The following is a 54,065-nucleotide window of genomic DNA, read 5'->3' on the forward strand; positions in this document are numbered from 1 at the left end:
GCCTGGGCTTCCCGCTGGTGCTGAAGATTCCCGATGGCTGCTTCTCCCGTGGCGTGGTCAAGGTCAACGACGACAGCGAACTGCTGGCGGCGGCGAGCGAGTTGTTCGAGCGCTCGGTCCTGTTGCTGGCCCAGGAGTTCTTCTACACCGAGTACGACTGGCGCATCGGCGTGCTCGACCGCCAACCGCTGTACGCCTGCCAGTACTTCATGTCGCGCGGCCACTGGCAGATCTACAACCACAAGGCCGACGGCCAGGACGTCAACGGCGAGTGCCGCGCCGTGCCGCTGGAGCAGGTGCCGCCGGCGGTGCTGGAGCTGGCCCTGGAGGCCGCCGGGCGGATCGGCGACGGCCTCTACGGGGTGGACCTGAAGCAGGCCGGCGACAAGGTGCTGGTCATCGAGGTCAACGACAACCCGAATATCGACGCCGGCATCGAGGACGGCCAGCTCGGCGACGAACTCTACCGGCGCATCCTCCAGGCCTTCGTCCAGCGCCTGGAACTCAAGCACCGTGGCCAGTTGAGCAAGGCGCTGCGCTGAACGGCGCGCTTCAGTCCGGCCGGCGCGTGGCCAGGCGCAGGCCGGAGCCGCGGGCGAGGGCGGCCGGCCTGACGCAACGGATCCGGTAGCGACCGCGCTCGTCGATCTCGATGCCCTGCAACTCGGGAGCGAAACCGGGAAAGTGCTCACCGAAGGCCTGCAAGGCCAGCAGGTAGTCGATCAGCGCCGGCGATTCCTCGGCCACCCGTTCGCCGGGCAACAGTAGCGGAGTGGCCGCCGGATGGACGCCGACCAGGCTGGCGACCACACGGCCGCCGAGCCTGTCGATCGCCACCGCTTCGGTTTCGTCCCTGACCAGGTGGCCATAGACCGTGGCCGGCGCCAGCGCGGCGTGGCCGGCAGCCCTGGCGGCGGCGTCGGCGAGGGCGGTCAGGTGCAGCCGCAGGCTGGCCTCGTGGATCATCGCGCAGAGTTCGCGCAGGCCGATGTAGCGGTACAGCGGCGAGCTATCGAGGAGCTCCGGCAACACCTGCTTCAGCGGCGCATCGTCGTCGTGCCGGCGCTTGAATTCGCAGAGCCTGTCCACCAGCGGCTGCGCGTGTTCCGCCCTGGCGCCCCGGGGAAACAGCAGCAGGAAGCGATAGTCGCCGGTGCGCAGCGGCGCGATGCCGTGCCGGCGCAGGTAGCGGCAGACCACCGCGGCGGGTACTCCGAAGCTGGCCGGGCGACCGCGCGAATCGAGGCCGGGAGCGCTCAGGGCGACGCGCAGGGGGGCCAGCCGAGGACTGCTGTCGAGCGTGTCGGCGAGCCCGTGCCAGCGCTTCGCCGGCGTCTCCCGGCCGGCCTCGATGCCAGGCCCCGGGTTGCCCCGGAGTATCTCGAAGAACCACGTATCGCCATCCTCCCTGGCGAGCCGCGCGGCGGCTTCCCAGAGCGCCCGGCGAAAGGCCTCGGCGATGTCGCCGGCGTGCGCCGCCGAGGCTCCCGCGGACGTCTCGCGGTAGGCCGTGGAGAGGTCGTTCAGCGGCGTCGCCAGGCGCTCCGTGGTGCTCCCCGAGCCGATCCGCCACTGCTTGGCCGGCGCCAGGTCGAGGCGTGCGCGGCCGTTATAGCGGGCACTCACCGGCGTGCGCGGGACGGGCGGGGCATAGTCGCGCAGCCGCCTGGGGCCCGCCGGGTCGCGCCATTCGCGCAGGTCGCTGTCGATGCGCTCGGCGATGAAGCGTGCGGGGCCGGCGGCCAGGTTGAAGCATCCCTGGACCTCGTCCAGTAGCCGGCTGGACAACTGTTCGATGCGCAGTTGACGAAACAACAGGAACAGCGGAATGGACGGTGCGACCTGGCGGAGTTCATCGAGGGCCGCCAATTGTGCGGCCTCGTTCTCGCCTGTCGGCTCCGCGACGAGCAGGAGGATGCCGGCGGGGTGCGCGGCGTTGCCGAGAAAATCCAGGGCGACCTTGCGGCTTGGCGCCTGGAAGAGTCGATAGCCGCGTATTTCCAGTTGTCGACAAAGCTCGGAAAGACGATTCGCATCATTGGCCGCGTTTATGTTGGAAGTGACGAGTATTGAATGACGCGAAGGATTGTTTCGAGGCATGCTGTTGTCCTTGTCCATTCGAACCGCTCGGTTTCGCCGGCAAAAGCGTCGCCCGGCACGCCGAAGGCTCTCGCGAGGCGCGACTAGTGATTGATGATGTACTTGGCGCTGGCGAAGGTCGGTGGGATATAGAAGTTCCACTTCTTTTGCCGGGCGAGTGCCTTGAAGGCGCCGATGCAACTGCAACCGACCTTCTGGAAGATGTTGCTCTTGTGAAACTTGACGGTACTCAGGGAGCGGCTGATCTGTTCGGCTATTTCTTTTTCCGAGAGACCGGAAAGCAGCAGGTAGATCACGTCCCATTCGCGCGAGGTGAACAACTCCGAGGGAGGCGTGAAGGTGAAGGTACCGATGCCGTCGGTGGCGATGAAGCCGCGCGGGGCGACCGAGGTCAGGGTCTTGGCATGGGCGATCACCCCGGTGCGGTTGCCGCGCCGGTCATACAGCGGCATGCGCTCGAAGTACAGGCAGCAGGGCGCCGGATGGTCGTCCGGCCTGAGCAGCGCCAGGGCCTCGATGCGCTTGCCGGTCTGGATGACCAGCTTGTCGTGCTCTTCGATGCTGGCACTGAAGGGGGACAGCAGGGAGTTTTTCTGGCCGAACCGCGGGGTGATCAGTTCGGTATAGCGACGATTGACATAGACGAAGTTGAGACAGTTGTCTTTCACACTCCAGGCCTCTTCGCTCTGCTCCCAGGAAATGATCAGTTCGATGGGAATGTGCACCGACATGTGGTGAGTCATGTCCAGCAGCTTTTCGATATCCAATAGCGTCATTGGCTACTCCACTCATTTACATGTGGGCGGGTCTTTGAATGGAAGAAAGATGGCGAGGCGAGTGCGTGCCGGGATGTTCGTTGGGTCCTGCGGAAGTTTCTCTGGCAAGTGCTATCTTCTTTTCGGTGGCGTTCGACTCCTGCGTCTGCGAAGTGTTACCGGAGCAACTACGCCGGGGCGCAATTCGATTTCAGGTTATATCCGCGACCTCATGTCCAGGCTGTACTTTTGATCGAGTTTTTTTGCGCTGTTCTAATAGGGGACGGGCGCGTTGTTCGAAAAGTCGATTGACAGTTGACGGAGGTGGCCAGGGTCCTATCGAACAATTCCAGGAATTCCCTTTTTCCAATGCGCGATGCCGCCGGTCCGTAGTTCGCTCGCCGGGGCCGTTGCGCGGCTATGGTGGAAGTCCCGAGGCCTATCGAGGCTTTGTCATGTCGCGTGTGCTTTTCCTGCTCCTGGCCATGGTGCTCGCCGGCCTGGGCCAACCGACCCTCGCCGCGCCCCTGCCGGAGGAGCTGCCGGCAGCGTTGCCCGCCGCGCCGCCGGTCGCGCCGTTGCCCATGGGCAGCGCGCCACAGCCGCAACCGGATGCCGCCGGGCCGGACCTGCCGGGCAGCGACGCGGCCAGTGCCGATGGCGAGGCGACGACCAAGGACGGCTTGAAGATCGGCAACGGCAGTCTCCGCCTGCGCCAGGACGATCCCGGGCCGACCCGGGAAAGCCCGCTGCGCGATCCCCGCCTGAATCCCTACGCACCGCGCCAGCCCTGACCGACGGCCCGCACCCGGTGGCCGGGCGGGTCTAGGCTTGTGCTGCGGTCGGCGGCGTTCCACGGCGAGCGCCGACCGTTCGTCCGCGCCGCGGGCTTTTTTCCCCGCCGCTGTCGAAAGGCGCCCCCGCCGGGCGACTACCGAACGAACGGATCGTCGATCCGCACCAGGAGCCCACCGCCATGAAATACCTCTGCCTGATCTATTTCGACGAAGCGAAGCTGGCCGCCGTGCCGGCCGAGGAGCTTGCCGCCATCGTCGACGAGTGCATGACCTACACCGACCAGTTGGGCAAGGCCGGCCACTACATCGCCTCGCACGCCCTGCAGTCGGTGCAGACCGCCACCACCCTGCGCCACCAGGGCGGGCGGCTGGCGATGACCGACGGGCCGTTCGCCGAGACCAAGGAGCAACTCGGCGGCTTCTACCTGATCGAGGCGCGCGACCTCAACCAGGCCCTGCAGATCGCCGCGAAGATTCCGCCGGGACGGCTCGGCTGCGTCGAGGTGCGACCAGTCAGGGAATGGGAGTGAGGGCGCCCGGCGCCGGAGGTGAAGCATGTGCCCCCTTTGCCTCGCATCCCTGTCCCTGCTGTGCGCCGGCGGCGCTTCGCTGGCCGGCCTCGCTCTGGCGACCGGGCGCCGTCGCCGGAACGACCCCGGGCAGGCTGGAAAACCGAGAATTTCCGTGGAGAATCGGCAATGAATCCTTCCTTGCAGGAACACCCGGTGAGCAGCCGGGAACAATGGCTGGACGCCCGTCGTCGCCTCCTGGCGCGGGAAAAACAACTCACCCGCCTGCGCGACCAGGTCGCCGCCGAGCGACGCGAACTGCCCTGGGTCAGGGTGGACAAGGACTACCGCTTCCAGGGCGAGCGCGGCGAGCGTTCTCTGGCCGAGTTGTTCGGCGGTAATAGCCAGCTAATCGTCTACCACTTCATGTTCGCGCCGGGCTGGAGCGAAGGCTGCGTCGGCTGTTCGTTCCTCGCCGACCACATCGACGGCGCCAACCGGCACCTGGCGCACCACGACGTCAGCCTGGTGGCGGTATCGCGCGCGCCCCTGGAAGAGTTCCAGGCGTTCCGCCGGCGCATGGGCTGGCGTTTCGACTGGTACTCCTCGTACGGCAGCGATTTCAACCGTGACTTCGGGGTGTCCTTCGACAAGGCGCAACTGGCCGCCGGCAGCGTCGACTACAACTACCGGCCGACCCCCGACGCCGGCGAGGAAATGCCGGGTGCCAGCGTATTCCTGCGCAATCCGGCGGGCGAGGTGTTCCACACCTATTCGGCCTATGCGCGCGGCCTCGACATCCTGCTCACCACCTACAACTTCCTCGACCTGACGCCCAGGGGGCGCAACGAGGACGTGATCATGGACTGGCTGCGTCACCACGACCGCTACGACGAGGCGCCGAAAAGCGCCTGCTGCCATGCGCAGGCCAGCCATTGAGGGAGCACGGCGAGCCGTTGCGCAGCCGCATCGAGGCGCTGTACCGCGAGGAGTCGCGGCGCGTGCTGGCGACCCTGATCCGCCTGCTCGGTGATTTCGAGCTGGCCGAGGAGGCCTTGCACGACGCCTTCATCGCCGCCGTCGAGCAGTGGCCGCGCGACGGTATCCCGCGTAACCCGCGCGCCTGGCTGGTTTCCGCTGGGCGCTTCAAGGCCATCGACAACCTGCGCCGGCGCGCGCGCTTCGACGCCTCGCAGCGGCTGCTCGCCGAGCAACTGGAAGAGCAGGCCGAGGCGCCGGCGGAGGAGGGCGACGCGGTGGAAGACGACCGGCTGCGCCTGATCTTCACCTGCTGCCACCCGGCGCTGACCCCCGAGGCACAGGTGGCGCTGACCCTGCGCGAGGTCTGCGACCTGCGCACCGAGGAGATCGCCCGCGCCTTCCTCGCCGCGCCGAGCGCCATCGCCCAACGTATCGTGCGGGCCAAGAACAAGATCCGCGAGGCCCGGATTCCCTACCAGGTACCGACCCTGGAGGAACTCCCCGAGCGGCTGGGCAACGTCCTGCAAGTGATCTACCTGGTGTTCAACGAGGGCTACTCGGCCTCCACCGGCGCCAGCCTGACCCGCGCCGACCTCAGCGGCGAGGCGATCCGCGTCGGCCGCCTGCTGGTCGAGCTGCTGCCCGACCCCGAGGCTCTCGGCCTGCTCGCCCTGATGTTGCTGCACGATTCGCGGCGCCAGGCGCGGACCTCGGCCAGCGGCGAACTGGTGCGGCTCGACGAGCAGGACCGTGCGTTGTGGGATCGTGGACTGATCGTCGAGGGACTCGGCCTGGTCGAGCGGGCCCTGGCCAGCCGCCGCGTCGGGCCCTACACCCTGCAGGCGGCCATCGTCGCGGTGCACGCCCAGGCGCCGCGCGCCGAGGACACCGACTGGGCACGGATCGTCGCCCTCTACGACGCACTGCTGCGCCTGGCGCCGTCGCCGGTGATCGAACTCAACCGCGCCGTGGCCCTGGCCATGCGCGATGGCGTCGAGGTCGGGCTGGCCGCGGTCGATGCGTTGCTGGCGCGGGGTGAACTGGCCGATTACCACCTGGCGCACTCGGCGCGCGCCGACTTCTGCCGCCGTCTCGGTCGCCGCCGCGAGGCCCGCGAGGCCTACCGCGCGGCGCTGGCCCTGGCGCGCCAGGAGCCGGAGCGGCGCTTCATCGAGCAGCGCCTGCGCGAACTCGATTGAAGCCGACTCAGGCGCCGTTGGCGCAGGCCGTACGCGCTTCGCCGCCAACGCCGCGGGTGAACCACCAGAACGCCAGGGCCGCCAGGCTGATCGCCGCGCCGAGCAGGCTCACCGCGTCCCAGCCGGCCCAGGCGTACAGGGCGGTGCCGGCGCTGGCGCCGAGGCCGCTGCCGGCGGCGTAGAACAGCATGTAGCAGCCCACCAGGCGGCTGTGGGCGCGCGGGTCGATGGCGAAGACCAGGCTCTGGTTGAGCACATGGATCGCCTGGCCGGCGAGATCGAGCAGCAGCACGCCGAGAATCAGCGCCGCCAGCGAATGCGCGCCGAGGGCGAGCGGCAGCCAGGACAGCAGCAACAGCAGCAGGGCGCCGCCGCTGAGCGCCTGGGCGTGGCCGCGATCGGCCAGGCTGCCGGCCCGTGCCGCGCCCAGCGCGCCGAGCGCGCCGACCAGGCCGAAGGCGCCGATGGCGCTGTGCGACAGCGAATACGGCGGCGCGCCGAGCAGCAATACCAGGCTGCTCCAGAACACCCCGAAGGCGGCAAACATCAACAGCCCGAGCAGGCCGCGCACCTGCAGCACGCGCTGGCTCGCCAGCAGGCCGAACATGGAGCCGAGCAGTTGCCGGTAGGACAGCCCCAGCTCGTTGCTCGGCGCCGTCGGCAGTACCCGCCAGAGCAGCAGGCCGAGCCCGCCCATGCTCGCTGCCGAGACCAGGTAGACGCTGCGCCAGCCGCCGAGGTCAGCGAGCAGCCCGGCCAGGCTGCGCGCCAGCAGCAGGCCGATCACCACGCCGCCCTGCGCCGCGCCGACCACCCGCCCGCGCTCGCCAGGCGCCGCCAGCGCCGCGGCGTAGGCCAGCAGTCCCTGGGTCATGGCGGTGCCGAGCAGGCCCAGTCCGAGCAGCCCCAGCGCCAGGCCGAAGGTATCGCCGGCGAAGCCCACCAGCAGCAGCGACAGCACCAGCAGCAGGAGCTGGACGAACATCAGCCGGCGCCGCTCCAGCAGGTCGCCCAGCGGCACCACCAGCAGCAGCGCCAGGGCGCAACCGGCCTGGGTCGCGCCGAACAGCAGGCCGACCCCGGCCTGGCCAATGGCGAACTCGTCGCCGAGGGCGTCCAGCAGCGGCTGGGCGTAATAGACGTTGGCCACGCTGAGACCACAGGCGACGGCGAACAGCAGGACCAGCGCGGAGGGGAGGGAGGATGGCGAGGATGGCATGCGAAGCGCTCCGTAAGGTTTCAATATGAAACTAAATCGGAGGCTAGGAATTTTGGTTTCAAAATGCAACCTAAATTATCGCAACAGTGCGTCCATCGATAGTGACTCGCGCACAGCGGAACGCGGGCCCGCCGCCGATCTACCTGGCGGCGGGCCGCGCAGCGGACGCTACCGGTCCTGCTCGCAGTTGACCATCCAGGCCACGCCGAAGCGGTCGGTGAACATGCCGAAGCTCGCCGCCCAGAAGGTCGGGCCCAGCGGCATCTGGACCGAGCCGCCCTCGGCGAGGGCGTTGAACAGGCGCTCGGCCTCGGCCTTGCTGTCGACGTTGAGGCTGATGGAACAGCCCTTGATGCCTTCGTAGGGATAGGCCGGGTGATTGTCCGAGGCCATCAGGGCGAAGCTGCCGACCACCAGCCGTGCGTGCATGATCTTGTCTTTCCAGCCGGCCGGGATGTCGCCGCACTCGGGGCTATCGCCGAACGGCAGCATGGCCTCCAGGGTACCGCCCAGGTGCTGGTGGTAGCAGGTGAAGGCCTCCCGGCAATTACCGTTGAAGATCAGGTAGGGGGCGATTTGCATGGCGCTTTCCTCGTTCTTGGCGGAGTGCGGGGCGGTTCAGTTGCGTTTTTCCAGTTCGGCGCGCAGGCGCTCCTCGCGCTCGCGCAGTTCCGGGGTGAACTCCTCGCCGAAGTCCTCGGCCTCGAAAACCTGGCGGATTTCGATCTCGGATTCGCCGTCGAATGGGTTCGGGCATCGCTTGACCCATTCGACGGCCTCTTCCAGGGAGGCCACCTGGAACATCCAGAAACCGGCGATCAGCTCGCGGGTCTCGGCGAAGGGGCCGTCGATCACCGTTCGCGCGTTGCCGGAGAAACGCACCCGGGCGCCCTTGGCGCTGGGCTGTAGCCCTTCGCCGGCGAGCATCACCCCGGCCTTGACCAGTTCCTCGTTGTAGCGGCCCATCGCCGCGAGCAGTTCCTCGCTGGGCATCTCGCCGGCTTCGGAAGCCTGGGTGGCCTTGACGATCACCATGAATCTCATCTGCGTTCTCCTTGTTGTTCTGCGCAATGACGGCCCGTTCTGGCCCGCCTCCCGAACTGGTCGAACGGCGGGCCGGCGGATCGACAGGCGACGGCGGTTTTTTCGCTGGCCGGGGCAGTATAGGAGGCCCGCGCCGAGTGGCCGGGATGGCCGACGAGCGTCGCTGCGGAGCTTTCCGACCGCTGGGCGGGCCGCGCCAGCCGTGGCCTGCAGGGCTTCTACACTGTTCCAGCAGAGCCATTTTTCGCGAGCCTCCGCATGCCCCGTATCGTCTTCGCCCCGGCCATCCAGCGGCACGTCGCCATGCCCGCGCTGGACGTCGGCGCCGCCACCGTCTCCGCCGCCTTGCAGGCGGCCTTCGCCCGCGAGCCGCGCCTGCGCGGCTACCTGCTCGACGACCAGGGCAGCTTGCGCCGGCATGTGGCGCTGTTCGTCGATGGCGTGCAGGTCCGTGATCGCCGGGGATTGGGCGATCCGCTCCAGGACGATAGCGAGATCTACGTGGTGCAGGCGCTGAGCGGCGGTTGACCATGACAGAGGAGGACATCCGGTGAGCGAGCGACTCTATGTCGGCACCCGCAAGGGCCTGTTCGAGTTGCGGCGCAACGCGGCGGGCCGGTGGCTGCCGATGGCCAGCCACTTCCTCGGCGAGCCGCTGAGCATGCTCCTCGCCGACCCGCGCGACGGCGCGCTCTACGCGGCGCTGAACCTCGGCCACTTCGGCGTCAAGCTGTGGCGTCGCGACGCCGGCGCGACGGACTGGATGGAATGCGCGGTGCCGGTCTATCCGCCGCAGCCGCCGGCAGCCGCAGGGCAGGCGGCGGAGCCGTCCTGGTCGTTGCAGCAATTGTGGATCCTCGAGCCAGGCGGCGCCGACCGGCCCGGCACGCTGTGGGCCGGGACCATCCCCGGCGGCCTGTTCCGTTCCGACGACCGTGGCGCCAGCTGGCGCCTCAACCGCGAACTCTGGGAGCGACCCGAACGCGCCCAGTGGTTCGGCGGCGGCTACGACCATCCCGGCATCCATTCCATCTGCGTCGACCCACGCGACAGCCGCCACCTCACCGTCGCGGTGTCCTGCGGCGGCGTCTGGCAGAGCCACGACGACGGCCGCAGCTGGACCTGCACCACCAGAGGCATGCGCGCCGACTACATGCCGCCGGAGCAGAGCGAGGAGGCGGCGATCCAGGACCCGCACCGCCTGGTGCAGTGCCAGGCGCGCCCGGAGTTCCTCTGGGTACAGCACCACAACGGCATCTTCCGTTCCCGCGACGGCGGCCTGCATTGGCAGGGCGTGGTCGCCGAGCCGTCCAGCTTCGGCTTCGCCGTCGCCGTGCATCCGCGGCAGCCGGACACGGCCTGGTTCGTCCCGGCGACCAAGGATGAATGCCGAATTCCCAGGGACGCCCGTTTCGTGGTCACCCGCACCCGCGACGGCGGACGCAGTTTCGAGACCCTCGAGCGCGGCCTGCCCGACGGCCCGGCCTACGACCTGGTCTACCGCCACGGCCTGGACATCGACCCCAGCGGCGAGCGCCTGGCCATGGGCTCGACCACCGGCGGCCTGTGGCTCAGCGAGAACGGCGGGGAGGACTGGCGGCAGCTCTCCGCCAACCTGCCGCCGATCTACTGCGTGCGCTTCGCCTGAGCGCGCGGCGCTGGACAGCCTCGGCGCGCTTGCATAAGTTCGTGGGTTTTCGCCAAGGAGCCCACCCCATGAGCCTCGAATCCGTCCGGCGGTTCTTCGCCGAGAAAGCCCCGGACCTGCGCATCATCGAGCTGGAAACCAGCACCGCCACCGTCGCCCTGGCCGCCGAGGCCCATGGCGTGGAGCCGGGGCGCATCGCCAAGACCCTGTCGCTGCGGGTCGGCGAGCGCACCGTACTGGTAGTGGCGCGCGGCGACGCGCGGCTGGACAACCGCAAGATCAAGGCCGCCTTCGGCGGCAAGGCGAAGATGCTCGGCGCCGAGGAAGTGGTCGAGCTGACCGGGCACCCGGTCGGCGGAGTCTGCCCGTTCGGCCTGGCGACGCCGCTGGCGGTGTACTGCGACGTCTCGCTGCAAGCCTTCGACGAAGTGCTGCCGGCCGCCGGGGCGGTGCACAGCGCGGTCCGCATCGCCCCGCAACGGATGGCCGAGCTGGTGGATGCGCAGTGGGTCGATGTGTGCCAGGAAGTCCTCCAGGAAGCCTGACGGCAACTGCCGGGCTCAGGCCAGGTTGAGCTGCCAGGACACCCCGAAGCGGTCGGCCAGCCAGGCGAAACGCTGGCTGAAGCCGTAGTCGCCGAGCGGCATCAGGGCCTTGCCGCCGTCGCCCAGGGCCTCGGCCAGGCGCTCGATCTGCGCGTTGCTCTCGCAGTCGACGAAGAAGGAGAACGCCGGGGTGAAATCGAAGGCGTGCCGCACATGGCTGTCGATGCAATGCACGCTCTGGTCGCCGAGGCGGAACAGCGCCTTCAGCACCGAGCCCTCCGGGCCCGGCCCCTCGGCGCCGTAGCGCTGGATCTGGAGGATCTCGGCGTCGTCGAACAGCGACAGGTAGAAGTTCATGGCCGCCTCGGCCTGGACCCCCTGGAACATCAGGAAGGGGCGTACGCGTGCGCTCATCGCGGTCTCCTCTGGAAGGCTGGCTCGAGGCTAGAGCCTAGCTCACCACGTTGCGGGTGAAACGCACCACCTCGTCGCCGTCGTTGACGTAGGCGTACGGCTGGTCGCTGGCGAAGGCATGGAAGTCGCCGGCCTCGATGCGCCGTTCGCCGTCGGCCAGTTCCAGGCGCAGGCGACCTTCGATGACCAGAACCATCTCCCGCCAGCCGGCGGCGTCGGGTTCCGATACGTAGCGCTCGCCCGGTCCCAGCGACCAGGCCCAGAGTTCCACCTCGCGCCGCGCCGGCGCGCTGGCGAGGAGGGTGGCGCGGCTCTCGGGGTGGTGGCCGACCCAGGCCACCGCATTGATCCGCGAGCGGTCGGTGGCCGGTGCCTGGACCAGGTCGGGGAAGAGCACGCCGAGGGCGGCGGCGATACGGTCGAGGGTCGACAGGCTGACATTGACGTCGCCGCTCTCGATGCCCACCAGCATCCGCCGGCTGACACTGGCCGCGCGAGCCAGCGCTTCCTGGCTGAGACCGGCTTGCAGGCGCAGGCGGCGGACGTTGCCGGAGACATGTTCGAGGACGCTGGGGCGTTCGGTAGGGTTGGGCAATATATTGCTCACTGTCGCGGTTTTGCGCATTATAGTGCACATCCCGTTTCCCGCAGTCCATCGGGCTGCTTCCCACTGCCGGACCTCTTCCATGACCTCCACCTCCCGCGGCCTCGCCGGAACGCTGTTGCCGGTCGGCCTGCTATTGATCGCCATGGCCTCGATCCAGAGCGGCGCCTCCCTGGCGAAAAGCATGTTCCCCCTGGTCGGCGCCCAGGGCACCACGGCCCTGCGGCTGTTCTTCGCCGCGCTGATCCTGCTGCTGTTCCTGCGCCCCTGGCGCAAGCGCCTGAGCCTGCAATCGCTGCGCTCGGTGGTGGTCTACGGCATCGCCCTGGGCGGCATGAACCTGCTGTTCTATCTCTCGGTGCGCACCGTGCCGCTGGGCATCGCGGTGGCCCTGGAGTTCACCGGGCCGCTGCTGGTGGCGATCCTCTCCTCGCGGCGCCTGCTGGACTTCCTCTGGATCGGCCTGGCGGTGTTCGGCATCTGGCTGTTGCTGCCGCTGGGCAACAGCGCCGAGCCGCTCGACCTGGTCGGCGCCGCCTATGCCCTCGGTGCCGGCGTGTGCTGGGCGTTGTACATCCTCTTCGGCCAGCGCGCCGGCGCCGACCATGGCGCCCAGGGCGCCGCGCTGGGGGTGCTGGTGGCGGCGATCCTGGTGGTGCCGATCGGCGTCGCCCACGCCGGCGCCGACCTCCTCGACCCGGCGCTGATCCCGTTGGCGCTGGGCGTCGCGGTGCTCTCCACGGCCTTGCCCTACACCCTGGAAATGGTCGCGCTGACCCGCCTGCCGGCGCGCACCTTCGGCACCCTGATGAGCATCGAGCCGGCCTTCGGCGCGCTCTCCGGGCTGCTGTTCCTCGGCGAGCGGCTGAGCCCGACCCAGTGGCTGGCCATCGGCGCGATCATCCTCGCCTCGGTCGGCACTACCCTCAGCGTCAAGTCGCGTGGCGCCGCCCCGGCGCTACCGGCCAAGGACTGAGGCGGCCGCCGCGTCCTCCCGTTGCAGGCGCTCGTGCTGGCGGATGAAGCGCCGCGCGCTGCGCGCCAGGCGGATGCAGAGCATGATCGCCGCGCCGGTCAGGCCCACCACCAGGCCCTGCCACAGGCCGCGCGGTCCGGTGGGCTCCTGGAACCAGTCGGTGAGGCCGAGGCTGTAGCCCACCGGCAGGCCGATGCCCCAGTAGGCGAACAGGGTCATGATCATCGTCACCCGGGTGTCCTGGTAGCCGCGCAGGGCCCCGGCGGCGGTGACCTGCAAGGCGTCGGAGAACTGGAACAACGCGGAGAACACGATCAGCGAGGCGGCGATGGCGATCACCGCCGGGTCCGGCGAATACATCGCGGCGATCTGCTCGCGCAGCAACAACATCAGGCTCGCCGAGACGCAGGCGTAGCCCAGCGCCGCGGCCATCCCCACGCCGGCGGCGAAGCGCGCGTCGCGCGGCAGGCCGGCGCCGAGGTTGTGGCCGACCCGCACGGTCACCGCCATCCCCAGCGAATAGGGAATCATGAACACCAGCGCGCTGAAGTTCAGGGCGATCTGGTGGCCGGCCACCACGTTCTCGTCGAGCCCGCCGATCAGCAGGGCGATCACCGAGAAGATGCTCGACTCGGCGAACACCGCAATGCCGATCGGCAGGCCGACCGCCACCAGCGGGCCGATGGTCGCGCGATCCGGCCACTCCCAGCGCGAAAACAACTGGCTGGCGCGGTAGATGGAAGCCTTGTTCACCCAGAACAGCATGCCGAGGAACATGAACCACATCACCGAGCCGGTGGCCCAGCCGCAGCCGGGGCCGCCCATCTTCGGCATGCCGAAGTGGCCGTAGATCAGCGCGTAGTTGATCGGGATGTTCAGCAGCAGCCCGCCGATCCCCAGCACCATGCTCGGCCGGGTCCGTCCCAGGCCGTTGGTGTAGCAACGCAGTACGTGATACAGCGCCGCCGCCGGGAAGCCCAGGGCGATGCCCTTGAGGTACAGCAGGCTCGGCCCGATCAGTTCCGGGCGCACTTTCATCAAGCCGAGGATCGGCTCCGACAACCACCACAGCACCGCCCCCGACAGCGGTCCGATCAGCAGCGCCAACCACAGCGCCTGGCGCACCAGCGGCCCGGTGCCGGGCTGGTCGCCGGCGCCGTAGCGCTGGGCGACCTTGGCGGTGGTGGCGAGCAGGGTGCCGGTCATCAGCAGGAACATCGGGATCCAGATCGAGTTGCCCAGCGCCACCGCTGCCAGGTCGTGCGGACTGGCGCGCCCGGCCATCACCGCATCGACGAAGCCCATGGCGGTGGTCGCCAGTTGCGCGATCATGATCGGCGCGGCGAGGGTCAGCAGTTCCTTGAGTTCGGCGCGGATGCGCAAGCCACGGGAAAGGGGCAGGGCGGGGCTGTTCACGGCAGTCCTTGTTTGGGCAGGGGAACCGGGTAGTTTACGGGTTGACGGGGTAGTCAGGAAGGGTGTGCAGGGGCGTGCCGGTTGCCCAACCCCGTAGGGCGAATAACCGCCTTGCGGTTATCCGCCGGATACCCGTGACAGCGGCAGATGACATGCCCTGGAAACGCCGGACATCTCCCCCAGACTTTTCCGCAGCCTCTCTCAGACGCCCAGGAATTGGATAAAAAACCAGTAGGAGGAAGATGGAGGGGTCGCCAAGTCCATCTGTTTTCTTGGGGGCAGAAAAGACGCGGGCCGCAGGTGCAGGAACACCTACGACCCGCTAACCAGAGACCAGCTAATCAAGGAGCTGACCCATGGCTAAGGCCGATGATACGTCGAATCCCGCAATAACCGCACAGTCCCCTTCCACCTTCATCCCCCTGCGACGCACCTCGCAATGCAACCAGCACCCCGGCTGCGCCACCCTCTACCTGGACAGCAGCGCAGCCAGCGAAGACCTGTTCGACACCGCCCGTCGCCGGCTGGAGTCGGCGATCGGAACGCTGAGCGTCCTCGATCTGCTCGACGAAACCGAAGAGCCCGGCGAAAGCATCTGCCGCATCACCGGCTCCCTGCTGTCGTTGCTCAGCGACGCCCTGTCGCTGTTCGAGGCGGAATACGCACGCAGACACCGATAACCGACGGAGGCGGTGCCCCCCGGCAAGGCCGGGGGGTTGAGTAGCGGGGCGAAAAGGGGATCCCTCTCCGCCCTGGCTCGGCAGTTGCGCGGTCGGGCGAAAGCCACCTGTCCGCTACGCACGCCAACCCAGGCAATCCCTGGCGATGACCGGTCTTTCATCTGCGACTGTTTCTCATTTACACTCGGCCCCCATTCTTCGGAGCCAGGCTCCTTTCCTGGGTGCATCGTGCCGTTCGATCCCGCCAAGCCGACGCTGTTGTCCACACTGGTTCGTCACTACGAGGAACTGGTCGACCATGTTCGCCGGCGCTTCGGCGACCGGGGCATGGCGCGCGAAGTGGTGCACGACGTGTGCGTGCAGTTGCTCGAACGCGACGAGAAGGAGGACGTGCACACGCCCCTGGCCCTGCTGCGGAAAATCTCCCACGACGCCGCCGTGAGCCGCTATCGTAGCGACCGTCGTCGAACCGCCTGGGTGGAAGCCGTCGCCGAGCTTCCGGAAGTCGCCTGCATGGCGGCGACGCCCATGGGTCGCCATGAGGCCGAGCGCGAGTTCCAGGCACTGGTCGACGCCATCGCCACGCTTCCTCCTCGCTGCCAGGCCGTTTTCGTCATGCACAAGATCCACGAAGTTCCCCAGGCGCAAGTCGCCGACCGGCTCGGCATCTCCGTCAAGACCGTGGAAAAGCACCTGCGCCTCGGACTGGCGGCCTGCCGGGAACGGCTCGGCCGCGGCGAGGCACGGCCATGACCCAGCCCTCGAAACGGAATGGGCAGGTTCCGCTGGACGACGCCCTGGAGCGTCATCGCGACGCGCTGAAGGACCTGTTCCCGCTGCCGCCCTCCCGGCCGAAATCGCGCAAGGCAAGCAAGGCGGCCGGCGTCGCGCTATTGCTGGCGCTGGCCATCGGCGCCCTGGCCTGGCTGGACCCGGCCTACAAGCGCGAGCGCTTCGCCACCGCCATCGGTGAGCGGCGCGACGTGACCCTGGCCGACGGCAGCCAGCTCCTGCTCGACAGTGGCAGCCAGGTCGAGGTCAGTTGGCACCCGCTCAGCCGCCGGGTCGCGTTGCGCGCGGGGCAGGTGCTTTTCGAGGTATCCCCGGCGCGCTATCGGCCCTTCGTGGTGTCCGCGGGTTCGACCGACATCCGCGTGCTCGGCACCCGGTTCAATGTGCGTCGCCTGGACGACGACGTCCGCGTGACCCTGGAGCGCGGCCGGGTGGAGGTCGGCACCTCGGCTACGGCGCAAGCGCCAGTCGTGCTCCTGCCGGGCCAGCAGGTCGATGCCATTGGCGGGCAACTGACGCCGCTGGCCAAGGTCGATGCCGCCACGGCGATGGCCTGGAAAGACGACCGCCTGGTCTTCGAGCGCACGCCCCTGGGCGAAGCCGTCGCGCTGCTGCGCCATTACCGCAAGGCGCCCATTCTCCTGGACGACCCCAGCCTGGCCTCCCTCCGGCTGACCGGCGTCTTCGCCGCGCACAACGCCGACCGGCTGCTCGACCTGCTGCCGAGCATCCTTCCCGTCGCCGTGTCGCGGCAGGAGGACGGCAGCGTCGAGATCCAACGCAAATCGACGCGAAAATAATTCTCGGACGCAGGTAGGGTTTCCCGCGCACCGTGGCGGCTATCCAGGAAAAGCCAACCCGCATAGGAAATCGAGACGTGCATTTTTCCCTCCGCAGTCGCCACCTGCGTCCTTCATTGCTCGCCAGCAGCCTGCTCCTGGCGGTGTCGGCCCAGGGCCAGGAAAAGCTCGACATGGATCTGCCCGCCGCGCCGCTCGGCCAGGCGATCAACGCCCTTGCGCAACAATCCTCGGTACAGATCCTTTTCGCCGGCGATCTCGGCACCGGCCGCCAGGCGCCCGCGCTGAAGGGGCGTTTCACCCCCGAAGAGGCATTGCGCCAGTTGCTCAGGGACAGCGGCCTGAAGGCGCAGGCCAGGGACGAACATACCTTCATCGTCGTTCCGGCCAGCGAAGCCGCCGTGCCCGCTACGCAAGCCCGCAGCGAACCGCTGGACATGGAGCAGATGGAAATCACCGCCTCGCGCACCAGCAGCGACCTGGTCTCCGCCACCCGCCAGTCCACCGTCATCGAGCATGCCCAACTGGAGGAGCTGCGCCAGGGCTCCGACAGCCTGGCCACCGTGCTGGCCAAGGCGGTGCCGGGGATGTCCGATTCCAGCCGCACCATCACCGAATACGGCCAGACCCTGCGCGGGCGCAGCATGCTGGTGATGGTCGATGGCGTGCCGCTGAACACCAACCGCGACTCCTCGCGCAACCTGGCCAACATCGACCCGGCGCTGATCGAGCGGATCGAGGTGATCCGTGGCAGCAGTGCCATCTACGGCAGCGGCGCCACCGGCGGGATCATCTCCATCACCACCCGTCCGGCCGGCGGCGAGAACCGCGCGGAAACCCGCCTCAGCGCCACCTCGCCGCTGACCCGGCTGGGCAGCGATGGCCTCGGCGGCCAGTTCCAGCAATACTTCGCCGGCTCCCTGGGGGCGCTCGACTATTCGTTCGACTTCGGCACCCGCCACGTCGGCGCTTCCTACGACGCCCATGGCGACCGCATCGCCCCGGAACCCAGCCAGGGCGACCTGTTCGACTCGAACGTCTACAACATCGGCGGCAAGCTCGGCCTGCGCATCGACGAGAACCAGCGCGTGCAGCTCGCCCTCAGCCACTACGACGCCCGCCAGGACACCGACTACGCCACCGACCCGAGGGTCGCCAGGCTGCCGCCGGGCTCGGTCCCGGCCAACGCGATCAAGGGCCTGGAGCTGGACGAGCAGAACCGCATTCGCAACACCCTGGCGAACCTCGAGTACGAGAACCTCGACATCCTCGGCAGCCGGCTCTCCGCGCAGCTCTACTACCGCGACTATTTCACCCGCTTCACTCCGTTCGACGCCCGCGCCGTCTCCACCCGCGGCGGCAACGTCGACCAGATCATGCAGAACAGCGAAGTGTTCGGCAGCCGCCTGACCCTGCGCACGCCGCTGGGCGAAAGCGGCAATACCGAACTGGTCTGGGGCGGCGACTACAACCAGGAACGCAGCGACATGCCGCTCGACGTGTTCGACCCGGCGGCCTACGACGCCAGCGGCGGGCTGGTCTTCGACAAGATCGGCAAGCTCACCTACATGCCGCCGCTACGCACCCGCAGCGCCGGCGCGTTCGCCCAGTTGCAGCATCGCTTCGACGAACACTGGTCGATCGACGGCGGCCTGCGCTACGAATACTCCACCGCCGAATTCGACGACTTCATCCCGCTCTCCGAGTCCAAGGCCGCCTCGCCGGTGACCGTCAAGGGCGGCGACCTCGACTACGACGCGGTGCTGTCGAACCTCGGCATCGTCTATTCGCCGGTGGCCGGCCAGGAAATCTATGCCTCCTTCAGCCAGGGCTTCCAGTTGCCCGACGTCGGCATCCAGCTGCGCAACGCCCGCCGTGGCTTCGATATCGGCTCGTCGAACCTCGAACCGGTGAAGACCAACAACTACGAACTCGGCTGGCGCGGCGCCATCGGCGACAACACCCTGGGCAGCCTGGCGCTGTTCTACACCACCTCCAAGCTGGGTGACGTGCAGAGCTTCAACAACGGCCTGATCCTCACCCGCACCAAGGAGCGCATCTACGGCGTCGAGGCCAGCGCCGACTGGCTCAGCGACGACGAAGTCTGGGGTGCGGGCGGCAGCGCCACCTGGATGCGCGGACGCGAGAAGCCGGACGGCAAGGACTGGCAGGACATGACCGGCTACCGCGTGCCGCCGCTTAAGCTGACCGCCTACCTGCAATACAAGCCGGATGCCGACTGGAACAACCGCCTGCAGGCCACCTTCTTCGACTCCAAGGACTACCGCCTCGACGGCGTGGAAAGCTTCGGCCGGCGCCAGGTCAGCACCTACACCACGGTCGACCTGGTCAGCCAGTACCGCATCACCCCCGACGACCAGTTGAGCCTGGGCATCCAGAACCTGTTCAACCGCGACTACTACCCGCTCTACAGCCAGCTGCTGCGCAACAACAACAACACCAGCCACCTGCCGGCGCCGGGCACGGTGCTGACGGCGAGCTATACGCACAACTGGTGAGGGGAGGGCGGAGCCACCGGGCCTGGGCGGCCCGGTGGGGGGCTGGGCCGCAGCGTCGAGGGCTGCACGCCTTCGGAGAGAGGACGGTTGGGGGCGGGTTCTTGCGGGGCGGCAGCTACCGGCCAATTGCGCTCAGTGTGCCGGGCACTCCGGGCCTGGATTACGCGAAATCCCATACCTCCTCCGGCCTGGAACTCAGGGCTCGGAGTCGGGTGTGGCATCTTTGGCTGGGTAGGGATGCTCGGCTTGATACACCGCATAGACTTTCTGAACCTCGGGATCATCAAGGTTCTCGTAGGTAATGTTCTCACCATCCATACCATCGAGTCCGTTGATTTGCCCGATGATCTCAGGCCACTGATCACGGCTGTGGATAGGCACAACGAATGGGACAAGGTAGCGGTCCAGGTGACCCTTGCCAGGATTGTGAATCTCATCGTCCAGGGCCTGGAGATAGTCGTCCTTGCGTGTGCTGGCCCAGTCGATGGCAAAGCCGGCTCGATAACTGAGCTCCATGTAGAACAGCAGAATCGAGCGTCCCTTGCCGTCTAGAAAGGGATGCGCAAAGCAAAGAAGTCCCATGACCTCACCGGGCTTCTGCATGAATCCCTGCTTCTTGCTCGCCAGGCTCAGGGCATAGTCCACCGCGCGTTCGATTATCGCGGGACTTTCGAAGAAGGTACGTCTGGGAGCGCCCTTGGGACCTTTCCAGACAGAAAGATGAGGGACCAGCTCGAGACGGTCACGCCCGGCCCAGGGGTAGAATTTCTCGAACAACAACCTGTGTACCTGCAAAAGGGCCTGGTAGTTCAGGTCCTTTGCGCGTTCGAGATAGGAAAGGGCTTCATCGAGCCCCATTTCGAAGGAGAAGTGTTCGTTTTCCTTCACTTCCGCCGGATCTTTCAGACCCAAGCTGTTGCGCAGGTAGCCAGTCGTTTCGAAGTCACCAAAGGGATCGAAACTCATCCACCAGGTATCTCTTTCGCCTTGCGCTTCTCGATGACGTAGCGGCGCTGGAGATCGAACGCCTGGGACTTGCTTAGTGCGCCTTTGCGCTTGAGGTTGATCAGCATCTGCTCAACGCTATCGAGAGATACCGAGTCGCCGGCCAGGCACGTGATGGTGAGCGCCATCCGGCTCAGACCATCGCGCTCCGCGCTAACGCCATTGGCCTGGGCAAGTCTCTGAATTTCGGTTGCGACTAAGCCTTTGCTCTTTTTCATCGCTAAACCTCTTTCCATTCCGCAACTTTAGCATCAAAGCCATACATACGCGGGACCGCTCGACAGTACGAACTCGGGCTGCCCCAGCACGTCAGTGTCGCGGCACGCATCCTCCAGCCCTGCATCGAGTGTCCGCTCACGACCGGTTTTGCCTGCGACGAATGGGCTCAGAACACGACCCGCCCCGACATGCCCGGCTGTACCTCACCGCCGATCCAGATATCGCCGCCGACCTGCTCGACGCTTATCCGCCCCCGGCGACCCAAGGCCGTGCCCTGGCTCGCCGTGTAGCGCCCGGGCATGACTCCCGTGCCGATCAGCCATTGCGCCAGGCTCGCGTTGAGGCTGCCGGTGACGGGGTCTTCATTGAGCTCCTCGCCCATGAAGGCGCGCACTTCCACATCCGCCTCCGCCTGGGGACCTTGCCAGGGCGCGACCACGCCCACGTTGAGCCCGTCGAGCTTCGCGTAGTCCGGGCGAATGGCCAGGACCTCGTCACGCGTGGCCAGCCGAACGGCGACCCAGCCGGGTCCGTTGTCCACCCATTGGCTGCCGCGTACCTGCCCCGGGGACAGGCCAAGCCCGCTCTCGATCCGTCGCAACACCTCGTCTTCGACCGCTCCGCCACGAAGCAGGGGAGGCGCCGCGAACGACAGCAAGGCGCCCTTGCGGCGGATGCGGATCAGGCCCGCCAGACACTCCTGGACGATCTCGTCAGCAGCATTGCCGCCCCCCTGGTTCAGCCAGACCTGGCAGCTCCCCAGCGTCGGATGCCCGGCAAAGGGCAACTCCCGCAACGGGGTGAAGATCCTCACGCGATAGTCGGCTTCGGCAACGGTCGGCCGCAGCAGGAAGGTCGTCTCGCTCAACTGGGTCCAGGCGGCGAACTCCAGCATCTGCCGGCTGCTCAGGCGGTCGGCGCCAATCACCACGGCAACGGCGTTGCCTTTGAAGGGCTGTTCGGAGAAGACATCGACTTGCTCGAAGGGTAACGAAACCGGCATGGGGCCTCCTGAAGTTATTGCGGGGGAGGATAGGGCAGGGGGCGGATGTCTGAAACCGGGGTGCGGATTTTCGGGGGGGCTTGGGGTCTCTCGTAAGAGGCCGCAATCGGCCAGAAGCGGTCGTTGGTAGCAGGCATTCCTCTCAAATCAGCTTGCAAATGACATTCAGATCGCCATAAACGAATTGCGCGCTGGCCCTGCAGTAGATGTCGTAGTGATCAGCCAATTGCGCACCATTCTGCGGATTACTTAAGTAGGCGTTGATTAGTTCTCCCGGCTGGTGCAAGCACGGCTTGCTCAGGACATGCCCCTCAGTGAGTTCCTGATCCCTGCGGAGCTGTATGCGTCCGTCGCGCAAGATGTTCCGGAGTAGGTTCCATTCGTAGAAGAAGATACCGTCTAGCTCATAGAAGTTGAGAAATGGGATGTTGTGTAGCAGGATAAAGTAGCTGTTATGCGCATGCGCATTGGCCAAGCCGTGGCTACTGAGTTTTTGCCTAATGCTGTCATCGGTGAGGTTATCTCTCAGTACTGCGAGCTGCTTGGCGAAGCCCTTACGGAACTCGGGCTCGAGAAAGAGTCGGCATTTCTCAGAAAGATAGGTAGGAAGATTCGATAGCCGATACTTCACCTGAATAAAGTAATAAATATCATCTTCTATATCATGAAGAATAAGGTCTATGTCGTAACCCTTAATTTTCGATTTGTTGCCCGGCTTGAACTCGCCATGGATCTCGAACCGTGGGTCGTTGAGATTTCTGATGTAGTTGACAATGTAGTCCGTCTCGAAACCGATACCGAGTGCCCCTCTGAAATCCTGGCCCCTACCACTCGGCGCCACGTCCCCCAGTAACTGCCCTACGAACTTTCTCAATCCATATTTAAAACTTAACGTACCCCGTACATAGGTATTGCCCTTGTACTCGATGAAGCTGCTGGCCGAATTTAGGGTCAGTGCCCGCTCCGACAGAGCGGCGTTTATCATGCTGATAGTCGCCGGACTCACACAGCTTTGCAGCTCAGCTTCAGGGGTGATGCGCTCACCTAGCAGTGCGCGCAGTTCAAGATGCGCAGCGAAGTAGACAATCTCGCACAGATACTGATACTGGGGGTGCCGGGTTATGTCCGCAGAGAGATAGTTGGCGTGTATGGACAGGCACTTGTCGAGGGTATAGGCGATCAGCGGTTCGCGAGCCGGAGGGGGTAAATGCCCCAGCTTATTTAGTAGCAGTGCCATGTCGAGAAAAGTGCGTATATCGCTAATTTTCGAGTTGGCTTCGCAGATCTCCGCTAGCCAGTACCCTTTTAGGCGACGCTGGAGCTTAGCGGTAGGCACGATAGACAGTGTTTTCCCCTCTAGCCTGGCGGTCATGAGTCCGTGGGCCATGAGGAAATACACCTCGCTCAGGTAGTAACACAGCCATAGGTTAGCGTTACTCAGAATGGCCAAGTTATGCTCAGCGCGAAGCTGCAGGTTCTCGGCAATCCTGTTGCAGGTATACTCGAGATTGGCCCAAGTGTTGGCCTGGATGAAGGCATTGAGTATTGCAAGCCGCTCGCTCGAGTCAGCCTCGTTCTCAACCAGCGTAATATCTATTCTGAAGTATTTGTTCAACTGATCGGTGAACCGATGCATGGTGTGTTCGTTGAGGGAAACACTGTCTTCAAAGAGGTTCTGGGGCAATGTTCTCTTCGCCTCCGCCAGGCCGGCTTTCAGCTTATCCAAGACAAGCCACTGAACCTGCTCGGAACAAATGAAGCGACGAAAGGCTGGCACCTTATAGAGCATTCGGGTAAGCCGATTTGGACGCTTTCCTTCCGCATGCAAGGCATCGAGAGTTGCTAGGGGATTATGCAAAAAGGCGAGAAGCTGCGGGTCTACATCCTCATAAATCATGGTTGGTGCCTTAGCTGATACTTTTTGTGGATTTGGTGGGGCAGCGCTCGCGGTTCAGAAGCAATGAGGCCATCGCGCCGGGCATCTGACATACCACGGACCAGTGGATGCCACGAGCCCTGACCAGATCAAGCGACTGGGCAATGCAGTGCTTAACTACCGGTTTCCAACCGCATTGTATGTAGCGAAGACTCTCGTGCTTGGTCCCGCCGTGCCTTAATTGGAGGTTCGTGTCCGACAACAATTCTAGAGTGACCGGCAGCTTCCGGCCAATAGCGGACCATCGCTGGAAGCATCAGCCATCTTCATCGATGTTGATTGCAGTTCGTAGGAGGCGAGCAAGGGCATCGACTTTCGCTAGATTCAGGGCCTCCTCAACTGTGAAACCCAAACGAACCACGACGCAGAGCGTAAACAAGACCTGCAGTCTAAAGGTGAGTGCTACCAGCGCAGCTCCTTTCACCGCCTTTTTAGAACCATTGGCATCATAGTGTGCGTGGTAGTTTCTAGTATTCTTGGTCCCTTTAATGATCTCGGCGACCGCTTGTTCTCCTCCGAAGACAGTCAAGTAGGGGGAAAACATGTGCTCCAGCCGCTCTGCTAGAGTGATTTCGTTTCCAAAGTGTAGCTTCTGTTCCAGCCAATTTTTATCAGCTTCCGGACAGCTCTCGATAATTGACGAAATCTTCTTTTTATATTCAGCTTTTGGCCATTTGGTGGTGTTTGAAGTACGCCGATGAAACGCTTCCAACGCTTGGGCCATGGAAATGAATTTGGTATCTATGTAGGAGTGGGCGTTGTCTTGGACCAGATAATAGTGGTGCAATGCAGGCCCTAGGTTGTCGCAGTCCCGGAGCCAGTTGGATAGCATAGACTGCAGGCGAGGACCAATACTTGCGTGGCTTAGAAGCATATCTGGGGCGCGATACGGTTTTCCCTCTCGCTGGCTTGGGTAATTCAAACTCCGGAAGTAGACCGATAACCATTGATGAAGAGGATCAAGCACTGGATCATCGAGTCTTGCCATAAGCGAGTGAATGGCCACTGGCCGCCCAATAGAAAATGCAAAGAATCTCGCTATTCGGTGAGACAGCCCAATGAAGTAGTCAAATGGCTTCGATTCTGGCGGAGTGATCTGAATATAGGCTTGATGGAAAAGTTCCAGGGGGGGGAATTTCCTTCCTCCCGGAATCTTTGCATCTAAGAAGAGCTTGAATTGGGTGCCGTCTGGGAGTTTGAACTCCACCGGAGTGGGGATATCAACAGAGAGCGTGAAATCCTCGAACTTATCTCCAATCTCGAATTTGAAAGCAGACCTGTTCCACCACTCGCTTAGGCCATCCACACCAAACCGCATCGAAAGAAATTTTCCCGGTTCTTCCATTCCGACACCAACGAAAGCCATATGCACTTCGATACGTGACGTAGCCAGCCCCCCAGGAAAGGAGACGTTTTTCTTTCGATAGCCACATTCCTCAAGGGTCACGTAGCCCCCTTCGACTATACCTATCAAACGACCGATCTCCATTTCCTCAAAGGAGGTGAAGGCCGAGTCATCGGCAGTGAGCTCCAACTCGACTCTTCCTCCATCGGAGATGGTCAGAACACCGGGGTGCTTCTTTTCGCTGTCTGCGGGGCTGAAGAAGAGACCTCTTTTAACGATCGGCTCTGCGACGTACATGGCAAGCTCCCTTTGAAAGATTGTGCTGGCACTCTGCCTGATTGTAAGCGTCTGACCAAGTCACCTTCCGTGACTCATGCAGGCACCCATTGATGCGATTCAACTTGATCGAAAGCCATTTCAGCCATTGGTGTATTAAGAAAATCAGAATCAATCTCTTTTCCCGCAGTAATTATCAAATCCCGGCCAGAAGATTTAGGCATTGCCGAATTCCTTGCAAATCCCTGTTGATCTCATCTTAGTGATTTCAGCCTGAAAAGCCCGAAGGAATAAATTTTGGAGCCAAAAACTCTATTATTCTGCATACACATTAGGGGGTTATGGTTGAATGTCCACTTCTGGCCGAAAGTGGTTATTGAACGCCCACTCCACAAGCAATTTCCCGCCCCCACGAATCCAGATCGCGCCTACAGAGCGTCACGACGCAGTTACAGCATCAGGAAAACCCACACGCGCTGGGGCATGCGACATGAGTGGCTTCCCCTCCGCCAGCGTGCTCAGGAGCGCCTGGCGGAGGGCCGGCCGCGCTACACCCAGCGCCGGAACAACAGGCTGGCATTCACCCCACCGAAGCCGAAGCCATTGGACAGCGCATGTTCCATCGGCCAGCGCCGGGCTTCGCCGCGAACCAGGTCGAGGCCCTCGGCGTCGGTGTCGGGCGTTTCCAGGTTGAGCGTGGCGGGGGCGAGCTGGTCGCGCAGTGCCAGGACCGTGAAGATCGCCTCGATGCCGCCGGCGGCGCCCAGGAGGTGGCCGGTGGCGGATTTGGTCGCGCTGATGGCGAGCCCGCTGCCGGTGCCGAACACGGCCTTGATGGCGGCCAGTTCGCCCTTGTCGCCTACCTGGGTGGAGGTGGCGTGGGCATTCAGGTGCTGCACCGCGGCCGCTTCCACGCCGGCCTGGCGCAGCGCCTGCTGCATGGCCCGGCGGGCGCCGCTGCCATCTTCCGGCCCGGCGGTCATGTGGTAGGCGTCGGCGCTGGTGCCGTAGCCCACCAGCTCGGCGATGGGCCTGGCGCCGCGCGCCAGGGCGTGCTCCAGTTCCTCGATGACCAGTAGGCCGGCGCCTTCGCCCATGACGAAGCCGTCGCGGGCCTGGTCGAAGGGGCGCGAGGCGCGCTCGGGGCTGTCGTTGAAATCGCTGGACAGGGCGCGCGCGGCGGCGAAGCCGGCCAGGCTGACCCGGTGGATGGTCGCTTCCGCGCCGCCGCAGAGCGCCACGTCGACCTCTCCCGCGCGGATCATCCGCGCCGCGTCGCCGATGGCCTGCACGCCCGCCGCGCAGGCGGTCACCGGGGCGCCCAGCGGTCCCTTGAAGCCATGGCGGATCGACACATGGGCGGCCGCCATGTTGCAGAGAAAGGACGGGATGGTGAAGGGCGACAGGCGTCGCGGCCCCTTGCCGTCGGTGGTCCGCACCGCTTCGGCGATGGCATGGAAGCCGCCCACCCCGGAGGCGATGACGGTCGCCGTGCGCTCCTGCGCCTCGGCGCTCTGCGGCGCCCAGCCGGCCTGCGCCAGGGCCTCTTGCGCGGCGGCCAGGGCGAAGAGGATGAAGCGGTCCATCTTGCGTTGTTCCTTGGCGGCCAGCAGCAGGTCGGGATCGAAGCCGGCCTGCGGGTCCCGGGCACGGTCGGGGACCTGGCCGCCGATGCTGATGGGCAGGTCGCCGATCAGCTCCGCCGGGAGCGTGGCGATGCCCGATTGCCCGGCCAGCAGGCGTTGCCATATGGGTTCGACTCCGCAGCCCAGCGGGCTGACCGCGCCCATGCCGGTGACGACGATACGTTTGCTCATGAGGGTCCGAGTCCTTCTGTTCCGTTGGAATAGCAGTCAGTGGACGTAACTATCATCATGAAAGTAACATGCGGACCAGCACTTTGTGAGCCTCGCCAAGGAAGAACCATGCAACGCAAGACCTTCGCCGATGCCGAATGCCCCATCGCCCGCAGCCTGGAACGGGTCGGCGAATGGTGGAGCATCCTGATCATGCGCGATGCGCTTCAGGGCCTGCGCCGCTTCGACGAATTTTCCCGCAGCCTGGATATCGCGCCGAACATGCTCACCCGGCGCCTGAACGCGCTGGTGGAGGCGGGCCTGCTCGAACGCCAGCCCTACAGCCAGCGTCCGCTGCGCTATCAGTACGTGCCTACGGCCAAGGGCGAGGATTTTCGCCTCGTGCTCATGGCTTTCGTCGCCTGGGGTAATCGCCACTATGCAGAGGAAGGGCAGAGCGTGCAGCTCGTCGAGCGAACAAGCGGGCGGCCGGTGCGCTCGTTCCTGGCGGCTCTCGCCGATGGCCGAACGGTACCGCTGGAGCAATGCACCGTGCAGGCCGGGCCTGCCGCCAGCGAGGAAATGCGCCAGCGCCTGGCGGCCATGCCGGAGCGGAGCGAGCTGCCGGCTCGATGAACGGGCTCCCTGGCGTACGCCGCCTGGTCGAGGAGGCGGACGAGGCGTTCGCGGTTCTGTTCCTTGTAGCTGGCCATCGTTCGCGGTCGTGGTTGGGAAAAACGCGATCGTCGAGGCTTGCGCATGACGCTCGCAGGTCCGCCTCGCGAGCCGTTCGGCAACACCGCGAGCCCTCGGCCTGCTAGAGTGTGCAGCCTCGTTCGCGGAGGTCTGCATGCGTATTCTCGCCGATGAAAACATTCCCGTGGTCGACGCCTTCTTCGCCGACCAGGGCTCCATTCGCCGCTTGCCCGGGCGCGCCATCGACCGCGTGGCACTGGCCGAGGTCGACGTGCTGCTGGTGCGCTCGGTCACCGAGGTCAGCCGCGCGGCGCTGGCCGGCTCGCCGGTGCGCTTCGTCGGCACCTGCACCATCGGCACCGACCACCTTGACCTCGACTACTTCGCCGAGGCCGGCATCGCCTGGTCCAGCGCGCCCGGCTGCAACGCCCGCGGGGTGGTGGACTACGTGCTCGGCTGCCTGCTGGCGATGGCCGAGGTGCGCGGCGCCGACCTGGCCGAACGCACCTATGGGGTGGTTGGCGCCGGGCAGGTCGGCGGGCGGCTGGTGGAGGTGCTGCGCGGGCTGGGCTGGAAAGTGCTGGTCTGCGATCCGCCGCGCCAGGCGCGCGAGCCGGACGGCGAATTCGTCTCGCTGGAACGGCTGCTGGCCGAGGCCGACGTGATCAGCCTGCACACTCCGCTGAACCGCGACGGCGAACACCCGACCCGCCACCTGCTGGATGAACCCCGCCTGGCCGCCCTGCGTCCCGGTACCTGGCTGGTCAACGCCAGCCGTGGCGCGGTGGTCGACAACCAGGCCCTGCGCCGCCTGCTCGAAGGCGGCGCCGACCTGGAAGTGGCGCTGGACGTCTGGGAAGGCGAACCGCAGGCCGACCCCGAACTGGCCGCGCGCTGCCTGATCGCCACTCCGCACATCGCCGGCTACAGCCTGGAAGGCAAGCTGCGCGGCACCGCGCAGATCTACCAGGCCTACTGCGCCTGGCGCGGCATCGCCGAACGCGTGAGCCTGCAAGACGTGCTGCCGGAAACCTGGCTCGCCGGCCTGCAGCTCAACCCCGGCTGCGACCCGGGCTGGGCGCTGGCCACGCTGTGCCGCGCGGTGTACGACCCGCGCAGCGACGACGCCGCCTTCCGCCGCAGCCTGACCGGCGACAGCGCCACCCGCCGCGCCGCCTTCGACGCCCTGCGCAAACACTACCCGCCGCGCCGCGAGATCACCGGCCTGCGCGTCGCCACCGGTGGACAGGCGGAGTTGCAGCGGGTGGTGCGGGCGCTGGGGGCGCAGTTGGTCTAGGGGCGTGCGGCTGGGTCGATTCCTGTCTCCGCACCTACCCGAGCAACTGCTCGGGCGTCTCCTGCCGCCGATAGGGAAACACGTCGATCACCTTGCCCTCGCGGATCTGCTCCTGCAGGCCCTGCCAGTATTTGGCGTCGTAGAGGTTGCCGTGCAGCTTGGCGAATAGCCGGCGCTGGTTGAGGTCGACGAACAGGAAGCGCGGGAATTCTTCCGGGAACACGTCGTTGGGCCCTACCGAATACCAGGGCTCGGACGACATCTCGTCCTCGGGGAAGCGCGGCTCGGGGATGTAGCGGAAGTTCACCTCGGTGAGGTAGCAGATCTCGTCGTAGTCGTAGAACACCACCCGGCCATGGCGGGTCACGCCGAAGTTCTTCAGCAGCATGTCGCCGGGGAAGATGTTCGCCGCCGCCAGTTGCTTGATCGCCAGCCCGTAGTCGTTCAGCGCCTCGCGGGTCTGTGCCTCGCTGGCGTTCTCCAGGTAGATGTTCAGCGGGGTCATGCGCCGCTCGGTCCAGCAGTGGCGGATCAGCACCACGTCGCCTTCCATCACCACCGTCGACGGCGCCACTTCCAGCAGCTCGGCCAGGCACTCCGGCTCGAACTTGCTTACCGGGAAGCGGAAGTCGGCGAACTGCTGGGTGTCGGCCAGGCGTCCGACCCGGTCGTGGTTCTTCACCAACTGGTACTTCTGGATCACCGTGGCGTGGTCGACGCTCTTCGACGGGTTGAAGCGGTCCTTGATGATCTTGAACACCGTGTTGAAGCCGGGCAGGGTGAACACGCTCATCACCATGCCGCGCACGCCGGGGGCCATGATGAAGCGGTCGTCGGTGGTCGCCAGGTGGTTGATCAGGGCGCGGTAGAACTCGCTCTTGCCCTGCTTGTAGAAACCGATCGAGGTGTACAGCTCGGCCAGGTGCTTGCCCGGCAGCAGGCGCTTGAGGAAGGCCACCAGCTCGGCCGGCACCGGCACGTCGACCATGAAGTAGGAGCGGGTGAAGGAGAAGATGATCGAGACTTCCGCCTCGTCGGTGATCACCGTGTCGAACTGGATGCCGTGGCCCTCGCGGTGCAGCAGCGGGAACACCAGCGGCCACTGCTCGTCCGGGGTGAACAGGCGGCCCACCAGGTAGGCGCCCTTGTTGCGATAGAACACCGAGCCGATCAGCTCGATGGCCAGGTCCGGGTCCTTGCACACCCAGTCCGGCAGGTTGCTGTGCAGCAGTGCGTCGATCCGTTCGAGGTCGCGCTCGCGGTCGTCGTAGGGCACGTCGAAGCGGTAGTCGTCGAAGATCTTCTCCAGCGCCTGGCGCAGGTCGCCGCCCGGCCGGTAGGTGCGGGTGTAGGGCGCGCGGGCGTGGGCGCGCAGCGAGGGCCGGGTGGTGTGCACGAACATCGTGCCGTCGCTGATGTTGTCGTGGCTGAACAGCCCGCAGAAGATCGAGTTGAACCAGGTCTCGGCCAGCTCGTCGTCCAGCCGCAGGTCGATCTGCGCGATGTAGGCGCTCTTGATGATCGGCCAGCGCTCTACGTCCAGCAGCTCGCTGTCGGCCAGCCCCGCGCGCAGCCCGGCCACCGTCTCGGCGACCTTTTCCTCGTAGAGGTTGATCCGCTGCGCCGAGGCGCGCTGCGCTTCCTGCCACTGCGCCTGCTCGAAGCGGGCACGGGCGCCGTCGGTGATCTCGCGGAACTGCTCTCGGTAATCGTCGAAACCGCGCAGGATGAGGGCGGCGATTTCGCTGGCTGGGGCGCTCTGGACCATGCTGGCGTCCTTTCGTTGTTCGAAGGTCGAGCTTAGCCAGAGCCGCGCGGCAGGGAAAGCGCGATCTCCGACCGGCTGGTCGAGCCCGGCGCAGACGCTTATGCTGGGTGGCCAGACAGCCCAGGGATGACCGCAATGACCGCCGAATCGCCGACGATCCGCCTCGAACGCTACAGCGAACGCCACGTGGAAGGCCTCACCGCCCTGTACAACGACCCCGCCGTGGCCCGCCAGGTCCTGCAGATGCCCTACCAGTCGGTGGAGCAGCGCCGCAAGCGCCTGCACGACAGCGCGGACGACGACCGCCTGCTGATCCTCGTCGCCCTGCACCAGGGCGACGTCATCGGCAGTGCCAGCCTCGAACAGCACCCGCGCATCCGTCGCAGCCACAGCGGCAGCATCGGCATGGGCGTCGCCGTCGCCTGGCAGGGCAAGGGTGTCGGCAGCCGCCTGCTCGGCGAACTGCTGGACATCGCCGACAACTGGATGAACCTGCGCCGCGTCGAACTCACCGTATACACCGACAACGCCCCGGCGCTGGCGCTGTATCGCAAGTTCGGCTTCGAGACCGAAGGGGAGATGCGCGACTACGCGGTGCGGGATGGGCGCTTCGTGGATGTGTACAGCATGGCGCGCTTGCGGAGGGTCGAGGGGCGGGTGGGAGAGTGAGGGGGCGGGAGCGACGAGAGGTTGCGGAGCGGCGCGACCTCCAGACCACCCAATGGCTCGCCGGGCTTCCGTTCCACGACAGGTTCGTCCTGGGCTTCGGGCATACGGTTCAGTTCGGCATGCCGATCTTCGAGGGTGGGCACCTGCGCCATTTCCTGCTGCTGAATACCCTGGTGAAGATCGATGCGCGGCTGTTCGACGATTTCCACGCGGTAGCTCATCCCGTCGACCTGTTGTGGATCGTGCCGCTTTCCGAACGGGAATACCGGCTCAAGCGCGAACAGGGAATCGATGGATCGATGCCGGTCTTTGCGGAAAACGCGCATCCGGTGACAGTGGACAAGCAGCGCGGCTGTTATCTGGGAGGCGAGGGCGCATGACGAAGGATCCTGCGACGGACAGCGGCCTGAACGTGCGCCTGGTCGCCGCGTTCGCCGGCTGGAAAGGCATTCCCTGGCTGTGCTGGGCCCACAGCGACCTGTCCCCGCGGCTGGTCCTGCATGCGGACCGTGTCGAGTTCCGCGTCATCCGCACGCGCTCGAAGCCGTATTCCAGTATTTCCCGGGTGGACTACCGGAAATGGCACTACACCGAGAACATCGTGCTGGAGTTCACCGACTCGCTGACGACCTTCATCGGCAATACGATGAACCCCGCCACGGCACGGCAGGCGATTCGGTACTTGCAGGAAAAGGGCTGTCCGTTGTCGGAGCGGGCCAGCAACCTGGCCATGGCGTAGGGCGAATAACCGCAGTGCGGTTATCCGCCGGTTCGGCGTGGTATCGGCGGATAATGTCGTGGAATTATCCGCCTACGACTTTCCAGACCTCATCCATCCGTCGACCGCGTGACCTCTTCCCACGCCGCGATTTCCTCCTCCAGCGCCTTCAGCTTCTGCCGCACCAGCCCCAGTGCGGCGCTGCCCAGCAGCAGGTGCGCGCGGCCTTGCGCGGGGCGCCCGGTTGCTTGCCGCTCTTTTCCTGGCGCGCCGGGCGGAGCGGGTCGAAGAGCGCGTCGTAGTCGGCGATGGTGCGCGGGCTGCGGACCATCGAGCGGCCGGCCCAGTCGGTGCGGAAGGAGCCGGGGGCCACGGCGGTGACGGCGATGCCGAGGCTGGCCACCTCCTTGCCCAAGGCGTCGGAAACCCCCTCCAGGGCGAACTTGCTGCCGCAGTAGTAGGCGATGCCGGGCATGGTGATGTAGCCGCCCATGGAGGTGATGTTGAGGATTCCCCGTAACGGAGTCATCGCCATGAGGCGATCACCCAGGCCTCGCCGATGCAGTACCAGTGCCCGCGCCTGCATCAGGCGCGTCTGCTGATGGTGCGCCAGGGCATGAGCGCCCAGGCCGTCTGCCATGCGGTCGGCTACGCCAGCGCTTCGCAGTTCAACCGCGAATTCAAGCGTCTGTTCGGCCGCTCCCACTGGCCGAGGCCTGGCGCCTGCGCGCGGGTTTCTCGCTGCCGCCGGCGCAGGGGGCGGCGGAGTAGGTGTCGTCGCATTAGTGGGGAGCGGACGCTGAGGTGGGCCCTTGCCATAGAAAATCGGCCTAGTGGCGCCCGGATGGGTTCGGACGAGGAAAAAGGAACGGATCCAACCGGTCAGGCAACACTTTTCAGCTCCACTACAGGCAGATTGAGCTCGGACGACATGACCCCGCCGCGTTGCAAGGCCTGCCACACGCTTCGACGGGGCTGCTTTGAAGTGGCTGCGTGGTGAAGGGCCCGGACCGAACATAGTACCTCTGTGCTATTCGAGCTTCTTCGCCGCGACGCTATAGTCCCGCCCTTGATCCCCGCGTTTCGCGGAAACCGGTTGTGCAGGACGCACGTTACTTGGAAGGAACCATGACTCGGCAATCCGTACTCGCCACCGGCCCGGAGGCCCGCGATTGGTGGCGCTTCGGCAGTGGCGACGAGCCGGCGCGCGAGTCGTTCTCTGCCGGTGGGCGTTCGCTTGCGGCGTCGAGGAAACCTGCCCCCGCACAGCGCGGAATGGCCGTGGCCGAGCAGGCGAACCGCGCGCAAGCGTCCGGGCAGGACGCCGCGCCGGGCCTGCGAGCCTTCGACCTGCTGCCTGGCAACCCGCCGAAGAACCCCTAGACACGGAGTCAACCCATGCGCCGGATATTCATCGCGCCGTTACTGGCGTCGCTTTCCCTGGGCGGCTGTATCCAGATGGACACGCTGCCCGAGGTCTATGCCCGCAGCCAGTGGAAGGGCCGCTCAGCCGAGGAGGCGATAGCCTTCTTCGGTACGCCGCAGAAGATGGAGCGCACCGCCGACGGGTCGCAGGTGGTGATGCAGTGGTACACCGACACCAGCTATTCCCGCTATGAAGTGGTGGGCTCCAGCTCGGAGATGCAGGGCAACGTGATGGTGAACACCAACTACTGGGATACCGTCAACCACCCCAATCGCTGCATCATTTCCGTCACCGTCGACAAGAGCAAGCGGATCACCCAGTTCGAGGCCGACGACGGCGAGTTGCTGCTGTCCCACGGCTGCGCCGGCATCAAGTACGGCCCGCCGTAGGCCTGCGCTCCTCGACCTGGCTTGTCTCAGGAAGCCTGGCTGGCGGCCACCGGGCGCTCGCGCAGGGCGCGCAGGGTGGCGCGCAATTCCGTGGGGCGCACGGGCTTGGAGAGCAGGGCGATGTCGGTGTCTTCGACGCTGGCCTGGATACGCTCGATGTCGTGGCCGCTGATCACCAGCGCCGGTATCGCCTCTCCGCGTTGCCGCCGTACCCGCTCGATGCACTCGACGCCGGAGGCGTGGGGGCCGAGGTCGTAGTCGACGACCAGGATGTCGCAATCGGTTCGCCAGCCGTCCGCCTCGGTTTCCGCCTGGACCGTACAGCCCCAGCGTTCGAGCAACGCCGAGGTGGCGCGCAGGACGTTGCGATCATCTTCCACCAGGCACACCCGCAAGCCGGTGAGCAGGCCGGCCTGCAGGGGATCGTCGCGGCGGGGCAGGGCTTGCGCGGCGACCGCCGGCAGGCCGTGCAGGGTCACCGCGGTGCCGCGTCCGACCCGCGAGCGCAGCGTCACCTCGATCCCGGTCAACTGCCCCAGGCGGCGGACGATGGACAGCCCCAGGCCGATTCCCTCGACGTCGCGGTCGCGCGTCTCGCGTACCCGGTAGAACTCCTCGAACACCCGCGGCAGGTGTTCCTCCGCGATCCCCCGGCCCTGGTCGTAGATGGCTACGGCCAGGCCGTCGCCTCGCCGCCGCACGCCGATCAGCAGCGGGCGCTCGGCGGCGTACTTGAGGCTGTTGGAGAGCAGGTTCTGCAGCATGGTCGACAGCAGCCCCGGATCGGTTCGCGTCCACAGGCGGCAAGGGCGCAGGCGCAGTTCCACCCCGGCCCAGCGCGCCGCCTCGGCGTTGCGCCGGACCAGGTCGCGCAGCAACTCGCCCAGGTGGACGTTCTCCTGCTTGGGCTGGAGCCGGCCGTTGTCGAGGGTGTAGAGATCGAGGATGGAGCGGAACAGTTGCGAGACGTTGAGCAGCGAGCGGTCGATGTTGTCCACCAGGCGCCGTTCCTCGTCGCCCAGGCGGGCGTCGCGCAGGCAGGCGGTGAACAGGCCGATGGAGTGGATCGGCTGGCGCAGGTCGTGGCTGGCCTGGGCCAGCAGGCGCGATTTCTCCTGGTTCGCCTGCAACGCTTCCTCGGTGGCCTTGCGCGTGCGCTCCAGCAGGAGGTGCGCGTAGAAGGGAATGACGGTACTGGTGGTCATCAGCATCAGCACCATGAACGGCCGAGCCTGCCAGGCCGGGGTCAGTCGATAGATGACCAGTAGCGCGAGCAGCGCCAGGGCGGTGGCGATGGCCAGGTAGCGCGAGCCGTAGCGCATGCCGTTGCCCAGGTTGATCCAGACCATCACCGCGTACAGCGGCAGCGCCGCCTCGCCGCCCACGATCAGGCCGAACGAGGTGCCGGCGTAGTCGTGCAGCATGCAGAAGATCCGCCGCGCCGGGTAGTGCCCCGGCCAGCGCACGATGGCCTGGCGCAGCAGTATGGAGGCGATCAGGAACAGGCCGTAGTAGGCAACGATCGGCAGGTAGGTCTCGACCTTCAGGCCGGGCAGCAGGCCGATCAGCACTACGTAGAGGATCGCGCAGGTGGCCACGATCAAACGCAGATTGGCCTGGTCCAGCTCGGTATTCTTCTCGAACTTCATGTGCACCTCCGTGTGCATGGGAGCGCCGCGCGCCTTTTCCTCTGTTTCGCCCCCTTCGTCACGAAGACGGACGAAGGGTGGGCGCGGCGGTAGCGGGCTAAGGTAGCATGCGCGGCGGAAACTGCGACTCCTGGAGACTACAAGAATGACTGGCCGCATCATCGTCGCCGATGATCATCCGCTGTTTCGCGAGGGCATGCTGAGTATCCTCCAGCGCCTGCTGCCCGAGGCCAGGATCGAGGAGGCCGGCGACCTCGCCGGGGTCCTGCGCCTGGCTGGCGAAGGCGAGCAGCCCGATTCGCTGATCCTCGACCTGCGTTTCCCCGGCCTGACCCGCATCGAGATGCTCGCCGACCTGCGCCGCCGCTTCCCGCGCACCACCCTGATCGTCGTCTCGATGGTCGACGACCCGCAGCTCATCGGCGAAGTGATGAACGCAGGGGCCGACGGCTTCCTCGGCAAGAGCATTGCGCCCGAGGAACTCGGCCAGGCGATTCTGGCCATCCGCGCCGGGGAAGTGCTGGTGCGCTATGAACCCTCCGGCCTCCTGCCGCTGCAGCCCAGCCCGCGCCTGGAGGGGCTCACCGAGCGCCAACTGGATGTCCTGCGCCTGCTGGCCCAGGGCAAGAGCAACAAGGAGATCGGCCGCGCCCTGGAGATTTCCCACTACACGGTGCGCATCCATGTGTCGTCGCTGCTGCGGGCGCTGGACGTGCCGTCGCGGACCGCGGCGGCGGTGAAGTACCGGGCGCTGCTGGGGCAGGGGGATGCGGAGTAGCACCATGGGTGCGCCGAGGCGCCGGGGCTGTTTTAATGGCGCACTCTCCATGGCCAAGGAAACGGACACATGCGTAGCCCGCTCGCCACGATCGCCTGCGCCTGCCTGCTGCTCGGCGGCTGCTCCAAGTCCGCCGAGGACAGCGCCAACCCGTTGCTGGGCAAGGATGCCGAGTGCCTCGAACTGTTCGCCCGCAGCAATGCGCTGTACTGCGACATCCGCGAGGACGAACGCGAATCCCAGGCGAAGGGTACGCCGCGCCGGCACACCGACTACGAGGTAGCCGATGCCGCCTACCTGCTCAAGGCCACCGGGGAGCGCTGCGCGATCGATACGACCTATGTCACGGAGTGTTCGGCGAAGGCCGGGCAGTGGCTGCAGAAGGCCCGCGCCAAGGCGGCGAAGCCCTAGTCGCAGCGCCCGCGCTCAGCGCAGGCGCGTCGCCAGCTCCGCCAGTTCGCCGCGCAGCCAGAGGCTGCCGGCTTCGTCGTCGGCCTGGCGCGACCAGTAGAGATTCAGGGTCACCGCTGGCAGGGCCAGCGGCATCGGCAGCAGGCGGTTGCCCAGGCCGCGGTTGATCAGTTCGGCGTAGCCTCGGGTCAGGGTTAGCAGGTAGCCGCCCTGGGCCACCAGCAACGCCGCCGACAGGTAGTGCTGGCAGCGCTGGCGCACCTGGCGGGTCAGGCCGAGGTGGCCGAGGGCCAGGTCTTCGATGCAGATGCCGCGTCGCCGCGAGGTCACCGCGACATGGTCCGCCGCCAGGTACTCCTCCGCACTCAGGTCGCCGGTGAAGCCCGGCCCGGCCATCACGCACAGGCTGTCGTCGAGCAGGTGCTGGCGGCGCAGGGCGGCGTCGGTGGGCCGGGCGATCTCGATGGCGAGGTCGATGCGTCCGGCGCCCAGTTCCGCCTTCAGGTCCGCCCAGTGCAGGCTGTTGCAGCGTATCTCGATGCGCGGCGCGGCCTGGCGCAGGTGGCCGAGGATCGCCGGGAGCACCAGCGGCTCCAGTTGCTCCGGCATGTTCAGCTGGAAGGTCCGCGCGTCGCGCCGAGGGTCGAACGTCTGGCAGCGATTCATGCTGCGGTGCAGGCCGGCGAGGGCGTCATGGATGCCCGGCGCCAGTCGCTCGGCCAGCGGTGTCGGCGCTACCCCGCGTCCCTGGCGGACGAACAGCGGGTCGCCGAGCTGGTCGCGCAGGCGCGCCAGGGCGTGGCTGACGGCCGACTGGCTGAGATGCAGGAGGCCCGCCGCGCGGGTCAGGTTGCGTTCTCGATAGACCACTTCGAAGACCCGGAACAGGTTCAGATCGAAACGGCTGAGGGGCGACCATTCATGTGGCTGATTCATGTTTGCGCGCGCCTGTCTGGGGAAGGCGCCAGCCTAGCAGGCATGCTCGCCGATAGAACCATGCATAGGCTTCATGGATGGCGATGAATAAGCCTCAGTTCTGCCGCTTCCTTCGGCTGCCTAAGATGCCTGCGACTATGACCCACGCGCCGCCGGGCCAGCCCCTTTCGCCGGCCGCCTGACCCGCTCCCCGGAGAACCTGCCGTGACCGCTCCCTTCAACGCCTTGCTGATCGCCAACCGCGGCGAGATCGCCATTCGCATCGCCCGCGCCTGCGCCGACCTGGGGATCCGCTCGGTGGCGGTGTTCGCCGAAGACGATGCCGCTTCCCTGCACGTGCGCAAGGCCGATGTCGCGCTGCCGCTGGCCGGCCGTGGCGTGGCGGCCTATCTCGACATGGATCGGCTGGTCGCGCTGGCCCTGGAGCAGGGCTGCGAGGCGATCCATCCGGGCTACGGTTTCCTCGCCGAGAACGGCGAATTCGCCCGTCGCTGCCAGCGCGCGGGCATCCACTTCGTCGGGCCGCAAGCGGAAGTGCTCGACGTGTTCGGCGACAAGGCTGCCGCGCGTGCCCTGGCCGAGCGCCTGGAGGTGCCGCTGGTGGCCGGGATCAACCGTGCGGTCAGCGTCGAAGAGGCCGAGGCGTTCCTGGAAGGGCTGGGCGATGGCGCCGCGGTGATGCTCAAGGCCCTTGCCGGCGGCGGCGGGCGGGGCATGCGCGCGGTGGAGGAGGTCGCGCAACTGGCCGATGCCTACCGCCGCTGCCGTGCCGAGGCGCAGGCGGCGTTCGGCCGGGACGAGTTGTACGTCGAGCAACGGGTGGCACGGGCGCGGCACATCGAGGTGCAGGTGCTCGGCGACGGCAGCGGTGCGGTCAGCCACCTCTGGGAGCGCGATTGCAGCCTGCAACGGCGCCAGCAGAAGCTGCTGGAGATCGCTCCCAGCCCGGACCTGCCGGAGGCCACCCGCGAGGCGCTGATCGACTGCGCCCAGCGCATGGCCGGCGCGGTGCGCTATCGGGGGATCGGTACCTTCGAATTCCTGGTCGACGAGGAGCGCCCCGGGCGCTTCTATTTCATGGAAGCCAATCCGCGCATCCAGGTGGAGCACACCGTCACCGAGGAAGTCACCGGGGTCGACCTGCTGCATGCCCAGTTGCGTCTCGCCGCCGGTATGGAGCTTGCTGCCCTCGGCCTGGAGCGACCGCCGGCGATCGGCGGCTGCGCGGTGCAACTGCGGATCAACCTGGAGACCCTGGCGGCCGACGGCAGCGCCCGTCCGGCGGTGGGCACTATCGGCGCCTACGAACCGCCGAGCGGTCCCGGCCTGCGGGTGGACGGCTACGGCTATGCCGGCTATCGGGTCAGCCCCAGCTACGATTCGCTGCTGGCCAAGCTGGTCGTGCGCGGTGTGGATTATCCCGCCGCGTTGCGCCGGGCCTACCGGGCGCTCTGCGAGTTCCGCCTGGAGGGCGTGGCGAGCAACCTGGACCTGCTGCGCAACCTTCTGCTGCATCCGGCGGTACAGGCCAACCGGGTCGACACCCGCTTCGTCGAAAGCCACCTGGAGACACTGCTGGCGCCTATCCCGGCGAGCCATCCGCGGCTCCGCGCCGAGTGCCCGCTCGCCGAGGACGCCGCGCCTGCGCGGGTCGAGGCGCCACTCGGCAGCCTGCCGCTGCCTGCGCCGAGCAGCGGGGTGCTGGTCGCCCTGGAGGTGTCCGAGGGCGAACGGGTGCGTGCCGGCCAGCGCGTCGCGATCCTGGAAGCGATGAAGATGGAGTTCGAGGTCAAGGCACCCGGCGGCGGTATCGTCCGGCGGCTCGCGGCGAGCCTCGGCGAGCCGCTGGAGGAGGGCGCCACGCTGCTGTTCGTCGAACCGACGGAGGATGACGACGAGCAGGCACCGACCGAACAGGCGCTGGACCTGGCGCATATCCGCGCCGATCTCGCCGAGGTACTCGAGCGCCAGGCAGCGCTGGGCGACGAGCGTCGTCCGCAGGCGCTGGCCAGGCGGCGCAAGACCGGACAGCGTACCGCGCGGGAGAACGTGCTCGACCTGCTGGACGAGGGCAGCTTCAGCGAATATGGCGGTTTCGCCCTGGCCGCCCAGCGTCGCCGGCGCTCCGCCGAGGAGTTGCTGGAGCTGAGCCCCGCCGATGGCCTGGTCGCCGGCACCGGTACGGTGGGGGCCGCCAGCTTCGGCGCGCAGGCCGCGCGTTGCCTGGTGCTGGCCTACGACTACACGGTGTTCGCCGGCACCCAGGGGGTGATGAACCACAAGAAGACCGACCGCCTGCTCGGCCTGGCCGAACAGTGGCGCTTGCCGCTGGTGCTGTTCGCCGAGGGTGGCGGCGGGCGCCCGGGCGATACCGATTTCGTCGGCGTCGCCGGCCTCGATTGCCATACCTTCGTCGGCATGGCCCGGCTCTCCGGGCTGGTGCCGCTGGTGGGAGTGGTCTCCGGTCGCTGCTTCGCCGGCAATGCCGCGTTGCTGGGCTGCTGCGATGTGATCATCGCCACCCGCGACGCGACCATCGGCATGGCCGGCCCGGCGATGATCGAGGGCGGCGGCCTGGGCCGTTTCGCCGCCGAGGAGGTCGGTCCGACGGGCGTGCAGGGGCCCAACGGAGTGATCGACGTACTGGTGGCGGACGAAGCCGAAGCGGTCGCGGTGGCCAAGCGCTACCTCGGCTATTTCCAGGGCCCGCTGGCCGACTGGAGTTGCGCCGACCAGCGCGAGTTGCGGCACCTGGTGCCGGAGAACCGCCTGCGCGCCTACGACATCCGCCAGGCGATCGAGGTCCTGGCCGACCGGGACAGCGTGCTGGAATTGCGGCGCCAGTTCGCTCCCGGCCTGGTCACCGCGCTGCTGCGCATCGAGGGCCGGGCGTTCGGCCTGATCGCCAACAACCCTGGCCATCTCGGCGGCGCCATCGATGCCACGGCCGGCGACAAGGCCGCGCGCTTCATGCAGTTGTGCGACGCCTTCGACGTCCCGATCGTCTCGCTCTGCGACACCCCTGGCTTCATGGTCGGCCCGGAGGCGGAAAAACAGGCCACGGTGCGCCACGTCTCGCGGATGTTCGTCAGCGCCGCCAGCCTGACGGTGCCGTTCTTCACCGTGGTCCTGCGCAAGGGCTATGGACTGGGAGCCCAGGCCATGGCGGCGGGCAGCTTCCATTCGCCGCTGTTCACCGTCGCCTGGCCCAGCGGCGAGTTCGGCGCAATGGGCCTGGAAGGCGCGGTGCGGCTGGGCTTCGCCAAGGAGCTGGCGGCCGAGGAGGACCCCCAGCGGCGCGAGGCGCTGTTCCGCGGTATGGTCGACAAGGCCTACCGCAACGGCAAGGCGCTGAACATGGCCAGCTACCTGGAGATCGACGCGGTGATCGACCCGGCGGAGACCCGCGCCTGGCTCCTGCGCGGCCTGGCCGTCGCCGGAGAACCGGCGCCGAGGGCGGGGCGCAAGCGGCCGTTCGTGGATACCTGGTGACGGTCGAGGCTTCCTGCGAAGGACGTCCTGGCTATGATGGGCCTGCACAGGTTTTTGCCGGTTAAAGCTGGTTCAGCATCGTCCGTAGATCGTTGTTCGCCTGTCTGGGGTTATCGGTCCAGGCAACCGTTTTGTTCAGGCGCTTGAGTTCGTTTATGAAACGCTCCAGGACATCGGCATCGGCGTCTACGTGGAGGTAGAGTTTGCGGAGCGTCTGTTCTCGAGGTTTCTGGTTCGCTGCCAGTTGCCTTGGACCGATGAGATATATCTTGTCCGCATCGTCTATTGCACGGCGGAGTTCCGGATGGCTGAAGGCCGCTCTGTGTTCTCTGCAATGCTCCTGCAGTTCCGCCAGGTTCAACTGTTGAGGAATACTGGCGTTGAGTTCTTCCAGAAACCTCTGGATGTCGAATGGATTGTCTGTTCCTCCCTGAATGCCCAGCTCTTCCCGAATGTAAGTCTGGTGTTGTCCGGTCAGGTAGATCGTGTAGGCGTTTTCCTCAGGCGAGCGCAAGGAATGTCGCCCATACATCTTTATCCTGAGCATTCGGGACGTACGAGCCAAGTAGAGGAAAAGCTGGTCCTTGGAATCGTCGGTTTCGGAGAAAAACATCATGAAAACGAAGATGCCGCGCCCGTTCCGTACCTCGAATACCAGGGTCTGCCTATCGTTTTGTCGTGCCGCGATATAGATGTTGTTGATGCGATTGAAGTCAAAGGAAATCGTTTCCACGGGTTTCTCCTATCGGTTTTGCGCGAGCCGTTATCTGTTGAATGAAAAACTATCGATCTCACACCTACGCGGCGATCGCCGCCTTGTCTATCACCGACCAGACTCCGGCGATGTGGCCGTCTTCGAATTCATAGAAGACGTTCTCGGCGAAGCGCACCCGCTGGCCGTTGACCGGGATGCCGAACAGCTGGCCGCCGGGCGTGCAGTCGAAGCGCAGGCGGCAGGCGAGCAGGCGCTCGATCTCGAAGCGCAGGTCGGCGGTCGCCAGGAAACCGCCCTCGAGCATGCGCCGGTAGCTTCCAGTCCTATCTGTACGTCGTTGTAGTGCATCCGGTTGTGGACGAAGTCGGCCAGACGCGGCCAATCCTGGCGGTTTAGGCAGTCGAGGTAGGCTCGGTAGCGTTCGGCCAGTTCGTCGCGGGTCATGCGGGCCTCCTTCGCCAGCGAAAGAATCCCGACCCTAGCTGACCCGCGCCGCGCGTCGGGCCAGGCTCCAGGCGAGCAGCAGGAGGCCGCCGGCGACCAGACTGACGATCCAGAACCGCAGCGGCTCGACGAACCAAAGGGCGGTATGGATCAGCGCCAGGTAGGCGAGCACGATGAGGGTCAGGAGCAGGCGCTGGCGACGCTCGGTGGCGAACAGGGAGCGCTGCATCCAGTACAGCGGGACCACCACGAAGGCCACCAGGGCGGCGATCCGGGCGTTGACCGCGACGATCTCGCGGGCGCCTTCCAGGGCTGCGCCCGGGATTAGGAAGTAGGCCATGATCCCGGCGGACATGCCGAGGATGATGAAACCGGCGGACAGGCCGACCTCGCTGATCGGCACCAGCAGCTTGCGCATCGCCCAGTTGGCCGCAGCCCTGCCTTCGTCCAGGCCGAGCAGGCAGGCGGCCAGGCAGACCAGCAGGAAGCCGCTGGTGGAGATGATCAGGAAGGCGCGGATGGAGAAGGGCTCGAAGATGATCGCCTGGAGGTCTTCCCGCGAGGCGCCCTGGCTGGAGTAGCTGCCGAGGAAGAACGAGGAGATCAAGCCGTAGAGGAAGAACACCCAGAGATCGTTGAACAGCGGCTTGAACGGTATCGGCGTGTACTTTTCCATGGCTTTCCCTCGGGCAAAAACGCGTCCGAGGGTAGCGAGGCCGCCCCCGGCCAGGCAATCGCCGGGACGCTGCGTGGCCGTTCGGGCGGCGGCGCTCGCGGCCGCCGCTGGCCGGGCCACGCGCGCCGTGGCGGAGTGCCTGTGTCGGCTTTTTCCTCAGCCCAGGCGCATGGACAGCTCGACATCCTCGGCGAAGGGCGTCGACAGGTAGCCGTTGGCCGGCGAGCGGACATGGGCCAGGTACTCGGGACTATGCTCGGCGTTGTCGGCGATAACCAGCGCGCCGGGGCGCAGGCGGCTTTCCAGCAGGGCGAGGACCTCCGGGTAGAGCGCCTTGGCGCCGTCCAGCAGGACCAGGTCGATGGTGTCCGGCAGGTCCTTGGCGAGGGTTTGCAGGGCGTCGCCCTCGCGCAGTTCCACCAGGTCGAGCAGCCCTCCGGCGGCCAGGTTGCGCCGTGCCCGCTCCGCCTTGGAGGGTTCGAACTCGCTGCCGATCAGGCGGCCACCGCCGTTGTCCCGCAGCGCCGCGGCGAGGTGCAGGGTGGACAGACCGAAGGACGTGCCGAACTCGACGATGCTGCGCGCCGAGCTGCTGCGCGCCAGCATGTAGAGCAGGCTGCCGGTTTCGCGGGAGACGGGCAGCGCCAGATCCTTCAGGCGGCCGTAGAACTCGCGGTATTCGGTCTTGCTGCCCATGAGGCGCTTCAGCTCGGCCTCAGAGAGGTCGGCGAGGGCGGGACTGTCGCCCGGTGCGCTGGCTTCGGCTTCGGCGAACAGGCGTTGCAGGAGATCGGCGAGCGGGGCGTTGGTGAGGGTATTCATGGATGGTTCCGGGAATGTTTGAGCGCGTAAGTGCGTGGACCTAGAATGCGACGGATTCATCGCATTCCGCCATTCGCATTCCGGAGCCTTCCATGAGCGACAAGCGAAACCCGCGTATTTCCTCGCGCAAGCAGCCGCAGCAGGCCCGTTCCAGCGAACTGGTGGCGAGCATCCTGGAGGCGGCTGTTCAGGTTCTGGCCAGCGAAGGCGCGCAACGTTTCACCACCGCACGGGTGGCGGAGCGCGCCGGGGTGAGCATCGGCTCGCTGTACCAGTATTTCCCGAACAAGGCGGCGATCCTCTTCCGCCTGCAAAGCGACGAGTGGCGGCGCACCACGCGTCTGCTCGGCGAGATCCTCGAGGACACCGCCCGGCCGCCGCTGGCGCGCTTGCGCCGGCTGGTGCTGGCATTCGTGCGCTCGGAGTGCGAAGAGGCGGCGATACGCGTGGCGCTGAGCGACGCGGCGCCGCTGTATCGCGACGCCGACGAGGCGCGGGAGGTGAAGGCGGAGGGCGCGCGGGTGTTCCAGGCGTTTCTCCGGGAGGCCTTGCCGGAGGTCGCCGAGGCCGAGCGCAGCCTGGCCGGCGACTTGCTCACCACCACCCTCGGCGCGGTCGGCAAGCAGTTCTCCGAACAGCCGCGCAGCGAGGCGGAGATCGAGCGTTACGCCGAGGCCCTGGCCGATATGCTCTGCGCCTATCTCGCTGCCCTTGGCGAGCGCTGAGGTGCCGTGTGGCCGGAGCAAAACCGTCGCTTGGCCCAGCGGCCCCAGGTGCGCGGCTGGCGCGTTCGTAGGCTTGGTGGAGCAGGCGCGTATCGGCGGAAGCGACCGGCGCCCGCCGGCCGCGGGAGGGATCAGGCTTCGGCGATGCCGGTGACGACGATGCCGAAGCGGCGCAGCAGCAGTTCCGCCGGCTCGTCGCTTTCCAGCTTGCCGGTGCTGTAGTGGCCCGGCTTGAGGTTGGCCTCGGCCCATTCCAGCAGGTGCTCGGCGACCTCTTCGGGGCTCGGCTTGTGGGGGAACGGCAGGACTTGGCGCTCGGTGGCTTCGTCCTTGCTGTAGGTGATTGCCCAATCGCTCATGGGTAGGCTCCTTGTTTTCGCTGAGTTGGCAGGCCGGCACGGCCCGAAGGGTAGACCGGCGCGGTCGCGCAAGGGTTGCCCTGGCGCGATGGGCGGTCCCCGTCCGACTGTCGGCCGAGGGCGGAAAACACTTATGATTCAGCCACATGCTTTGTCTGGACCGGTCCCCGATGCTGTCTGCCGTACGGCGCTACAAGTCGATGCTTTCCAGCGCCCTGGCGCGTTGTTTTCCGCGGACCACCGCCTACCTGCAGGCCGAGCGCGAGGCTCGCGAAGCCTTGTTGCAGCCGGCCAAGGCCCGCGCCAGGAAGAACGCCGCGAAGGCCCCGGCCAAGGTTGCCGGCAAGCCTGCGAAGGGCGCCGTTCGGGGGACTCCGCGCAAGCCCGCTGCCGCCTCGCGGGGCGCGCCGCAGGGAATCTATCCGGCTGCCGCGCTGAAGGTCGACGAATCCCGGGAGCGCGCCATGCGCGATCAGGTGGCGCAGGCCGCGTCGCTCGGCGTGGTCAGCCCACCGTCCGAGGAGCAGTGGGCGATGATCCTCTGCCGCCAGCCGCTGGCGCGGATCTTCGCCGGCGCCGGCTCGGGCAAGTCGACCACCCTGGTCCTGCGGGTGGTGTTCATGCTCTGCCACCTGGGCGTCGAGCCGCAGCGGCTGACGGTGATTTCCTTCACCAACGCCTCCTGCGCGCAGTTGCGCGAACAATTGCTGCGCGTGCTCGCCCATTGGCAATACCCGTTCGACGCGGCCCAGGCGCGGCAGTGCGTGCGCACTTTCCATTCGGCGCTCGGCAGCCTGGCCCGCGAGGTGCTCGGCAATCCGCGCTGGTTCGAACAACTGGACGACCGCGACCCCGCCGCCGAGCCGGACAACCCCCTTGCCGCCGGACGCCTGCGTCCGGCCCAGCAGCGCCTGCTGAAGCAGGCCTACCAGCAGTGCTACGCGGAAAGCCCGGCGTTCCGCGCCAAGACCCACAAGCTGCTGGAACTGCCGCCGCCGGCGGAGCCGGAAGAGGGTGCGCGGCGGCAGCCGAAGGCGCCGCTGGATCCGTTCAAGCTGGCCGGCGAGTTCCAGGCGCTGCCGTTGTACGAAGCCTTCCATGCCCAGGCCGGGTTCGCCGAGAGCCTGGGCCTGCGCGTCGAACGCCTGGACAGCGGCAAGCTGGAGTGCGGACTGCGCGAGAAGATCTTCGTCGAAGCCATGGCACTGTTCTGGGCGAGGTTCCAGGCGCTGTTGCGCGAGGAGGGCCTGATGACCTTCGACGCCGCGTTCCAGCAGCTCGGCGAGCGGATGGCCGGCGGGGCCCTGGCGGAAACGGCACTGGCGCCGTTCACCCATCTGCTGATCGACGAGTTCCAGGACGTCTCGCCGCAGATCGTCCTCTGGCTACAGGCGTTGCACCGCCGCCTGGCGACCCAGGGCACGGCGCCGAGCCTGATGGCCATCGGCGACGACTGGCAGTCGATCTACGGCTGGCGCGGCAGTTCGCCGGAGCTGTTCATCGACTTCGACCGGCACTTCCCGTCGCGTGGGCGGGGACGCAAGAGCGCGCTGCTGGTGCTGGAAACCAACTACCGCTCCGTCGAACCGATCATTCGCGACGGCGAGAAGGTGCTGGCCGGGGTGCGTTTCAAGCAGGACAAGACCTGCCGCGCGTTCCGCCCGATCCAGCCGGGCGACCATGGCGTGAAGCTGGTGCCGCGTTTCGACCTGCGTGCGCAACTGCCGAAGCTACTGGCGGAAATCCGCGCCCAGTGCGAGCACGCCGCCGCTCGCGAAAGCAGCGAGCGCACCGCGGTGCTGTTGCTGAGCCGGCGCAACGAGCCGTTGCAGGCGATCCAGGCGGAGCTGGATCGCGCGCTGCCGGTGAAGGGCATGACCATCCATCGCGCCAAGGGCCTCCAGGCCGAAGTGGCGATCGTCGTCGACGACTGCCTGCCGGGCGAGAAGCATCCGTTGCGCAACGCGCTGTACGCGGCATCGGGCTTCTTCCGCAACAGCTACGACCAGGCCATGGAGGACGAAAGCCTGCGCCTGGCCTACGTGGCGATCACCCGTGGCGTCAGCCGGGTGCTCTGGTACACGCGCAAGGCGCAGGGCGCCACGGCCCTGTTGGCCCGACGCTGAGGACGACTGTCTCGGCGGGCTACGCCTGGCGCTGCATCCAGGCGCTGAATGCGCGCAGGCGCTCGATGAACACCGCCGGGTCGGTGACCTGGCCGTCCAGCACGGCTTTGAAATATTCCAGGGCCGGCGCCTGTCCGGGGTGCCGTGCGCGAAACAGCGCCAGGTAATGCTCCAGGGTCTCCGGCCAGACGCTTTCCGTCTCCCCGCGAAGGATGTCGCTGGAGCGGATCAGCTTCTTCGCCGCTTCCCGTTGCAGGCGGCGGCGCTCCTCCTCCGAGGACGCGCTTTCCAGGCGTCGCGCAGAGTCTTCCAGCACCTGCGCATAGTCGCCGTTGAGGGCCAGGGCGATGGCTTTTGCCGGACGCAAGGGCGGCAGGGCGCTGGCCAGGTCTTCGCCCCACAGGCAGCGGCAGCGGTGCTTGAGCCAATAGCCCCAGCTATCGCGGTTGGCCGGATCGCGGGCCTGGTCCAGGTGGCCGATATCGAAATCGATCTTGCTCACTTCCGGGTGGCGCGCCTGCAATGCCAGGCGCGCGGTTTCCAGTTGCGCGGCCAGTTCGGGGCTGGGCGGGTCGCGCAGGACCAGGGTCAGGTCGAGGTCGGAGCGCCCCGTGATGGCCTCGCCGCGGGCGACGCTGCCGTACAGGTAGACGCTGTGCACGGCCCGTTCGAACGGAGGCCGGGCCAGGGTCCGGCGCAGGTCGTCGAGCAGGGGGCGAAAGGCCGCCTGCGGTTCGACGCGCGGCGGCAGGGGGATGAATCCATCGGGCATGTCCATGCCGACAGCCTAGCGGCACGCCGCCCGCGCGTCGATCAGCCTGCGTTGCGGAACAGCAGCGCCTTGAGGCCCGCCGCGGGGTCGGCATCGGGGAATTCCGGCGGATTCTCCAGGCGTTCGGCGAAGTGCAGCGACGGCGCCTCGCGGGCGGTTTCCTCGAGGAGGAAGTCGGGGCCGATGGCCGGGTCGTTGATACAGGCCAGCAGGGTGCCGCCGGGCACCAGCAGTTCCGGCAGGCGGCGGAGGATCCTGCGGTAGTCCTGGGTCAGGACGAAGCTGCCTTTCTGGAAGCTCGGCGGATCGACGATCACCAGGTCGTACGGGCCGAGCTTGCGCAGCTTGCCCCAGGACTTGAACAGTTCGTGGCCGAGGAAGCTCACCCGGCCGAGGTCGTGGCCGTTCAGGCGGTGATTGTCGCGGCCGCGGTTGAGCGGGCCGCGGGCCATGTCCAGGTTGACCACCTGGCTGGCGCCGCCGGCAATGGCCGCCACCGAGAAGCCGCAGGTGTAGGCGAACAGGTTGAGCACGCGGCGGCCGGCGGCCTGCTCCTGCACCCAGCGGCGGCCCAGGCGCATGTCGAGGAACAGCCCGGTGTTCTGGTTGCGTCCCAGGTCGAGGCGGAAGCGCAGTCCGTTTTCCACGATGTCCCAGGTTTCCAGCGGCTCGCCCGACAGCCATTCGCAGGCGCTGTCTGGGCGGTAGCGGTGCTGCAGGACCAGGTGCCGGCCCTGGCTCGCAGCCCAGGCCGGCGCCGTGGTCAGTTGCCCCAGGGTCCGGCGCAAGGCTTCCAGTTCCTCCGGCTGCGGCTCCTTGAACAGAGTCACCAGCAGGACGCCCGGCAGCCAGTCCGCGGTCAATTGTTCCAGGCCCGGCCAGCAGCGGCCGCGACCATGGAACAGACGGCGGGTCTCCGCCGGCGCCGGGGACAGCGCGGCGAGCAGGTGCTGGAGGAGGGTATCGAGGGCTTCGCGATTCATGGTGGTTCGGCGTTGAAAAAGGGGCGGATTCTACCCGTTGCGTGACGGCCAGTCCGCCCCTTCGCTTCAATCGGGCGTCGCGGGCGCAGGTGCGGCGCTGACCGGGCCGCCATCCTGGATCATCAGCAGGCTCTGCGGCGAGGACAGCGCGATGCCTTCGCTGCGCAAGCGGTCGAGGATAGTAAAGAGCAGGTCGCTGCGCGCGCCGGCCACCGAACGCGGGCTGTTGACGAAGCCGCTGGCGTTGAGCACCAGGCCGTTGCTGGCGAGATCCTTGAACGTCACCGAGGGCGCCGGCGCGTCGAGGATCGCCGGGTGTTCGGCGAAGGCCTGCAGGAGCAGTTCGCGGACCTTCATCGCGTCGGTGTCCAGCGGCAGGGTCAGGTTAACCCCGACTACCCCGAGGGCATTGCCCATGGTCACGTTGCGCACGGTCTGGGAGATGAACTGCGAGTTCGGCACGATCACCGTGGAACGGTCGCCCATCTGGATCTCGGTGGCGCGCACGTTGATCCGTCGGATATCGCCCTCGACCCCGCCCAGGCTGACCCAGTCGCCGACCTTCACCGGCCGCTCGGTCAGCAGGATCAGGCCCGAAATGAAGTTCTGCACGATGGCCTGCAGGCCGAAGCCGATGCCCACCGAGAGGGCGCTGACCACCCAGGTCAGGCTGGTCAGGTTGATGCGCAGGGCGGACATCACCAGCATCGCCAGGAGCACGAAGCCGAGGTAGCCGACCAGGGTCACCAGCGAGGCGCGCATGCCGGCGTCCATGTTGGTTTCCGGCAGCAGCCGCTCGCTCAGCCAGCGCTTGACGATGCGCAGGGCGAACAGGCCGCCGACGAACAGCAGCAGGGCGACCAGGATGTCCTGCGGGACGATGTTCAGGTTGCCCAGGGTCTTGCTGCTTTCGCCCAGTTGGGCGAAGCCCTGCAGCAGTTCGCTGGGGCTCGAGCCGACCGGAAGGAAGGCCAGCAGCAGCGCGGTGAGCAACAGCAGGGTGCGGCCGACCCCGGCCAGCACGGTGGCGGCCTGGGCCTGGTGGCGCGGCGACAGGCCGAGCGCATTGGCCAGCGCCAGGCCGCTGGGGTGCTTGGGCGAGAGCAGGGTTTCGCAGATGTCGCCGAAGAAAGCGATCAGCAGGTAGGTGGTGGCCGCGATCACGCTGATCCACAGCAGCTTGCCGGTGAGGAAGTAGGCCAGCGACAGGTAGCCGGTGAACAGGGCGAGGAGGATCGCCGCGATCCATACCGAGGCGACGAAGGGGATCAGCCCGGCGATCCCGCCTGGCCGCTCCAGGTCGTGCTTGCGCCGCACATGGTGGTAGCGCAGCAGGGCGGCGGCGAAGATCAGCGCGGTGACCAGCGCGGTCAGGCCGTTGAGGGCGACGGTCAGGGCCAGGCTGGTGCCGGTGACGCTGTTGATCCGTTCCTCGGTGGCCACCAGCATCAGCGCCACCGCGAGGATCGCCGGGAACGGGCCGAGGGCGCTGGCGATCCTGTCCGGGATCGCCGGTAGCCGCCAGGACGGACGCGGCAGCATCAGCAGGGCGCGGCCGAGGCCGGCGATGAAGGCGCAGAAGATCGCCAGGCTCACCAGTTGATCGGTCAGGCTGGCCATGTCGGGGCTCAGGCTGGCGTTGCTTTCCAGGCCCCAGCGCATCAGCGACACCGCGCCGACGATGGTCAGGATGGTCGCCAGCCCGACCGCCAGGGCCAGGGCGCTGCGCCGCAGGCGGCCTTCCGGCAGCCAGCGGATCATCGCCCAGGTAAGCATGCGCTCCAGCAGGCGGCGGCCGAAGCTCCAGACCAGCACGGTAGCCAGCAGGGTTCCGGCGAAGGCCCAGCGGTGTCCGGGCGCGATGGCGCTGTCGAAGGCGGCCAGGGCCTCCGCCTTCAACTTGTCCAGCCGGCGCAGGTCGTCGTCGGTGGGACGGATCAGGGTCGACCAGAAGCTCGGGCTGAACGGTGTCGCCGCGCGGCTGCTGATCTGCGAATTGAACAGGCTGCGGCGCAGGTTGACGATCTGTGCCGCCAGGTCGCGGGACGACTGGCCGAGCTGGGTGGCCTGGCGTTCGTCGTCGAGCAGGGCGTTCTTCTGCCGGGTCAGGGTCTGGCGCTGGGCGGCGAGGCTTTCCGCCTCGTCGGGCTGCGGCGGGCCGATCACTTTCAACTGGTCGTCGAGCCGCTCGATGTCGGCGACCCGCAGCGCGAGCAGGGCGTCGGCCTGGCGCTGGACCTGCAACGCGCTCTGGCGCAACTCGGCGAGGAGGTCGTCGCTGGCGTCGGCGGTGACGCGCTGGCGGACCAGATCGAGTTGCGCACTGAGCTGGTCGAGGCTGGCGTCCTCGGCCAGGGCGGGCGGCGCTTCCAGGTCGACGGCCGCCTGCGGAGCCGGCCTGGCGGCCCAGGCCTCGCTGCCCAGGCTCAGGAGCAGGCTCAGGGCCATGGCGAACTGGCAGAGCAACATATGCAGGCTGGCGCGCCTCATCGAATCCCCCTTTCGATCCTGACTGGCTCAAGCAGTATGGACCGGCGCGGGCGCTGAGTAATTCCCCGCGTCGATAATCGCCAGGCGGCGCTAAAGGGACATGGATTCTGGCCATATCGATCCCTTTTTGGCCGCCGCCGCCGTTTTGCCGCGACCGCGCGCTGGGCAGAATCCCTCCACCAAGAACAAGAAACCTGCGAGGTCTCTCCATGCTGAGCGTCTACAGCGACGATCATCGTCTGCACTTCGGCCAGTCGGAACTGGTCGACGGCAAGCTGCAACCCTGTTTCGAAATGCCCAGCCGGGCCGACACCGTGCTGGCCCGGGTGAAGTCGCAGAACCTTGGCGAGGTGATCGCGCCGAAGGATTTCGGCCGCGAGCCGCTGCTGCGCATCCACGACGGCGCCTACCTGGACTTCCTCCAGGGCGCCTGGGCCCGCTGGACCGCCGAAGGCCATAGCGGCGACCTGGTATCCACCACCTTCCCCGGCCGCCGCCTGCGCCGCGACGGGCCGATCCCCACGGCGCTGATGGGCGAGCTGGGCTACTACAGCTTCGACACCGAGGCGCCGATCACCGCCGGCACCTGGCAGGCCATCTACAGCTCCGCCCAGGTCGCGCTGACCGCCCAGGAGCATATGCGCCAGGGCGCCCGCAGCGCCTTCGCCCTTTGCCGTCCGCCGGGCCATCACGCCGGCGGCGACTTCATGGGCGGCTACTGCTTCCTCAACAATGCCGCCATCGCCACCCAGGCGTTCCTCGACCAGGGTGCCCGGCGCGTGGCGATCCTCGATGTCGACTATCACCATGGCAACGGCACCCAGGACATTTTCTACCGCCGCGACGACGTGCTGTTCGCCTCGATCCATGGCGATCCGCGGGTCGAATACCCGTACTTCCTCGGTTACGCCGACGAGCGCGGCGAAGGCGCCGGCGAGGGCTGCAACCACAACTATCCGCTGGCCCATGGCAGCGGCTGGGACCTCTGGTCGGCGGCGCTCGACGACGCCTGCGTGCGGATCGCCGGCTACGCCCCGGATGCCCTGGTGATTTCCCTTGGCGTGGACACCTACAAGGAAGACCCGATCTCCCAGTTCAAGCTGGATTCGCCGGACTACCTGCGGATGGGCGAGCGCATCGCCCGGCTGGGCCTGCCGACCCTGTTCATCATGGAGGGCGGCTATGCGGTGGAAGCCATCGGCATCAACGCGGTCAACGTGCTGCAGGGCTACGAAGGCGCGGCCCGCTGAGGAGCGAAGCATGCAATCGACTCGCAAGCTGCTGGCCGGCCTCGCGCTGGCCGTTTCCGCCGGGCTGGTCCAGGCCGCGCCGGAAGTACGGATCTACAACTGGTTCGACTACATCGCCCCGGACACCCTGAAGAACTTCCAGGCGCAGACCGGCATCGCGCCGAAGTACGACGTCTACGACAGCAACGAGGTGCTCGAGGCCAAGCTGCTGTCCGGGCATTCCGGCTATGACCTGGTGGTGCCCAGCGACAGCTTCCTGCCCAACTACCTAAAGGCCGAGGTGTTCCAGCCGCTGGACAAGAGCAAGCTACCGAACTGGAAGAACCTCAACCCGGCGCTGCTCAAGGTGCTCGCCGGCAAGGACCCCGGCAACCGCTACGTGATGCCCTACATGTGGGGCACCAACGGCATCGCCTACAACCTCGACAAGGTCCGCGCGGCGCTCGGCGACGATGCGCCGCTGGACTCCTGGGACCTGGTGTTCAAGCCGGAGAACCTGGCGAAGCTGCAACAGTGCGGCGTGGCCTTCCTCGACTCGCCCACCGAGGTGATCCCCGAGGTGTTGCACTATCTCGGCCTGTCGCCCAACAGCCACCAGCCGGAAGACTACCGCCGAGCCGAGGAGCACCTGGCGAAGCTGCGCCCGTACATCACTTACTTCAGTTCCTCGAAGTTCGTCAGCGACCTGGCCAACGGCAACGTCTGCGTGGCCATCGCCTGGTCCGGCGGAGCGATGCAGGCGGCCAACCGGGCCAGGGAAGCGAAGAACGGCATACGCATCGAGTACCGCATCCCGAAGGAGGGCGCCGCGGCCTGGTTCGACGTGCTGGCGATTCCGCGCGACGCGAAGAACGTCGAGCAGGCGCACGCCTTCCTCGACTACCTGCTGCGCCCGGAGGTGGTGGCGCCGATCTCCGACTACGTGGCCTACGCCAACCCGAACAAGGCGGCGGACGGTTTGATTTCGGCGGAGTTGCGCGACAATCCGAACGTCTACCCGCCGGAAGAAGTGCAGGCCAGGCTGTATTCGGTGGAAATGCTGCCGCCGAAGCTGGAGCGGCTGCGCACGCGGACCTGGAGCAAGATCAAGACCGGCAAGTGAGCGGCCGCGGCCAGATGGCGGGTTCGCAGGACGGATAGCGCCACAGGGCGCTATCCGTCGCGTCCCCCAGGCCAGGCAAGCAGGCCGGCACCGCCGCCCACGGCCCGCTGGAGGTCGCTTCCAGGCTTCGACCGGGCGCGCCGGCTTGTCCATAATGGCGCTGCCCGACGGTCGCCGCTGGCGGCCGCTTCCTTCCATGCCTGCCTGTGAGTCCGCCATGCGTAAGTCCGCCGATGCCTTCGCCTTCCAGACGATGCTGTTGCTCTGCGTGATCTGGGGCATCCAGCAGGTGACCATCAAGTGGGCGGCGACGGACATCGCGCCGGTGATGCAGGCGGCCATCCGTTCCGGCATCGCCGCCGCCCTGGTCGGCCTGCTGATGTGCTGGCGCGGCGGCTGGGAGGGCTTGCGCCAGGGCACCCTGGGCGCCGGCCTGCTGACTGGCACGCTGTTCGCCCTGGAGTTCCTGTTCATCGCCCTCGGCCTGCAATACACCACCGCTTCGCACATGTCGGTGTTCCTCTATACCGCGCCGATCTTCTCTGCCCTCGGGCTGCACTTCCTGCTTCCCAGCGAACGCCTGCGGCCCTTGCAGTGGCTGGGCGTGGCGGTGTGCTTCGGCGGCATCGCGGTGGCCTTCGGCGGAGGCCTGTCGTGGGCGGAAATGGATGGGCGGATGCTGCTCGGCGACGCTTTCGGCCTGCTCGCCGGGATGTCCTGGGGAGCGACCACGGTGGCAGTGCGCGGCACCCGGCTGTCCGAGGCACCGCCAAGCCTGACGCTGTTCTACCAAT

Annotated in this window: 53 protein-coding genes and 3 pseudogenes (1 of these 56 cut by a window edge); 29 read left to right on the forward strand and 27 right to left on the reverse strand. The window is 66.7% G+C overall.

Annotated elements, in window-relative coordinates; all coding sequences use genetic code 11:
- Positions 1–542, forward strand: a 542-nt coding sequence (locus tag HMPREF2886_RS30185; RefSeq protein WP_049310607.1) for an ATP-grasp domain-containing protein, incomplete at its 5' end; no start/stop codon positions are given.
- 10 nt (positions 543–552) lie between these two features.
- Here the strand turns inward: HMPREF2886_RS30185 and HMPREF2886_RS30190 are convergent.
- Positions 553–2,118 carry an Orn/Lys/Arg family decarboxylase gene (locus tag HMPREF2886_RS30190; protein WP_070748964.1) on the reverse strand — a complete coding sequence of 522 codons (1,566 nt, stop codon included), beginning with the start codon at positions 2,116–2,118 and terminating at the stop codon, positions 553–555.
- 65 nt (positions 2,119–2,183) lie between these two features.
- A complete protein-coding gene (locus HMPREF2886_RS30195; protein ID WP_003082787.1) occupies positions 2,184–2,876 on the reverse strand; it encodes a helix-turn-helix transcriptional regulator in 693 nt (230 codons plus the stop codon).
- A 434-nt stretch (positions 2,877–3,310) separates the two neighbouring features.
- On the opposite strand from HMPREF2886_RS30195, the gene HMPREF2886_RS34755 reads away from it, so the two are divergent.
- From HMPREF2886_RS34755 to HMPREF2886_RS30215, 4 genes are all read left to right on the forward strand, one after another.
- The gene (locus tag HMPREF2886_RS34755; RefSeq protein ID WP_070748966.1) at positions 3,311–3,649 is read left to right on the forward strand and encodes a hypothetical protein; all 339 of its coding nucleotides are present in this window, start codon (positions 3,311–3,313) and stop codon (positions 3,647–3,649) included.
- Between the two features lie 182 nt (positions 3,650–3,831).
- Complete coding sequence (locus HMPREF2886_RS30205; RefSeq protein WP_033968994.1) at positions 3,832–4,182, forward strand: YciI family protein; 351 nt, start codon at positions 3,832–3,834, stop codon at positions 4,180–4,182.
- Between the two features lie 168 nt (positions 4,183–4,350).
- Positions 4,351–5,100 (forward strand): DUF899 domain-containing protein, encoded by a 750-nt coding sequence (locus HMPREF2886_RS30210; protein ID WP_033968993.1) that lies wholly within the window; start codon positions 4,351–4,353, stop codon positions 5,098–5,100.
- 17 nt (positions 5,101–5,117) lie between these two features.
- Complete coding sequence (locus tag HMPREF2886_RS30215; protein ID WP_033976798.1) at positions 5,118–6,341, forward strand: RNA polymerase sigma factor; 1,224 nt, start codon at positions 5,118–5,120, stop codon at positions 6,339–6,341.
- A gap of 7 nt (positions 6,342–6,348) precedes the next feature.
- Here the strand turns inward: HMPREF2886_RS30215 and HMPREF2886_RS30220 are convergent, their stop codons facing one another.
- From HMPREF2886_RS30220 to HMPREF2886_RS30230, 3 genes are all read right to left on the reverse strand, one after another.
- Positions 6,349–7,560, reverse strand: coding sequence for an MFS transporter (locus tag HMPREF2886_RS30220; protein WP_070748968.1), 1,212 nt, complete (start codon positions 7,558–7,560; stop codon positions 6,349–6,351).
- Between the two features lie 168 nt (positions 7,561–7,728).
- Positions 7,729–8,142: a VOC family protein gene (locus tag HMPREF2886_RS30225; RefSeq protein WP_033968989.1), complete on the reverse strand. Its 414-nt coding sequence runs from the start codon at positions 8,140–8,142 to the stop codon at positions 7,729–7,731.
- A 36-nt stretch (positions 8,143–8,178) separates the two neighbouring features.
- Positions 8,179–8,604 (reverse strand): YciI family protein, encoded by a 426-nt coding sequence (locus HMPREF2886_RS30230; protein WP_033968988.1) that lies wholly within the window; start codon positions 8,602–8,604, stop codon positions 8,179–8,181.
- A gap of 258 nt (positions 8,605–8,862) precedes the next feature.
- Here HMPREF2886_RS30230 and HMPREF2886_RS30235 point away from each other — a divergent pair, with 258 nt between their 5' ends.
- The 3 genes from HMPREF2886_RS30235 to HMPREF2886_RS30245 all read left to right on the forward strand — a co-directional run bounded on the left by HMPREF2886_RS30235 (position 8,863) and on the right by HMPREF2886_RS30245 (position 10,797).
- Positions 8,863–9,132 (forward strand): MoaD/ThiS family protein, encoded by a 270-nt coding sequence (locus HMPREF2886_RS30235; protein ID WP_033968986.1) that lies wholly within the window; start codon positions 8,863–8,865, stop codon positions 9,130–9,132.
- 22 nt (positions 9,133–9,154) lie between these two features.
- Entirely contained in the window at positions 9,155–10,252 is a 1,098-nt protein-coding gene (locus HMPREF2886_RS30240; protein WP_070748970.1) for a WD40/YVTN/BNR-like repeat-containing protein, read from the forward strand.
- Positions 10,253–10,320: 68 nt separating this feature from the next.
- Entirely contained in the window at positions 10,321–10,797 is a 477-nt protein-coding gene (locus HMPREF2886_RS30245; protein ID WP_033968982.1) for a YbaK/EbsC family protein, read from the forward strand.
- Positions 10,798–10,812: 15 nt separating this feature from the next.
- Here HMPREF2886_RS30245 and HMPREF2886_RS30250 read toward each other — a convergent pair whose 3' ends face one another.
- Both HMPREF2886_RS30250 and HMPREF2886_RS30255 read right to left on the reverse strand, forming a co-directional pair.
- On the reverse strand, positions 10,813–11,211 hold the full coding sequence (locus HMPREF2886_RS30250; RefSeq protein ID WP_003109594.1) for a VOC family protein: 399 nt from the start codon (positions 11,209–11,211) through the stop codon (positions 10,813–10,815).
- A 37-nt stretch (positions 11,212–11,248) separates the two neighbouring features.
- The gene (locus HMPREF2886_RS30255; RefSeq protein WP_003082844.1) at positions 11,249–11,899 is read right to left on the reverse strand and encodes a helix-turn-helix domain-containing protein; all 651 of its coding nucleotides are present in this window, start codon (positions 11,897–11,899) and stop codon (positions 11,249–11,251) included.
- Here HMPREF2886_RS30255 and rhtA point away from each other — a divergent pair.
- On the forward strand, positions 11,898–12,791 hold the full coding sequence (gene rhtA / locus HMPREF2886_RS30260) for a threonine/homoserine exporter RhtA (RefSeq protein WP_023106893.1): 894 nt from the start codon (positions 11,898–11,900) through the stop codon (positions 12,789–12,791). The genes HMPREF2886_RS30255 and rhtA overlap by 2 nt on opposite strands.
- On the opposite strand, the gene pmpM is transcribed toward rhtA, so the two are convergent.
- Complete coding sequence (gene pmpM, locus HMPREF2886_RS30265; protein ID WP_003140343.1) at positions 12,774–14,207, reverse strand: proton-coupled multidrug efflux MATE transporter PmpM; 1,434 nt, start codon at positions 14,205–14,207, stop codon at positions 12,774–12,776. The genes rhtA and pmpM overlap by 18 nt on opposite strands.
- Positions 14,208–14,563: 356 nt before the next feature.
- Between pmpM and HMPREF2886_RS30270 the strand changes: the two genes are divergently transcribed.
- The 4 genes from HMPREF2886_RS30270 (at position 14,564) to HMPREF2886_RS30285 (ending at position 18,998) form a co-directional block, all read left to right on the forward strand.
- Positions 14,564–14,887, forward strand: a complete 324-nt coding sequence (locus tag HMPREF2886_RS30270; protein ID WP_003082848.1) for a hypothetical protein — start codon at positions 14,564–14,566, stop codon at positions 14,885–14,887.
- 228 nt (positions 14,888–15,115) lie between these two features.
- Positions 15,116–15,640: an RNA polymerase sigma factor gene (locus HMPREF2886_RS30275; protein ID WP_003086922.1), complete on the forward strand. Its 525-nt coding sequence runs from the start codon at positions 15,116–15,118 to the stop codon at positions 15,638–15,640.
- Positions 15,637–16,479 carry a FecR family protein gene (locus HMPREF2886_RS30280; RefSeq protein WP_003145219.1) on the forward strand — a complete coding sequence of 281 codons (843 nt, stop codon included), beginning with the start codon at positions 15,637–15,639 and terminating at the stop codon, positions 16,477–16,479. Before HMPREF2886_RS30275 ends, HMPREF2886_RS30280 begins: the two co-directional genes overlap by 4 nt.
- A gap of 77 nt (positions 16,480–16,556) precedes the next feature.
- A complete protein-coding gene (locus HMPREF2886_RS30285; RefSeq protein WP_033974384.1) occupies positions 16,557–18,998 on the forward strand; it encodes a TonB-dependent receptor in 2,442 nt (813 codons plus the stop codon).
- A gap of 195 nt (positions 18,999–19,193) precedes the next feature.
- Here the strand turns inward: HMPREF2886_RS30285 and HMPREF2886_RS30290 are convergent, their stop codons facing one another.
- The 7 genes from HMPREF2886_RS30290 to fabF all read right to left on the reverse strand — a co-directional run bounded on the left by HMPREF2886_RS30290 (position 19,194) and on the right by fabF (position 26,599).
- On the reverse strand, positions 19,194–19,964 hold the full coding sequence (locus HMPREF2886_RS30290; protein ID WP_070748972.1) for a Fic/DOC family protein: 771 nt from the start codon (positions 19,962–19,964) through the stop codon (positions 19,194–19,196).
- The gene (locus HMPREF2886_RS30295; RefSeq protein WP_003102002.1) at positions 19,961–20,221 is read right to left on the reverse strand and encodes a hypothetical protein; all 261 of its coding nucleotides are present in this window, start codon (positions 20,219–20,221) and stop codon (positions 19,961–19,963) included. The genes HMPREF2886_RS30290 and HMPREF2886_RS30295 overlap by 4 nt, the downstream gene beginning before the upstream one ends.
- Positions 20,222–20,388: 167 nt before the next feature.
- Entirely contained in the window at positions 20,389–21,225 is an 837-nt protein-coding gene (locus HMPREF2886_RS30300; protein ID WP_033976803.1) for a PhzF family phenazine biosynthesis protein, read from the reverse strand.
- A gap of 142 nt (positions 21,226–21,367) precedes the next feature.
- Positions 21,368–23,122 carry a hypothetical protein gene (locus tag HMPREF2886_RS30305; RefSeq protein WP_128688656.1) on the reverse strand — a complete coding sequence of 585 codons (1,755 nt, stop codon included), beginning with the start codon at positions 23,120–23,122 and terminating at the stop codon, positions 21,368–21,370.
- 295 nt (positions 23,123–23,417) lie between these two features.
- Positions 23,418–24,803 (reverse strand): ApeA N-terminal domain 1-containing protein, encoded by a 1,386-nt coding sequence (locus tag HMPREF2886_RS30310; RefSeq protein ID WP_070748974.1) that lies wholly within the window; start codon positions 24,801–24,803, stop codon positions 23,418–23,420.
- A gap of 74 nt (positions 24,804–24,877) precedes the next feature.
- Positions 24,878–25,006 (reverse strand): hypothetical protein, encoded by a 129-nt coding sequence (locus HMPREF2886_RS35125; protein WP_256562615.1) that lies wholly within the window; start codon positions 25,004–25,006, stop codon positions 24,878–24,880.
- A gap of 324 nt (positions 25,007–25,330) precedes the next feature.
- On the reverse strand, positions 25,331–26,599 hold the full coding sequence (gene fabF, locus HMPREF2886_RS30315; RefSeq protein ID WP_003159899.1) for a beta-ketoacyl-ACP synthase II: 1,269 nt from the start codon (positions 26,597–26,599) through the stop codon (positions 25,331–25,333).
- 108 nt (positions 26,600–26,707) lie between these two features.
- Between fabF and HMPREF2886_RS30320 the strand changes: the two genes are divergently transcribed.
- Together HMPREF2886_RS30320 and pdxB are read left to right on the forward strand one after the other, a co-directional pair.
- Positions 26,708–27,214 (forward strand): winged helix-turn-helix transcriptional regulator, encoded by a 507-nt coding sequence (locus tag HMPREF2886_RS30320; RefSeq protein WP_023083040.1) that lies wholly within the window; start codon positions 26,708–26,710, stop codon positions 27,212–27,214.
- A 214-nt stretch (positions 27,215–27,428) separates the two neighbouring features.
- Positions 27,429–28,571: a 4-phosphoerythronate dehydrogenase PdxB gene (gene pdxB / locus HMPREF2886_RS30325; protein WP_033976810.1), complete on the forward strand. Its 1,143-nt coding sequence runs from the start codon at positions 27,429–27,431 to the stop codon at positions 28,569–28,571.
- A gap of 34 nt (positions 28,572–28,605) precedes the next feature.
- Here pdxB and aceK read toward each other — a convergent pair whose 3' ends face one another.
- The gene (aceK, locus tag HMPREF2886_RS30330; RefSeq protein ID WP_023102267.1) at positions 28,606–30,339 is read right to left on the reverse strand and encodes a bifunctional isocitrate dehydrogenase kinase/phosphatase; all 1,734 of its coding nucleotides are present in this window, start codon (positions 30,337–30,339) and stop codon (positions 28,606–28,608) included.
- A 135-nt stretch (positions 30,340–30,474) separates the two neighbouring features.
- Here aceK and HMPREF2886_RS30335 point away from each other — a divergent pair, with 135 nt between their 5' ends.
- From HMPREF2886_RS30335 to HMPREF2886_RS30345, 3 genes are read left to right on the forward strand one after another with little or no spacing between them, the layout of a single operon-like run.
- Entirely contained in the window at positions 30,475–31,008 is a 534-nt protein-coding gene (locus HMPREF2886_RS30335) for a GNAT family N-acetyltransferase (protein WP_003082887.1), read from the forward strand.
- Complete coding sequence (locus tag HMPREF2886_RS30340; protein ID WP_079387594.1) at positions 31,005–31,388, forward strand: suppressor of fused domain protein; 384 nt, start codon at positions 31,005–31,007, stop codon at positions 31,386–31,388. The genes HMPREF2886_RS30335 and HMPREF2886_RS30340 overlap by 4 nt, the downstream gene beginning before the upstream one ends.
- Positions 31,385–31,747: a hypothetical protein gene (locus HMPREF2886_RS30345; protein WP_003082890.1), complete on the forward strand. Its 363-nt coding sequence runs from the start codon at positions 31,385–31,387 to the stop codon at positions 31,745–31,747. The genes HMPREF2886_RS30340 and HMPREF2886_RS30345 overlap by 4 nt, the downstream gene beginning before the upstream one ends.
- An 89-nt stretch (positions 31,748–31,836) precedes the next feature.
- Here the strand turns inward: HMPREF2886_RS30345 and HMPREF2886_RS30350 are convergent.
- A pseudogene (locus HMPREF2886_RS30350) lies at positions 31,837–32,366 on the reverse strand (SDR family NAD(P)-dependent oxidoreductase).
- Here HMPREF2886_RS30350 and HMPREF2886_RS34470 point away from each other — a divergent pair.
- The 3 genes and pseudogenes from HMPREF2886_RS34470 to HMPREF2886_RS30360 form a co-directional block, all read left to right on the forward strand.
- A pseudogene (locus HMPREF2886_RS34470) lies at positions 32,253–32,497 on the forward strand (helix-turn-helix domain-containing protein); the annotation flags it as partial. The pseudogenes HMPREF2886_RS30350 and HMPREF2886_RS34470 sit on opposite strands and share 114 nt — an antisense overlap.
- Positions 32,498–32,854: 357 nt before the next feature.
- On the forward strand, positions 32,855–33,109 hold the full coding sequence (locus HMPREF2886_RS30355; protein WP_033972821.1) for a hypothetical protein: 255 nt from the start codon (positions 32,855–32,857) through the stop codon (positions 33,107–33,109).
- 15 nt (positions 33,110–33,124) lie between these two features.
- Positions 33,125–33,541: a hypothetical protein gene (locus tag HMPREF2886_RS30360; RefSeq protein WP_033940339.1), complete on the forward strand. Its 417-nt coding sequence runs from the start codon at positions 33,125–33,127 to the stop codon at positions 33,539–33,541.
- 26 nt (positions 33,542–33,567) lie between these two features.
- On the opposite strand, the gene HMPREF2886_RS30365 is transcribed toward HMPREF2886_RS30360, so the two are convergent.
- The gene (locus HMPREF2886_RS30365) at positions 33,568–35,190 is read right to left on the reverse strand and encodes a two-component system sensor histidine kinase (protein WP_033940340.1); all 1,623 of its coding nucleotides are present in this window, start codon (positions 35,188–35,190) and stop codon (positions 33,568–33,570) included.
- A gap of 145 nt (positions 35,191–35,335) precedes the next feature.
- Here HMPREF2886_RS30365 and HMPREF2886_RS30370 point away from each other — a divergent pair, with 145 nt between their 5' ends.
- Both HMPREF2886_RS30370 and HMPREF2886_RS30375 read left to right on the forward strand, forming a co-directional pair.
- Positions 35,336–35,968, forward strand: coding sequence for a response regulator (locus HMPREF2886_RS30370; protein ID WP_058017821.1), 633 nt, complete (start codon positions 35,336–35,338; stop codon positions 35,966–35,968).
- Positions 35,969–36,037: 69 nt separating this feature from the next.
- Complete coding sequence (locus tag HMPREF2886_RS30375) at positions 36,038–36,379, forward strand: hypothetical protein (protein ID WP_003086981.1); 342 nt, start codon at positions 36,038–36,040, stop codon at positions 36,377–36,379.
- Between the two features lie 15 nt (positions 36,380–36,394).
- Here HMPREF2886_RS30375 and HMPREF2886_RS30380 read toward each other — a convergent pair whose 3' ends face one another.
- Positions 36,395–37,315 carry a LysR family transcriptional regulator gene (locus HMPREF2886_RS30380; RefSeq protein WP_033976204.1) on the reverse strand — a complete coding sequence of 307 codons (921 nt, stop codon included), beginning with the start codon at positions 37,313–37,315 and terminating at the stop codon, positions 36,395–36,397.
- A 204-nt stretch (positions 37,316–37,519) separates the two neighbouring features.
- On the opposite strand from HMPREF2886_RS30380, the gene HMPREF2886_RS30385 reads away from it, so the two are divergent.
- Entirely contained in the window at positions 37,520–40,807 is a 3,288-nt protein-coding gene (locus HMPREF2886_RS30385; RefSeq protein ID WP_070748976.1) for an acetyl-CoA carboxylase family protein, read from the forward strand.
- Between the two features lie 61 nt (positions 40,808–40,868).
- Here the strand turns inward: HMPREF2886_RS30385 and HMPREF2886_RS30390 are convergent, their stop codons facing one another.
- The 4 genes and pseudogenes from HMPREF2886_RS30390 to HMPREF2886_RS30405 form a co-directional block, all read right to left on the reverse strand.
- Positions 40,869–41,540, reverse strand: coding sequence for a hypothetical protein (locus tag HMPREF2886_RS30390; RefSeq protein WP_052151910.1), 672 nt, complete (start codon positions 41,538–41,540; stop codon positions 40,869–40,871).
- Between the two features lie 64 nt (positions 41,541–41,604).
- Positions 41,605–41,966, reverse strand: a pseudogene (locus tag HMPREF2886_RS30395) (ester cyclase).
- A 34-nt stretch (positions 41,967–42,000) separates the two neighbouring features.
- On the reverse strand, positions 42,001–42,642 hold the full coding sequence (locus tag HMPREF2886_RS30400; RefSeq protein ID WP_039028065.1) for a hypothetical protein: 642 nt from the start codon (positions 42,640–42,642) through the stop codon (positions 42,001–42,003).
- Positions 42,643–42,798: 156 nt separating this feature from the next.
- Entirely contained in the window at positions 42,799–43,464 is a 666-nt protein-coding gene (locus tag HMPREF2886_RS30405; RefSeq protein ID WP_033976209.1) for an O-methyltransferase, read from the reverse strand.
- Positions 43,465–43,556: 92 nt separating this feature from the next.
- Between HMPREF2886_RS30405 and HMPREF2886_RS30410 the strand changes: the two genes are divergently transcribed.
- Positions 43,557–44,189 carry a TetR/AcrR family transcriptional regulator gene (locus tag HMPREF2886_RS30410; RefSeq protein ID WP_003159910.1) on the forward strand — a complete coding sequence of 211 codons (633 nt, stop codon included), beginning with the start codon at positions 43,557–43,559 and terminating at the stop codon, positions 44,187–44,189.
- A gap of 131 nt (positions 44,190–44,320) precedes the next feature.
- Here the strand turns inward: HMPREF2886_RS30410 and HMPREF2886_RS30415 are convergent, their stop codons facing one another.
- Positions 44,321–44,548, reverse strand: coding sequence for a hypothetical protein (locus HMPREF2886_RS30415; protein ID WP_003082927.1), 228 nt, complete (start codon positions 44,546–44,548; stop codon positions 44,321–44,323).
- A gap of 170 nt (positions 44,549–44,718) precedes the next feature.
- On the opposite strand from HMPREF2886_RS30415, the gene HMPREF2886_RS30420 reads away from it, so the two are divergent.
- Entirely contained in the window at positions 44,719–46,674 is a 1,956-nt protein-coding gene (locus HMPREF2886_RS30420; RefSeq protein ID WP_070748978.1) for a DEAD/DEAH box helicase, read from the forward strand.
- 19 nt (positions 46,675–46,693) lie between these two features.
- Here HMPREF2886_RS30420 and HMPREF2886_RS30425 read toward each other — a convergent pair whose 3' ends face one another.
- The 3 genes from HMPREF2886_RS30425 to HMPREF2886_RS30435 form a co-directional block, all read right to left on the reverse strand.
- Positions 46,694–47,452 (reverse strand): nucleotidyltransferase domain-containing protein, encoded by a 759-nt coding sequence (locus tag HMPREF2886_RS30425; RefSeq protein ID WP_058017816.1) that lies wholly within the window; start codon positions 47,450–47,452, stop codon positions 46,694–46,696.
- 35 nt (positions 47,453–47,487) lie between these two features.
- Positions 47,488–48,429 (reverse strand): class I SAM-dependent methyltransferase, encoded by a 942-nt coding sequence (locus HMPREF2886_RS30430; RefSeq protein ID WP_070748980.1) that lies wholly within the window; start codon positions 48,427–48,429, stop codon positions 47,488–47,490.
- 66 nt (positions 48,430–48,495) lie between these two features.
- Complete coding sequence (locus HMPREF2886_RS30435; RefSeq protein ID WP_070748982.1) at positions 48,496–50,919, reverse strand: mechanosensitive ion channel family protein; 2,424 nt, start codon at positions 50,917–50,919, stop codon at positions 48,496–48,498.
- A gap of 209 nt (positions 50,920–51,128) precedes the next feature.
- On the opposite strand from HMPREF2886_RS30435, the gene aphA reads away from it, so the two are divergent.
- The 3 genes from aphA to HMPREF2886_RS30450 all read left to right on the forward strand — a co-directional run.
- On the forward strand, positions 51,129–52,169 hold the full coding sequence (gene aphA / locus HMPREF2886_RS30440; protein ID WP_033972811.1) for an acetylpolyamine amidohydrolase AphA: 1,041 nt from the start codon (positions 51,129–51,131) through the stop codon (positions 52,167–52,169).
- A gap of 10 nt (positions 52,170–52,179) precedes the next feature.
- On the forward strand, positions 52,180–53,271 hold the full coding sequence (locus tag HMPREF2886_RS30445) for an extracellular solute-binding protein (RefSeq protein ID WP_058017815.1): 1,092 nt from the start codon (positions 52,180–52,182) through the stop codon (positions 53,269–53,271).
- A gap of 217 nt (positions 53,272–53,488) precedes the next feature.
- Positions 53,489–54,065, forward strand: the 5' portion of a protein-coding gene (locus tag HMPREF2886_RS30450) for a DMT family transporter (protein WP_033972808.1). Its footprint extends 335 nt past the window's final position; the window shows 577 of its 912 coding nt (coding positions 1–577); it begins with the start codon at positions 53,489–53,491; the stop codon falls past the right edge of the window.

The organism is Pseudomonas sp. HMSC066A08, assembly GCF_001813025.1.
GTDB lineage: Bacteria > Pseudomonadota > Gammaproteobacteria > Pseudomonadales > Pseudomonadaceae > Pseudomonas > Pseudomonas aeruginosa.

What these genes read in the sequence shown, in the direction of transcription:
- HMPREF2886_RS30190 (WP_070748964.1), bottom strand. Translation starts at nt 2,118, where the DNA reads ATGGACAAGGACAACAGCATGCCTCGAAACAATCCTTCGCGTCATTCA.
- HMPREF2886_RS30195 (WP_003082787.1), bottom strand. Translation starts at nt 2,876, where the DNA reads ATGACGCTATTGGATATCGAAAAGCTGCTGGACATGACTCACCACATG.
- HMPREF2886_RS34755 (WP_070748966.1), top strand. Translation starts at nt 3,311, where the DNA reads ATGTCGCGTGTGCTTTTCCTGCTCCTGGCCATGGTGCTCGCCGGCCTG.
- HMPREF2886_RS30205 (WP_033968994.1), top strand. Translation starts at nt 3,832, where the DNA reads ATGAAATACCTCTGCCTGATCTATTTCGACGAAGCGAAGCTGGCCGCC.
- HMPREF2886_RS30210 (WP_033968993.1), top strand. Translation starts at nt 4,351, where the DNA reads ATGAATCCTTCCTTGCAGGAACACCCGGTGAGCAGCCGGGAACAATGG.
- HMPREF2886_RS30220 (WP_070748968.1), bottom strand. Translation starts at nt 7,560, where the DNA reads ATGCCATCCTCGCCATCCTCCCTCCCCTCCGCGCTGGTCCTGCTGTTC.
- HMPREF2886_RS30225 (WP_033968989.1), bottom strand. Translation starts at nt 8,142, where the DNA reads ATGCAAATCGCCCCCTACCTGATCTTCAACGGTAATTGCCGGGAGGCC.
- HMPREF2886_RS30230 (WP_033968988.1), bottom strand. Translation starts at nt 8,604, where the DNA reads ATGAGATTCATGGTGATCGTCAAGGCCACCCAGGCTTCCGAAGCCGGC.
- HMPREF2886_RS30235 (WP_033968986.1), top strand. Translation starts at nt 8,863, where the DNA reads ATGCCCCGTATCGTCTTCGCCCCGGCCATCCAGCGGCACGTCGCCATG.
- HMPREF2886_RS30245 (WP_033968982.1), top strand. Translation starts at nt 10,321, where the DNA reads ATGAGCCTCGAATCCGTCCGGCGGTTCTTCGCCGAGAAAGCCCCGGAC.
- HMPREF2886_RS30250 (WP_003109594.1), bottom strand. Translation starts at nt 11,211, where the DNA reads ATGAGCGCACGCGTACGCCCCTTCCTGATGTTCCAGGGGGTCCAGGCC.
- rhtA (WP_023106893.1), top strand. Translation starts at nt 11,898, where the DNA reads ATGACCTCCACCTCCCGCGGCCTCGCCGGAACGCTGTTGCCGGTCGGC.
- HMPREF2886_RS30255 (WP_003082844.1), bottom strand. Translation starts at nt 11,899, where the DNA reads ATGGAAGAGGTCCGGCAGTGGGAAGCAGCCCGATGGACTGCGGGAAAC.
- HMPREF2886_RS30270 (WP_003082848.1), top strand. Translation starts at nt 14,564, where the DNA reads ATGGCTAAGGCCGATGATACGTCGAATCCCGCAATAACCGCACAGTCC.
- HMPREF2886_RS30280 (WP_003145219.1), top strand. Translation starts at nt 15,637, where the DNA reads ATGACCCAGCCCTCGAAACGGAATGGGCAGGTTCCGCTGGACGACGCC.
- HMPREF2886_RS30290 (WP_070748972.1), bottom strand. Translation starts at nt 19,964, where the DNA reads ATGAGTTTCGATCCCTTTGGTGACTTCGAAACGACTGGCTACCTGCGC.
- HMPREF2886_RS30295 (WP_003102002.1), bottom strand. Translation starts at nt 20,221, where the DNA reads ATGAAAAAGAGCAAAGGCTTAGTCGCAACCGAAATTCAGAGACTTGCC.
- HMPREF2886_RS30300 (WP_033976803.1), bottom strand. Translation starts at nt 21,225, where the DNA reads ATGCCGGTTTCGTTACCCTTCGAGCAAGTCGATGTCTTCTCCGAACAG.
- HMPREF2886_RS30305 (WP_128688656.1), bottom strand. Translation starts at nt 23,122, where the DNA reads ATGATTTATGAGGATGTAGACCCGCAGCTTCTCGCCTTTTTGCATAAT.
- HMPREF2886_RS30310 (WP_070748974.1), bottom strand. Translation starts at nt 24,803, where the DNA reads ATGTACGTCGCAGAGCCGATCGTTAAAAGAGGTCTCTTCTTCAGCCCC.
- HMPREF2886_RS35125 (WP_256562615.1), bottom strand. Translation starts at nt 25,006, where the DNA reads ATGCCTAAATCTTCTGGCCGGGATTTGATAATTACTGCGGGAAAAGAG.
- fabF (WP_003159899.1), bottom strand. Translation starts at nt 26,599, where the DNA reads ATGAGCAAACGTATCGTCGTCACCGGCATGGGCGCGGTCAGCCCGCTG.
- HMPREF2886_RS30320 (WP_023083040.1), top strand. Translation starts at nt 26,708, where the DNA reads ATGCAACGCAAGACCTTCGCCGATGCCGAATGCCCCATCGCCCGCAGC.
- pdxB (WP_033976810.1), top strand. Translation starts at nt 27,429, where the DNA reads ATGCGTATTCTCGCCGATGAAAACATTCCCGTGGTCGACGCCTTCTTC.
- aceK (WP_023102267.1), bottom strand. Translation starts at nt 30,339, where the DNA reads ATGGTCCAGAGCGCCCCAGCCAGCGAAATCGCCGCCCTCATCCTGCGC.
- HMPREF2886_RS30335 (WP_003082887.1), top strand. Translation starts at nt 30,475, where the DNA reads ATGACCGCCGAATCGCCGACGATCCGCCTCGAACGCTACAGCGAACGC.
- HMPREF2886_RS30345 (WP_003082890.1), top strand. Translation starts at nt 31,385, where the DNA reads ATGACGAAGGATCCTGCGACGGACAGCGGCCTGAACGTGCGCCTGGTC.
- HMPREF2886_RS30355 (WP_033972821.1), top strand. Translation starts at nt 32,855, where the DNA reads ATGACTCGGCAATCCGTACTCGCCACCGGCCCGGAGGCCCGCGATTGG.
- HMPREF2886_RS30360 (WP_033940339.1), top strand. Translation starts at nt 33,125, where the DNA reads ATGCGCCGGATATTCATCGCGCCGTTACTGGCGTCGCTTTCCCTGGGC.
- HMPREF2886_RS30365 (WP_033940340.1), bottom strand. Translation starts at nt 35,190, where the DNA reads ATGAAGTTCGAGAAGAATACCGAGCTGGACCAGGCCAATCTGCGTTTG.
- HMPREF2886_RS30370 (WP_058017821.1), top strand. Translation starts at nt 35,336, where the DNA reads ATGACTGGCCGCATCATCGTCGCCGATGATCATCCGCTGTTTCGCGAG.
- HMPREF2886_RS30375 (WP_003086981.1), top strand. Translation starts at nt 36,038, where the DNA reads ATGCGTAGCCCGCTCGCCACGATCGCCTGCGCCTGCCTGCTGCTCGGC.
- HMPREF2886_RS30380 (WP_033976204.1), bottom strand. Translation starts at nt 37,315, where the DNA reads ATGAATCAGCCACATGAATGGTCGCCCCTCAGCCGTTTCGATCTGAAC.
- HMPREF2886_RS30400 (WP_039028065.1), bottom strand. Translation starts at nt 42,642, where the DNA reads ATGGAAAAGTACACGCCGATACCGTTCAAGCCGCTGTTCAACGATCTC.
- HMPREF2886_RS30405 (WP_033976209.1), bottom strand. Translation starts at nt 43,464, where the DNA reads ATGAATACCCTCACCAACGCCCCGCTCGCCGATCTCCTGCAACGCCTG.
- HMPREF2886_RS30410 (WP_003159910.1), top strand. Translation starts at nt 43,557, where the DNA reads ATGAGCGACAAGCGAAACCCGCGTATTTCCTCGCGCAAGCAGCCGCAG.
- HMPREF2886_RS30415 (WP_003082927.1), bottom strand. Translation starts at nt 44,548, where the DNA reads ATGAGCGATTGGGCAATCACCTACAGCAAGGACGAAGCCACCGAGCGC.
- HMPREF2886_RS30420 (WP_070748978.1), top strand. Translation starts at nt 44,719, where the DNA reads ATGCTGTCTGCCGTACGGCGCTACAAGTCGATGCTTTCCAGCGCCCTG.
- HMPREF2886_RS30425 (WP_058017816.1), bottom strand. Translation starts at nt 47,452, where the DNA reads ATGGACATGCCCGATGGATTCATCCCCCTGCCGCCGCGCGTCGAACCG.
- HMPREF2886_RS30430 (WP_070748980.1), bottom strand. Translation starts at nt 48,429, where the DNA reads ATGAATCGCGAAGCCCTCGATACCCTCCTCCAGCACCTGCTCGCCGCG.
- HMPREF2886_RS30435 (WP_070748982.1), bottom strand. Translation starts at nt 50,919, where the DNA reads ATGAGGCGCGCCAGCCTGCATATGTTGCTCTGCCAGTTCGCCATGGCC.
- aphA (WP_033972811.1), top strand. Translation starts at nt 51,129, where the DNA reads ATGCTGAGCGTCTACAGCGACGATCATCGTCTGCACTTCGGCCAGTCG.
- HMPREF2886_RS30445 (WP_058017815.1), top strand. Translation starts at nt 52,180, where the DNA reads ATGCAATCGACTCGCAAGCTGCTGGCCGGCCTCGCGCTGGCCGTTTCC.